This window comes from Streptomyces sp. NRRL B-1347, assembly GCF_000720325.1.
In the GTDB taxonomy this organism is placed as follows: Bacteria; Actinomycetota; Actinomycetes; order Streptomycetales; family Streptomycetaceae; genus Streptomyces.
Genome location: NZ_JOJM01000005.1, coordinates 1 through 54760, shown reverse-complemented (window position 1 = coordinate 54760; position 54760 = coordinate 1). Strand labels below are relative to the sequence as shown.

Sequence of the window (54760 nt, the reverse complement as noted above, 5' to 3'; positions counted from 1 at the left end):
GGGCGGCGTGCCGGCCTCTCCCGCCGCCCCGTCCGCGTCGTCCGTGTCCCCGTCGTCGATCCGCCGGCGGCAAGCCCGCCGGGGTGTTCGTCCCCTCCGTCATCGCGCCAATCTACCCAGGGGTGACGATCAGGCCGAAAGGTGACGCCGGCCCGACCGCCGGTGCCGGGCCTACGCCTTGAACGTGTCGGGCCGCTCCGGGCTCGCCGCCGCCAGGGCCTTCGTGACCTCCGCCGTGCCCGCCCGCAGCCCGTACACCGGGGTGTCGGGCTGCTGGCGCCAGGACTCGTCGATGCCGCCCGCGTCGACGGTGTCGAAGCCGATGGCGTCGATGAGGTCGCGGACGGTCCGCTTCGCCGCCTGGTCGTCCCCGGCCACGGGCAGCGCCATGCGGTCGGGGTCGCCCGCGGGCAGCGGCTTGTCGAGGATGTCCGCGGCGTACGTGCCGTTGAACGCCTTGATGACCGCGTGGCCGACGTGCTGCTCGGTCCAGCGGCTCTCGGTCAGGCCGTTCTCGATGGCCTCGATCTTGCCGTCGCGCTGCGGGTAGTAGTTGCCGGTGTCGATCACGGCGAAGCCGTCGGCCGCCTCGTCGAACAGGCCCGACGGCAGGTCCGGGATGCTCTTGAGCGGGACCGTCACGACGACGACCTCGGCGCCGCGCGCCGCATCGGCCGCGGTGACGGGCGTGGCCCCGGTCTCCTCGGCGAGGGCGGTGAGCGTGTGCGGGCCGCGGGAGTTCGCCACGGACACGTCGTGGCCGAGCGCGGTCAGACGGCGGGTGAGGTTCCCGCCGATCTCGCCCGCGCCGATGATGCCGATCTTCATGAGGTCCTCCAGGGCCAGGACGCGTCGCGACCGGATGCCGTCGACGCATGTGTGCCTCCAACCCCGGGAGCGGATGGTCTATTTCTCTGTGAACGGGCGATGAACAGGGCGATGAACAGGGCGCGGAGCGCGGGGCCGCCCGGCGTTGGCCATTCCCGCCCTGCCATCGGATATCCAATGGCAGCGACTCGTTCTCCTATTGGCCGCCTATGACTGGGACGGCCTACCTTCGGGGCATGTCGAAGATTCTTTTCGTGCTGACCGGCGCCGCGCACTGGACCCTCGCCGACGGCACCCCGCACCCGACGGGCTTCTGGGCCGAGGAGGCCGTGACGCCCTACGCGGCCCTCAAGGCGGCGGGCCACGAGATCGTGGTCGCCACGCCGGGCGGCGTCGTACCGCCCGTGGACCGGGCCAGCCTCGCGCCGGAGGTGACCGGCGGCGAACGGGGCGCCGCGGAGACCGCCGCCGCGCTCGCCGCCTTCACCGAGCTCAACTCCCCGGTCCCGCTCGACGAGGTGGACCTGGACGCCTACGCCGCCGTCTTCTACCCCGGCGGCCACGGCCCCATGGAGGACCTGGCGGTCAACGCCGCCTCCGGCAGGCTGCTGGCCCGCGCGCTGGAGTCGGGCAAGCCGCTCGCCACCGTGTGCCACGCCGCGGCGGCACTCCTCGCCGCCACCGCGGCCGACGGCACCAACGCCTTCGCGGGCCACCGCCTCACCGGCTTCACCAACGCCGAGGAGAGCCAGGCCGGTCTGGCGGACAAGGCCCCGTGGCTGCTCCAGGACCGTCTCGTCGAGGCGGGCGCCGCCTTCGAGGAGGGCGAGCCCTGGGCCCCGTACGTGGTCGTCGACCGCAATCTGATCACCGGTCAGAACCCGGCGTCCTCCGCCGGGGTGGCCGCCGAGCTCCTCAAGCACCTGGCCGACTGAGGGCCGTGGGCGGCGGAACGTCCTGCGCCGCACCGCCCCGCCCTGTCCCGGGCTGTCCCGTCCTGTCCTGTCCGACGTGACGCCTCACCTGCGCGTGGGGAGCGGCTGCCGGGCACCGGCCGACAGTCTGCCGGTGCCCGGCCGAAGCCGCTCTTCGCCTCCCGTTGCGCATAGGTTCGGTGCACACACCTCGTGTCACCCATGCCGTGTCGTTCGTACGTTGTGATCCATGTGTCGCGACCGTACGCTGTGAAAGGACCGCTCCCCATGAGCACCCCGAACACCTCGCGTCCCGCCGCCGCCTCGGGCACGTTCGCCCTGGGCGGTGACCTGCCCGTCCACCGCCTCGGCTACGGAGCCATGCAGCTGACCGGCCCCGGCGCCTGGGGCGAGCCCAAGGACCGGGACGAGGCCGTCCGCGTACTGCGCCGCGCCGTCGAGCTCGGCGTGACCCTCATCGACACCGCGGACGCCTACGGCCCGTTCGTCAACGAGGTCCTCATCAAGGAAGCGCTGCACCCGTACGCCGACGACCTGGTCATCGCGACCAAGGCCGGCTTCAGCCGCCCGGGCCCGGACGAGTGGGAGCCCATCGGCCGCCCCGAGTACCTGCGCCAGCAGGCCGAGTTGAGCCTGCGCCACCTCGGCGTGGAGCGCATCGACCTGCTCCAGCTGCACCGCATCGACGAGCAGGTGCCGCTCGCCGACCAGCTGGGGGCGCTCGTGCAGCTCCAGCAGGAAGGCAAGATCCGTCACATCGGCCTGTCCGAGGTGAGCGTCGAGCAGCTCGCCCAGGCTCGCGCGATCGCGGAGATCGTCTCCGTGCAGAACAAGTACAACCTGGCCGACCGCGCCTCCGAGGACGTCCTGGAGTACGCCGAGCGCGAGAACATCGCGTTCATCCCGTGGTACCCGATGGCCACCGGCGAACTCGCGCGCCCGGGCGGGCCGCTCGACGCCGCCGCGAAGGAGCAGGGCGCCTCCCCCTCACAGCTGGCCCTCGCCTGGCTGCTGCGCCGCTCCCCCGTGGTGCTCCCCATTCCGGGCACGTCCCGGGTGGCGCACCTGGAGCAGAACACCGCGGCCGCCGGGATCACCCTCACCGACGCCCAGTTCGAGGCGCTCCAAGCCGCGGTCTGACCTCCGCCCGTCACGGCTCCCGGCGCTCACCGGCCACGGTGGGCGCCGGGCCGCCCGCCCCTCCCGCGCCGCGCGCGAGCAGCACGGCGGACGCGGCGACCAGACCGCCGCAGACCATCACCGCGGCCACCGACGCCTGATCCACCACGGCACCGCCGACCAGCGCGCCCAGCGAGAAGGTCGCCTGGAAGGAGGCGGTGAACAGGACCGAGGCCGCCTCCGGAGCCCCGGGCGCCGCGACGGCGAACCAGGTCTGCGAGCACACCGGTACGGCTCCGTACGCGACTCCCCAGACGACGAGCAGCGCGACCGCGCCGCCCGCCCACCGCCCGACGACCGGCAACAGCAGCGTGGCCAGGGCGATCAGGCCCGCCGCGGCGGCGAACGCGGCCCGCGGCCGACGCGCCGCCACCGCCCCGCCGACGAAGTTCCCGACGACACCGGCCGCGCCGTACGCAAGCAGGAAGAGGGTCACGAGGCCCGGGCCCGCCTGCGTCACCTCGCCCAGGAAGGGCGCCACGTACGTATAGGTGCCGAAGTGCGCGAGGACGACGAGGAACGTCATGAGCAGCGCGAGCCGGATCCCGGAGCGGCGCAGCAGTCCGCGCAGGACCCTCGGGTGCACGGCTTCGGCGGGCGGCAGCGGAGGCAGCAGCACCAGCATCGCCACCCACACGGCCACGGTCAGGACTCCCATGGCGGCGAAGGCGGTCCGCCACCCGGCGACGTCCCCGACGAAGGTGCCGAGGGGCACGCCCAGCACCGAACCCAGGGGCACGGCGGAGAAGATGACCGTCTTCGCCCGCGCCACCGACTCCCGGGGCACGAGGCGCTCGGCAAGACCGGCCGCTATCGACCAGAAGCCGCCGATGGTGACGCCCACGGCGACGCGGGAGACGAGCACGAGCCAGTAGGAGGGCGCGGCCGCCGCGAGTGCGCTGGCGGCCGCGAGCAGCAGCATGAAGGCGCCGAGCATCGTGCGCCGGTCCACACGTGCGGTTGCCATGGTCACGACAGGGGCGGACAGTGCCGCCAGCAGGCCGGGCATGGTCATCATCAGCCCCGCCGTGCCGTCCGTGACCCGGAAGTCGCGTCCGATGGCGGGCAGCAGGCCGATGGGCAGGATCTCCACCGTCACGATGGCGAAGATCCCCATCGTGACGGAGACGACGGCGAGCCAGCGGACGAGCGGAGGCCGGGCGTGCGCGGCGGGCGCTCCGGAGGCGGGCAGGGCTGCGGCGGCGGTGGCGGAAGGCATGGGTCCGTCCTGGTGAGGGGCTGATCGCGGACCTCAGTCCAGCAGGGGGTGCCACCCGAGGTCTGGCAGGTACGCGACGTCGTAGTCCGCGTCCGGTCCCCGCGCGCCTCGCTCCCCTGAGCCTGCCGGAGGCCTGACGCCGGGCCGCGCCACCGCCCCGCCGGAAATTCCCCGGCACCCTCCCGTCGACGGCTGCTACCATCCCCGCCATGATCACGTCCGAGTACCGCTTCGCGATGATGCCCCGCCAACGGGGCTGCTGATACCGGACGTTCGCGTTTCCGAGGCCCCGAGTCGGGGCCTCGTTCTGTTTCCGGCTCGGAGCCCCGCCTCTCCCACTGGAGGTTCCGATGACCACACCCCGTACGTACGTCACGACGACGATCCCGTACGTCAACGCCCGCCCGCACCTGGGCTTCGCGCTCGAACTCGTCCAGGCGGACGTCCTCGCCCGCCACCGGCGCCAGCGGGGCGACGAGGTCCGCTTCCTGAGCGGGACGGACGACAACTCCCTGAAGAACGTGCTGGCCGCCCAGGCCGAAGGCGTGCCCGTGCAGGACCTGGTCGACCGCAACGCGGAGGCCTTCGCGGCGCTGCGCGCACCGCTCGCCCTCTCCTTCGACGACTTCATCCGCACCAGCCGCGACCCGCGCCACCGCGTGGGCGTGGAGCAGCTGTGGCGCCGGTGCGCGGCCTCCGGGGATCTGTACCGCAAGCACTACGAGGGCCTGTACTGCGTCGGCTGCGAGCAGTTCTACACCCCGGCCGAGCTCGTCGAGGGGCGCTGCGCCGAGCACGGCACCGAGCCACAGCTCGTCGCGGAGGAGAACTGGTTCTTCCGGCTCTCCCGGTACGCGGACCGGCTGCGCGAGCTGATCTCCTCCGGCGAGCTGCGCGTCGAACCCGCCGCGCGCCGCAACGAGGTGCTCGCCCTCATCGACGGCGGCCTGCACGACTTCTCCGTCTCGCGCTCGCACACCCGCGCCCGCGGCTGGGGCATCCCCGTCCCCGACGACCCCGGCCAGGTCGTGTACGTGTGGTGGGACGCCCTCGGCAACTACGTCACCAGCCTCGGCCTCGGCACCGACGACCCCGCATACACCCGCTGGTGGGAGGGGAGCACCCGCCGCGTCCACCTCGCCGGCAAGGGCGTCGTGCGCTTCCACGCCGTCTACTGGCCCGCCATGCTCCTGTCGGCGGGCCTGCCGCTGCCCACGGACGTCCTCGTGCACGACTACCTCACCGTCGACGGCCGCAAGATCAGCAAGTCCGGCGGGACGACCGTCGACCCGGCGGAGCTTGCCGCCGCGTACGGCACGGACGCGGTCCGCTGGTGGCTGCTGCGGGACGTGCCCCGGGTCGGGGACGCGGACTTCACCCGGGAGCGGCTGGTCGTCCGGGCCGACGCCGACTTCGCCGGGGGCCTCGGGAACCTCGTCAACCGGGTCGTGACGATGGCGCACCGCTTCCGCGACGGCCGGCTCCCCCGTACGAGGGGTGTCGTCGCGGGCACCGAGCGGCTCGACGCGGCCTGTCGCCACGTGCGGGACGACATCGACGCGGCCCTGGCGGACTTCGACTTCCGGCGGGCGACGGCCGCGGTGTGGCGGATCGTGGAGGAGGCCAACCGCTGCGTCGACGCGACGCGCCCCTGGGAGCTGGCCAAGGCCGAGCGCGCCGGGGACCGGCAGGCGGGCGCCGACCTGGACGCGGTCCTCGCCGCCCTCCTGCACGCCTGCCGCACGCTCTCCGACCAGCTCGCCCCCTTCGTCCCGGAATCTGCGGCCCGTGTCGCGGCCCAGCTGACGGAGGCCGACGGCCGCATCCCAGCGGCACGGCCCCTGTTCGCACGGGTCGACGGGCCCGGGGACTGAGCACCCAGCGGGCCGCAGGACGGCACGGGCCAGCACGTCGGACTTCGTAGCCGGGCGACAACTGATCGTGACATTCGGCGACTCAGGGGCGCCCACCACCTCACCCGAGCGACCGGTGCACACCTGTGCGCCCGCACTTGAGACCCGCGGCCAAGCCGTGGAACCCTCAACGCCCGTAAGACGTCGAGAGATTCACACCCCTTCGCGTCGGCCTTTTCGAGCACAGGATCGACTCGCCTTCTTACAGCCCGTGACCAGCGAAACCCACCCGTGCCGCTCCGATAGCATGATCCGACTCACGACCGCCCCCTGCCCGCCCCCGACCGGAAAACCGTGCCGCCCAGCACACCGGGCGAACCGTTTAGCTAACGTCTAACAAATCGGCCAAACAATTGATATCCATAGTATCGCGGCTGCTTTCGCGAATTAACTGCAGAATTTCATTCGCCACGTTGCGCCAACCACGGGTGATCCTGTGGGCCACCGCGGGTGTGGTGACCCTCGCATTCCTCGTCGTCCTGGAAATCGCCGCGCGTCGCTACGGGCTTCCGGGGCCGATCACCAACCAGGTGCAAGAGGTCGTCTACCCGCCTGCTTCGGGGCCGCTGCTGTACGCGGGCATGGCCCTGATGATGGTGGTGCTCACCTGGCGGGAAAGGTTCGTCGCGCTCGGCATCGCGGTCGCGATCGACATTCCGTTCTTTCTGGTGCGATGGGCGCTCGGTGAAAAGCTGACGTTCGGCAACGGCGCGCTGTGGGTGGTTCTGGGCTACGCGGTCATCGCCGTCACGCGGCGCACCGGCCGGGAGCGGATGCTGCTCCTGAAGGGCGTCGGCCTCGGTCTGCTGCTCGTGGCCGGCCGCAAGACCGGCGACGCCTGGCTGCTGATCACGTCGAAGACCCGGCCGACGGTGCTCGACCAGTACGTGGCGACCGCCGATCACGCGCTGGGCAACCCGTCGTGGCTCGCGGGCCGGATCGTCCGGGCGGCCGGCCCGTTCGGCGAGCACTTCCTCGACTTCGTCTACGTCCAGCTCGCGGTGGCCGCGGTGGTCGTCGCGGCGTACCAGCTGCGGAACGTGGCGGGCGAGCGCCGCTTCCCGCGCCACCATCTGGTGCGCACGTTCCTGGTGATCGGCCTCCTCGGGCCGAGCATCTACATGATCTTCCCGGTGGTCGGGCCGGTCTTCGCCTACGGCACGGGCGCCTTCGGCACCGGTGGCGAGCACTGGGCGGTGGCCAACATCTGGCCGGACACGCTGCCTGGCATGACGCCTGGCCCCATGACGTACGACGAGATCACCCCGCGCAACTGCATGCCCAGCCTGCACACCGCGTGGGCCACGATCATCTTCGTGCACTCCCGCACGGGCCCGAGGGCGCTGCGCTACGCGGGCACGTTCTGGCTCGTCGCCACGCTCGCCGCGACGCTCGGCTTCGGCTACCACTACGGCGTGGACCTCATCGCGGGCGTGGTGTTCGCGCTCACCATCGAAGTGGCCGTACGCTCCCTCGCGCTCGGCTGGGACCGGTCCGCCATCCAGCTGGTCGCCCACGGCCTGGCCGTTTTCGCCGCGCTCCTGGTGTCCTATCGCTATCTGGCCGTGGAAATGGCCACCTACCCGTGGATATTCGGCCCGCTCCTCATCCTCGCGATGAGCTCCGTGATCTACGGCTACATCCGCACCACCAAACGCTCGGCCCCCAAGCCGACCCGCTCCCTGCACCCGGAACCCCAGCCCGAATTGGTGTGACTCCCCGGCTGCGGGTCGCACGACTTCCCGACAGCCGCACTCCGGCACCAGGACATCCCGAGCCCTCCGCGCGTGGCCGTGCGCGGAGGGCTCGGGCATGTCTCGGGCCGCGGCCTCCGGACGATCGCCGCGTCAGGGATGCGCAGACTGGGGCATCCCGCTCGACCGGGTCGACGACGATGACCCGCCGGTGGGCCTGTTCTCGGATTATCTACCGCAGGGCGTCTGGCAGCCCTTCCTCGGCCGGGTGTCTCTTGCGTGCGTCGAAATGGTTCTGAGCGAGACGCTCATGGCCCGCCGCTACGGCCCGTACGGGCGCGAGTGCTTGGCCACCGCGGAGGCCGTCGCCGCCGTCGAGGCGGCCTGCGCGGCCGTCGCGCTGCCGCCCTGCCCGGCGTGGTACGACCCGCAGGGCGAACCCACGCGCTGGTTCTCCGCCCCCGGGAAGCTGCTGTGCCTGGAACCCAGCCCGACCGAGCCCACCCTCGTCGTCATCGGTCAATCGCCGGGCGACGTGCTGGAGATCGTCGCCACGGTCCCGGGCGAATGGCCCGCCGATGAGCCCGTGCCGTACGAGGAACCGGCCCCCTTCGAGGACGTGCCCTTCTGAGGCTGAGCAGTCCATCCGCCCTGCCCGCATGGCAGCATAGGTGGGCTTTTCGTCATTGCTGCCGTTGCCGTCCCGTTGAAGAATTCCTCGTATGACGCGAGAGAGCATTCAGGTAGGGGCGGGGACGGATTCGGGTGACAGTGCGTGGGGGGAGTTCGGGATTCCCGGGAGTGAGTTGGCGTGGGCGGCGTTGCGGTATGCGCGGGGCATTGAGATGCCGGTGATGTTCCATCACAGCATGCGTACGTACTTGTACGGCCGTTGTGTCGGTGAGCGGCGCGGGGTGGTCGCCGGGCGTGACTACGACGACGAGTTGTTCTTTCTCGGATGCGTGCTGCATGACGTCGGCCTCACCGAGGAGGGGAACGGCGAGCAGCGGTTCGAGGTCGACGGCGCGGACCTCGCCGCCGAGTTCCTCACCCGGCAGGGGGTGTCGGCGGAGCGGGTGGAGGTCGTGTGGGACGCGATCGCGCTGCACACGTCCGAGGGCATCGCCTCGCGCAAGCGGCCCGAGATCGCGCTGGTGTGCGCGGGGGCCAGGATGGACATCGCGGGGAATGCCGACCTGCTGCCGCCCGGGTACGCCGACCGCGTGCACGCCGCGCTCCCCCGTCGGCACACGGCCGCGGTGCTCCACGACGTGATCGTCGCCCAGGCCCTCGCCGAGCCGCGCAAGGCCCCGCTGTTCAGCCTGCCCGGCGAGTTGCTCCAGCTCAGGACGGGAACCCCGCGGCCGACGTGGCAGCAGATCACTCAGTCACCGGGCTGGAACGACTACGCCGGTTACGAGGGGTAGACCGGGCCCGTGCGGCGAGCGGCGCGCGCTCACGCTCCGGCCGCCGCCTCCTTCGCCCGCCGGTGGCTCGCCACGCGCTCCCGGGTGGCGCAGCGGCGCGAGCAGTAGCGCCGGGCCGCGCCGCCGCCGACCGCGATGTACACGTTCGCGCAGCGCGGTGACGCGCACAGGCCGCCCGGAGGGCGCTGGCGGTCCCACACGAGCACGGTCAGGGCCATGCACGACGACGCGAGGAGCCACTCCGCCCACGGCGCCTCGTCGTCGCTGTCCAGGTGCGGGTGCCACGGCGTGCCGCCGCCGTGCGCGGTGAGGCGGACGGGGCCGCAGTGCTCGGCGAGGACGCGGTTCAGGCGGTGCGCGGCGGCGTCCACGTCGGGCGCGGCGAAGACGTCGCGCAGGGCCGCGGCGGCGGTGCGCATCGCCCGCACGTCCTCGGCGGTCAGATCGAGCGGGTCGTCCTCGCCGTACTCGCGCAGCACCGCCCGGACCGCCTCCACCTCCGGCGCCGGGCCGCCCAGGACGTTGACGAGCGCGGCGGTGCGGTGCGCGGTGCGCAGCACGGAGTGCCGGGTCGACCAGTCGTCGTCCGGGTCACTGTCGGCGGTGTCCACGTTCCCGATGTCGTTCATCGACCACCCCATGGCCTCGCTCATCGAAGGTTCTCGTGGGATTGTAACGCTCTTCCATTGCATTTGCGTTACTGCGTAACGTGCCGAGCATGATGATGCGTTACAGGCTTGCGTGCTACTTGGCGGGCGCCACCGCGGCCCGTACCGGTGACGAGATGTCGGGGCCCGCCCTGCTGCTGGTCGGGCTCGCCGTCACCGGGTCCGCGTCCGCCGCGTCCGCGCTGCTCGCCGGGATCACGGTGTCGGCGGCGGTGGGCGGCCCCGTGATCGGCGCCGTGCTCGACCGGGCGGCACGGCCGGGGCGGCTGCTCGCGGCCGCGCTGGCCGCGTACGCGGTGACGCTGCTGCTCATCCTGCTGAGCCTGGGACGGATCCCGTTGCCGGTGGTGGTCGCCGCCGCCGTGCTCGGCGGGCTGCTCGGTCCCGCGCTCGCCGGCGGCTGGACCGCCCAACTGCCGCGCGTGGCCGCCCCGGACGGACTGCCGCGCGCCACCGCGCTCGACGCGCTGACCTACAACCTCGCAGGACTGGCAGGACCGGTCCTGGCCGGGCTCGTGGCCCTGCTGGCCGGTGCCCCGGCGGGCGTCGTCGTGTCCCTCACGCTGATCCTGCTCGCGCTGCCCGCGGCCTGGGCCCTGCCCGGCCGCCCTTCGGCGTCCGACGACGGCTCGGCGACGGCGCCCCGGGCCGCCCCCGCGCCGTCGATCGTCGACGATCTGGTCTCCGGGTTCGTCGCCATCGCCAGCACCCGGCCGCTCGCCCGCGCGACCCTGACGTCCGTCGTCTCGTACGTCGGTGTCGGCATGCTCGTCACCTGCACGCCCCTGCTCGGCGACGCCGCGTTCGGCTCGCCGCACTCCGGTACGTTCCTGCTGACCGTCCTGGCCGCCGCGGCCCTCGCCGCGAACGCCCTGCTGGCCAAGCGGCCGCGGCTGCTGCGGCCCGACGCCACCGTGCTGGCGAGCACGCTCGCCCTCGCCGCCGCGTTCGCCCTCGCCGCGACGGCGTCGCCGGTGCCGCTCGTCGCCGCGCTGGTCATCGCGGGAGCGGCCGAAGGCCCCCAGCTCACCGCGCTGTTCGCGATCCGGCACCGCGAGGCGCCGGAGCGGCTGCGCGGCCAGATCTTCACCACCGGCGCCAGCCTGAAGATCACCGGATACGCGGTCGGAGCGGGCCTCGGCGGGCCGCTCGCCACCTGGTCCCTGCCCGGCGCCCTCCTCGTGGCCGCGGGCTGCGAACTCCTCGCCGCGGTGGGCTACATGGCCTGCACCCCGCCGTCGGGACGCCTCGGCTGGCGGCCCACACGCCCGTGGGCGAGAGCCGGATCGGGCACCTGACCAGGGGGACGTCACCCGGACGCGCAGCCGCCGTACCCTGGCGACCGCCGCGCGTCGCCGTAACGTCCGCATCGCCCTTCACTGCTGCCCCACCCGGAAAGGCCCCCGATGTCTCCCAGAGCGGCGAGCGATGCCGTGGTGCTCCAGGACTACGACCAGCACGGCCGGGTGTGGGCACTGGCCCCGGCCACGGGCCTCCTCACCCCCGCGGCCGGGCGCTGTCACGGCTTCCTCCACCTCGACGGCGGGGCGGGCGGCGCGGGTGAACTGCCCGTCGCCGCCGCCCTGTACGCCGAGGGGCCGGGCGCGGGCGTGCTGTGGCTGCAGTACGGGCCCCGGCGGTGGGACTGCGCCACGGTCTCCGTACGGCAGGCGTGCGAGGCGGACGGGCACCGTCTGTTCACGGTCTTCGGCCCGCGCGGACCGGAACTCGAACTCCGCTACCCGGCACCGGATCCGGGCCCCGCGGACCCCGGCGACGACTGGATCGCCACGGTCGCCGACGACTTCTTCCTCTGGGCCGCCGAGCGCCTCACCGACGACACCGAGGGCGCACGGCGCGCACTGCTGGAGCACTTCGGGACGGGTTTCCTGCCCGCGTGATTCAACATGCCCTAGTAAGCCCCCGAAGCGATGAGTCCGTGAGCGAGCCGGAGTCATTACACGTACTAGAGGGTGCCACGCGAAGCGGCACCGACGTACAGCGACCCGGAGGTGTGCCATGTGTGCCCATCAGCCGCCGTGCCCGTCAGCGCAGGGTTCCGACCGGGACGCCGCGCTGGTCGTCAGCGCCCACCCCGAACAGGGCTGGAGTCTGCTGTGCAACGGCACCATCGTGTTCGACGACACCGGTGAACTCCTGCCCGACGGACGCGTGGTGCCACCACTGAGCTCTCTGGCACCGCAGCCGCCGACCTTGGCGATAGCGGCCTGAGCGGCACGCTTCCCCGGTCACCGACGGGCTTCACGGGCCGCGGTCACGGCAGGATCGCGCCGAGCAGCGCCCGCGCGCACAGGTCCCGTACCTGGTCGCGGCCCAGCTCCCCGTCGTCGAGCGCGTCGAGCCACTCCAGGCACACGGCGACCATGAAGGCCAGCCAGCCGCGGACGGCCAGGCGCACGGCGGGCAGGTCGTCGCCCAGGTGCGCGGTCCCGGGGTCGGCGGCGAGGGCCGCGAGGATTTGCCGCTCCTGGGCGGCAAGGCCCTCGCGGTAGACCTCGCGCACCACCGGATCACCGGCCGCCTCCGCGCTGTGGAAGGCGCGGAAGCCCTGGGCGTTCCTCTCGACGTACGCGAGGAACACATCGAGACCGGTGCTGATCTGCTCCCGGAACGGCAGGCCCGGCTCGGCCGCCGTCAGGTGCAGCATGCGCGCGCTCTCCCGCTGGACGACGGCGGCGAAGAACTCCCGCTTGGTCGGGAAGTAGTGGTAGAGCAGGCCGCGCGAGACGCCCGCGATCTCGGCGACCTGCTCGATCCAGACCTCGTCGTAAGGGTTCCGCGCGAAGAGGCGGGCACCCACGGTGAGCAGCTGTTCCTTGCGCTCCTCCGTGCTGAGTCTGCGGCGGGTGCGCTCCTGGGCGTTCGCGGCCATGCCAGCACCTTACTTGACGTCGGTTCAACGGCGGGCGGAGACTGGCCCCGCCTATTGAATCCACGTATAAGAAGGCCGAACTCGGCCTGTCGGCAAGGGAGATGGTGGTCGTGGCGCAGACGACGCGGCAGCCGGGCGGTGCCACCACCGCGCTGCCCAAGGGGTTTCGTGGCGCGGAGCTCGGCTGGCCGCAGCTGCGCCGGATCCCGCATCCGCCGCGTCGCGTGCCGCTGCTCGGGGACGTGCTCGGCGTCCATCCGCGCACGCCGATCCAGGACTCGATGCGGATCGGGGCCGGCCTCGGGCCGATCTTCCGGCGCAAGGCCTTCGGCAAGGAGATCGTGTTCGTGTGGGGCGGACGGCTCGCGGGCGAACTCGCCGACGAGACCCGGTTCACCAAGCACGTGGGGCTCGGCGTCGCCAATCTGCGGCCGGTGGCGGGCGACGGCCTGTTCACGGCGTACAACCACGAACCGAACTGGCAGCTCGCGCACGACATCCTCGCTCCGGGCTTCAGCCGGGACGCCATGGCGGGCTACCACCCTCTGATGCTCGACGTGGCCGGGCAGCTGATGGCCCGCTGGGACGCCGACGCGGCGGCGGGGCGGGCCGTCGACGTGCCCGGTGACATGACCAAGCTGACCCTGGAGACCATCGCCCGCACCGGCTTCGGGCACGACTTCGGGTCCTTCGAGCGCGCCCGGCCGCACCCGTTCGTGACCGCCATGGTCGGCACGCTGTCGTACGCCCAGCGCCGCAACGTCGTACCGCCCGTGCTCGCGCCCGTACTGCTGCGCGGTGCCGAGCAGCGCAACGCCGCCGACATGGCGTACTTGAACCGGACCGTGGACGAGGTGGTGACGGCCCGCCGCGCGGCGGACGCGTCGGGCGCGCGCGGGGACCTCCTGGACCGGATGCTGGAGGTCGCGCACCCGAGGACCGGCGAGCGCCTTTCGGCCGAGAACATCCGGCGGCAGGTCATCACGTTCCTGGTGGCCGGGCACGAGACGACGTCCGGCGCCCTGTCGTTCGCCCTTCACTATCTGGCGCGCGACCCCGAGGTGCTCGCCCGCGCGCGGGACGAGGTGGACCAGGTGTGGGGTGACGCGGCGTCACCGGCGTACGAGCAGGTGGCGAAGTTGCGGTACGTGCGCCGTGTGCTCGACGAGTCGCTGCGGCTGTGGCCGACGGCGCCCGCCTTCTCGCGGGAGGCCCGCGAGGACACCGTGCTCGGCGGCGTGCACCCGATGCGCCGCGGCGCCTGGGCGGTGGTCCTGGCCGTGATGCTGCACCGGGACCCGGAGGTGTGGGGAGAGCGGCCGGAGGAGTTCGATCCGGACCGGTTCGTGCCCGCCGCCGTGCGCTCGCGGCCCGCGCACGCCTTCAAGCCGTTCGGCACGGGCGCGCGTGCCTGCATCGGCCGTCAGTTCGCGCTGCACGAGGCGACGCTGGTGCTCGCCCTGCTGCTGCGCCGCTACGACCTGCGGCCCGAGCCCGACTACCGGCTGCGGGTCACCGAACGCCTCACACTGATGCCCCGGGGTCTGCGGCTGCGACTCACCCGCAGAGGCGTTCCGGCGTCGTCGTAGGGGTACGCGCGGGGCGCTTGAGGGGCAATTGTCAGACCCGTGCGCAAGAGTGGAGGTTGCATCTTCACCCATCGGACCCGCGGGCTAAGGAGTCAAGCGACATGACCGGCACGACGTACCCCGAACTGGCCGCGGCCCAGGCCTGCTTGCGGCTGCTGCACACCGCGCGCGCCGCGCTCTCCGACCCCGTGACACCGCAGACCGCCGCGCTGCTCGCCGTGCCGATCGCGGACGCCGACGAGGCCCTGCGCCGGGCGGGCCTCGCGGGCAACGAGGCGGCGTTGCTGAACCGCATCTACGACCTCGCACCCCTGCCGGCCCCCGCGCGCGAGGGGAGCCTGCGGTGACCGGCGACGACAGCGGCCGGGCCGGGACGGCGGCCGGGTCCGGCGACGACGGCGGGCGGAGCGGCACGGAAGGCGGCGCGGAGACGGCGAAGAGCAACGCCGCGTACGGCAAGAAGCCCTTCAAGCGCTCCAAGAGCCACTTCGCCGACCGCGTCACGGCGGACGGCCGCGACGGCTGGCCGGTCGAGGCCGGGCGCTACCGCCTGGTGATCAGCCGCGCCTGCCCCTGGGCCGGCCGCGCCGCCATCTCCCGCCGCCTGCTCGGCCTGGAGGACGCGCTGTCCCTCGCGGTCGTCGACCCCCTCCAGGACGACCGGAGCTGGCGCTTCACCCTCGACCCCGACGGCCGTGACCCGGTGCTCGGCATCCGCTATCTGAGCGAGGCGTACGACGCCCGCGAGACCGGCTATCCGGGCGGCGTGAGCGTCCCCGCCCTGGTGGACGAGCCCAGCGGCAAGCTGGTCACGAACGACTACCAGCAGCTGACCCTCGACCTCGCCACCGAGTGGCGGGACCTGCACCGGCAGGGCGCGCCCGACCTGTATCCGCGGCCGCTGCGGGACGAGATCGACGACGTCATGGAAGGCATCTACCGCGACGTCAACAACGGCGTGTACCGCGCGGGGTTCGCCTCGACCCAGAGCGAGTACGAGGCCGCCTGCCGGGACGTGTTCCACCGGCTGGAGGAGACCTCGCGGCGCCTCGCGGACCGCCGCTATCTGGTCGGCGACAGCATCACGGAAGCCGACATCCGCCTGTTCACGACCCTGGTGCGCTTCGACGCCGTGTACCACGGCCACTTCAAGTGCAACCGCCGGAAGCTGTCCGAGGACCCGGTGCTGTGGGCGTACGCCCGCGATCTCTACCAGACGCCCGGCTTCGGCGACACCGTCGACTTCGACCACATCAAGCGGCACTACTACGAGGTGCACACCGGCATCAATCCGACGGGCATCGTGCCGCTCGGACCCGATCTCGACGGGTGGCTGACGCCGCATCACCGCGAGCGGCTCGGCGGGCGTCCGTTCGGCGACGGGACGGCACCGGGGCCGGTCCCTGCGGGCGAGGAGGTGCCGGTGACGGGGCAGCCGTGACGGAGGGCTCCAGGGCCCTCCGGGGCGGCCGGGCGTGGGTTCCTCCTCAGGCACGCCCGACGGGTGAGGCCTGCCCCGGCCGTTCGACGGCTCGGAGGACGTGTCCCGCTCCGTCCTCCGCCGCCATCGCGCGGGCGACAGCCTTCGCCGCGGCCGTGTGCGCGCCCTCGTGGACGGCACGGGTGAGGGCGTCGGCGAGGCGTTCCGCCGTGAGCCTCTTGAACGGGACGGCGGTGGGCGCGGCGCCAAGGGCGACAAGCCGGGCGGCCCAGAAGGGCTGATCGGCGGCGACGGGCACCGGCACGGCGGGGACCCCGGCGCGCAGTCCCGCCGCCGTGGTGCCCGCGCCCGCGTGGTGCACCACGGCGGCCATGCGCGGGAAGAGCAGGGCATGCGGCACCTCACCGACCGTCAGAATTCCCTCGCCCGTCGCCTGCAGACCGGCCCGGCCGGTCTGCAGGACGCCGCGAAGCCCTGCCTTGCGCAGGGCCGCGACGGCCAGTTCGCTCAGCCGCTCGCCCGCACCCGCACCCGCACCCGCACCCATGCTGCCGAAGCCGATGAAGACCGGGGGCGAGCCGTCGCCCAGGAAGTCCTCGACGGCGGACGGCAGCCGGGCCTCCGGCGCGTGGTGCGGCCACCAGTTCCCCACGACGTCGAGCCCCGGACGCCAGTCGGCCGGGCGCCGCACGACGGCCGGGGAGAAGCCGTGCAGCACGGGCCAGCCTGCCGCTTCCTGCCGGGCACGGACGGCGGCGGGCGCGACGGCGGGCAGGTCGAGCCGGGCGCGCAGGTCCCGGATCGCGTCGGCGTAGACGCGGTCGACCATGCGCAGCGAGAAGCGGCCCGCCGCCCGGTTGCCGAGGGCGCCGAGGGAGCGCCCGCCGCTCAGCACGGGCGCGAAGTCCCGGGTCGGATGGGCGGGCTGGAGGTAGGCGCCCAGCGTCGGCACGCCCATGGCCTCCGCGAGCTGCCGGCCGAGCGGCGCGGTGGTGGTGGACAGGAGGAGCAGGTCGGCGCCTTCCTCGGCGACGTCGGCGATTCCGGCGCCGAGCTGCCGTACGAAGGCGCTCGCGGTCCGGATCAGGTCCTTGCGGCCGGCAGCGGGCCCGCTCGCCCCCGGATCGGCGGGCAGGGGGCGGAAGCGCAGGCCGCAGTCGCGCACCAGGCGCTCGAAGGTGCCGTGGGTGGCGAGTGTGACGTCATGGCCCGCCGCGCCCAGGTGGGCGCCGAGTCCCGTGTACGGGGCGATGTCGCCGTACGAGCCGGCGGCGGTGATGAGGATCTTCATCGGTTTCCCCCGCCGGTGGACGACGCTCCGGGCGATCCGCCCTCAACCTCAGGTTTAGGGTGAGGTTGAGGGTCTGCGGGTTCGTGTGCGGCGGCGTTCGCGCGGACGGCCTCCCACAGGTACCGCGCCAGTCCGGTCCGCTGCTGCGCGGGCGGCACGAGCAGGGCGAACGCCCGTGGATCGGCCACGAAGTCGTCCGCGATACGCAGGTGCATGGCGGGCGGGCAGTCCGTGAACCAGCGGCTGACGTGCTGCCGGTGCCGCTCGGCGAGCGCCCTGGCCGTGGATCCGTCGGCGGGCTCGTCGGCGTCGAAGGCCGCGAGGACCTCGGTGCGCCAGGCCGCCGCCTCGCCCATGATGCGGACCCAGTCCTCCTTGGAGTGCTCGGCGGCGCGGGCCATGGCCTGCCGGTGCCCGGCGCTGTCCTGCCACTTCAGCTCGGCCTCGGTGGCGTAGCTGAGATCGAAGCTGATCTCGCCGAACACCTCGAACCGCTCGCGCGGGGTGAGCCGTACGCCGGTCTGCTGCACCTCCATGGCCCGCTCGGCGACGTCCACGAGCCGCTCCAGCTTGCCGATCTGCTCGCGCAGCGCCTGATGGCGGGCCCGCAGCTGGTCGAGCGCGTTGGCCTGCGGGTCCGCCAGGATCTCCGCGATCTCGTCGAGCGCGAAGCCCAGTTCCCGGTAGAACAGGATCTGCTGGAGGCGGCCGAGGTCGGTGTCGCTGTAGAGGCGGTAGCCGCCCGGGCTGCGCTCGCTCGGCGCCAGCAGTCCGGCACGGTCGTAGTGGTGGAGGGTACGGACTGTGACCCCGGCGAACCCGGCGACCTGTCCGACGGTGTAACTCATGGCGCTTGCCCTTTCGTCGGCGTACAGCGTGCGGCCTGACGTGACGTGAGGGTCAACCGGGACGTCGCAGCCCGACGCCAGAGCCCGCCGGTCGTCGCGACAAGAGCGCTGGGCCGCCGACGCGACTGGAGCGCGGGGCAGCCGGTCCGCACCCCTTTGTTAATGGAAGCCATTTTCATGTACGGTCGACGCGTCCGCCCACCCCAAGCCCTGGAGGTTCACGATGGCCGTCCCCAAGCGGAAGATGTCCCGCAGCAACACGCGTCACCGCCGCGCCCAGTGGAAGGCCAGCACGGCCCAGCTCGTCCCGGTCACCGTCGACGGCGTCACGCTGCACGTGCCGCAGCGCCTGGTCAAGGCGTACGAACGCGGGCTGATCCCGGTCGAGCGCTGACCCGGCGGCCCCGCTCCCCCGGCGCTGAGGGATCATGCCGGGATGACTGATCATCTGTCTGAACCGGCGACGGCCGTACGGCTCGCGGAGTACACGCGTGCCGACCAGAACGAGATCCTCGGCGACGGCCCCGACCCCTTCGGCGTCGCGGACACCGGCCTGACCTGGCTGCCCAAGGAGGAGCACTTCGGCGTCCGGCTCGACGGCCGCCTGGTGGCCCACACCGGTGTGCTGCGGGTGCCGATAGCGATCGGTGACACCGAGACCGAGGTGGCGGGCATCGGCGGAGTGGCCGTCGCTCCGGACGTACGGGGGCGCGGCCTCGCCCGCGCCGCCATGGCCGCGGCCCTGGACCACGCCCGGACGACGGGGCCGCGCCACGGGCTCCTCTTCTGCCGTCCGCCGCTCGTCGCCCTGTACGAGCGGCTCGGCTGGCGGACCCTCGACCAGGACGTGCACGTCGAGCAGGCCGAAGGGCCCGTGGTGATGCCGCTGCGGACCATGTGGACGCCACTGCGGGACGGGGCGGACTGGCCCGCGGGAGAGGTCCGGCTCCTGTCGTTCCCCATGTGACACGTGACCGCGGCGGGCCTCGGGCCTCAGGTCAGGAGCCGCAGCATCCGCCGGCACGCCTCGCCCTCGTCCAGGCCTCGTGCCAGCGGGTGCCGCTCCCCTCTTTCGTACGTCCCGACCTCCCACGCCCCCGGCCCGTCCCCGCGCAGGTACACGAAGTCCGGGGGCGTGGGCGCCGGTTCGTGGACGCCCTCGATCCAGTAGTAGCCGTCGGCCACACTTGTGGCGCGCAGCGCGGACCGCAGTGCGTGGACGTCCACGGTGCGTACGCTCCCGCCGTCAGGCCTTGGCGGGCTTCAGGTAGCCGTGGTCGAGGAGCCACTTCACGTTCAGGCGCTGCCCCTCGCCCGGGTTGAGGAAGGCGGGGTCGAGCTTGATCTGCTCACCGCCGCCGGGCTGCTCGAACCAGGGCGCTATGCCGCCCTGCCAGACGTCGAACGGCTTGGCCACCTCGTACACGCGGTAGTCGCAGGCGTACGCGGCTTCGCGGGTGTTGAGGTTCTGCGGCGGCAGGGAGCGCTCCGCGTAGGAGTCGCCCGCGGGGGCGAGGAAGGAGCCGTACTCCGAGCCGAAGCGGTCCAGGCGCTCGCCCGTCTCCAGGGTCTCGCGGCCCTTGTCGACCTGGCCGTTGACCGTCTCGAAGCCGTCGTTCGGCGGGTACTTCCAGCTGCCCGTGCCGGCCGGGCCCTCCCAGTACTTCTTCAGGAACGCGGACGGTGTGAGCTTTCCGGTGCGCTTCCAGCCCTTGAGGAGCGGGCCGACCGGCCGCTGCCCCTTCTTCGGCAGCCACTGAGGGCCGAGGCGCGCGTCGTCCTGGTAGGTGCCGGTGCACGGCTCGTGCGGCGTGCCGGTCGACGCCGGCGGCTTCGGAGCCGGGGCCGCGGTCGCGGCGGGGGCGGCCGCCACGGCCGTCGCAAGTGCGGCCGTCACTCCCATCGCGGCCAGGGTCGTACGGATCCGGATCACACGGCTGTGGTCCACTCAGTGGCTCCTCGTCTGCGCTCATACTGGTCCCGCGCGGCGGCGCGGGAACAAAGGTTCACCCGCACAGACGGCCGATCAGCGGCTCCGGGAGCCGACTGACCGATATGACGTGCCTGGTGACGGCTATTCGGCCAAAACGCATCGGGGCCCGGTCCTGGCGGCGTACGAGCGCGCGCCGATGAGCAGTGCCCAGCCGAGCCCGCCGAAGGCGAGGCCGCCGAACGCCACCATCCACGTGAGCCCGGAACCGGTGGTGAAGACGCCCTCCGGCTCCGGGCCCGGCAGGACGCCGACTGCCATGAGTGCGGCGCCGAGCGTCAGGAGCGTTCCGTAGCAGGCGAGTCCGGCGCCGGTGAGCCAGGCCGGGACCAGCGGCAGCAGCCGCGGCACGCGGCGCCCGGACAGGGGCGGCGCCCATCGCGGGAAGACCTGCCCCCAGCGGTGCAGCAGGCCGAGGAGCAGGAAGACGCCGAGGAGCGCGGCGAGGACCGTGACGTCGATCCCCACGGCGGCGAGGGCCCTGGGGGCGCCGGACGAGTCCGCCTCGACCTCCTTCTGCCAGGCCTCCCCGCGCACGCCGATCGCGTCGCCGCCGCACAGCCAGACGGTCTTCACCCCGGCCCAGGGCAGCAGGCCGCAGAGCAGGACGTACGCCGTCACTCTCGTCCGGCGCGGCGCGGTCGACGGCTCCGGATGCGCCAGCGGCCCGTCGCTCGGCCCGGTGTGCGCCTGCCCGCAGCGGGGGCAACGGCCCTTGAGGCGACGGCGGTACGCCACGGCGGCCACGGCGAGCAGGACCGTGCTCCCCGTCGTCAGGAGGAGCTGCGCCAGGCCGGTGACGCTGTCCACGCCCGAGCCGGAGGCCAGCGTCACGAAGGTCGGCGGCACGCCCGGCACGGTCCAGCCGAGCGCGGGGAGCAGCACGCCGAACGACACCCCGACCGCGATGCGGCCCCGCCGCGTGAGCGCCCGCGCCGAGGCCAGACTCACCGCCGCGGCGAGGATCCCCGCGACGGCCGTGGCGAGGAGCACGGCGGACGGGTAGTACCGCTCCCCCGCCAGCGGTACGCCGGTGCCGGTCGCCGCCCAGGCCATCTGCACGGCGGCGCTCATGACGGCCCACAGGGCGGCGGCGCGCGGCGCCCACGCGGGCCAGCGCCGCCACCACGGCGCCCTGGGCCGGTGGCCGCGCGGGCCCGAACCGGCGGGCGCCGCCGGGGAGTCGGGAAGCGGGGTCGGGAGTGTCACGGCGTCCTCCGGGTCGGCGGGTGCGGTACGCGACCTGGGCTGGGCGTCCGCGCTCCCGAGCCTCTCCGGCGCCGGGCACCCGGCACATCGCTCCGTCGGCGCACCCGTCTCCGCCGCGCGGCGGAGACCGCGTTCACCCGGCGGCGAGGAGCGGACCGCGCCAGGGACCGCGACTGCGAGGACCCCTGCGCCCCAACGCGGCCGCCCGCCGCCCTTCCCTCCCACTCATGGCTCACCCTGCTCTCGCACGAGACGACAGGACATCTTTGAGAGCGCGCAGGATATTCAGCGGATCGTTCGATCTTCCTAGGGTTGAGCACATCAACACGTCGGGCGGGGCCGCGGATCGTCTCCGCGGCCCGAGCCCCCAGCCAGTAGGAGATCCCGTCATGCGCGCAGTGATCCAGCAGTCCTTCGGCGGCCCCGAGGTCCTGGAGACCGTCGAGACCGAACGGCCCACGCCACTCGGCGGTGAGGTCCTCGTCCGTGTGCGCGCCAGCGGCGTGAACCCGGTCGACGTGGCGGTCCGGTCGGGTGCCTACCCGCTGCTCGGCGAGCCGCCGTACGGCGTGGGCTGGGACATCTCCGGCGTCGTCGAGGAAGCGGCCCCCGGCGCCCGGTTCAAGCCCGGCGACGAGGTGTTCGGCATGCCGTTCTTCCCGCGTGCGGCGACCGCGTACGCGGACTACGTCGCCGTGCCGTCGCGCCAGGTGGCCCGCAAGCCCGCCGCGGTCGACCACGTGCACGCGGCCTCGGTGCCGCTCGCCGGGCTCACCGCGTGGCAGGGCCTGGTCGACGCGGCCCGGCTCACCGAGGGCCAGCGCGTCCTGGTCCACCGCGCCGCGGGCGGCGTCGGGCACTTCGCCGTGCAGATCGCGAAGGCGCGCGGCGCCCATGTGACCGCCCTGGCGAGCGCCCCCAAGCACGACTTCGTCCGCGGCCTGGGCGCCGACGAGGTCATCGACTACCGCACCACCGACTACACCGAGGCGGTCAAGGACCTCGACGTGGTCTTCGACTCCTCGTCCGACGGCGCGCGTTCGCTGTCGGTGCTTCGTCCCGGCGGGACCCTGGTGAGCATCATGGAGCACGGCAACCAGGAGCTGGCCGCGGCCGTCGAGGAGGCGGGCCGCCGCTTCGCGGGCGTCTCCGTGGAGCCGGACTACGCGTCCCTGGAAGCGATCGCCCGGCTCGTCGACGCGGGGCGGATACGGCCGCACGTCTCCGCGACGTTCGACCTCACCGAAGCCGCGCGGGCGCACGAGCTGGTCGCGTCCGGTCGCACCCAGGGCAAGGTGGTGTTGACCGTCTCTTGATCAACGGCCCGTATCGTGGGCGGCCCGATCGTGGACGACGACGAAGGGGCGGGGCGTTGGACATCCTGACCGAGGCGCTGAGCTCGATGCGGACCGGGCATCCCACATCCGTGCGCACCGAAGGACGCGCACCCTGGGGCCTGCGGCTGCCCTCCGCCGCCGGTGCCGGGTTCCACGTGGTGCTGCACGGCACCTGCTGGCTGATCCCCGTGGGCGCGCCCCAGTTGCCGCCGCTCGCCCTCAGCCCCGGCGACGTGGTGTTCCTGCGGGACGGCACCGCGCACGTCCTCGCCGACCACCCGTCGACACCGGCCGAGGAGGAGCGGGCCGAGCAGTTCAGCCCGGGTTCGCCCATCGGCACGGTCTCACTGGGCGGCGACGGCCCGCGCACCAGCCTGCTGTGCGGCAACTACCACTTGGACCAGGGGCGTCCGCATCCGCTGGTGGGGCAGCTGCCCGAGGTCGTCCACCTGTCCACGGGGCACGGCCGCCACCCGGAGCTGAGCGCCGCCGTCCAGCTCCTCGGCACCGAACTGGAGCACCCGCGCATCGGTTCGGCCGGGATCGTCCCGGCCCTGATCGACTCGCTCCTGCTCTACATCCTGCGGGCCTGGCTCGAGGACCAGCCGCCCGCGACCGCCAAGGGCTGGGCCGCCGCGCTCAGCGACTCCGCGGTCGCCCCGGCCCTCGCCGCGATCCACACGGACCCGGCCGGCCAGTGGACCGTCGAGTCCCTCGCCGACCGCGCGGGCCTGTCCCGCGCGGCCTTCGCCCGCCGCTTCGCGACGCTGGTCGGCGAGCCGCCGATGGCGTACGTGACGCGCTGGCGGATGACGACCGCCGCCCAGCTCCTGCGGGAGTCCGAGGTCCCCCTGACCACGGTCGCCGCCCGCACGGGCTACGGCTCCGAGTACGCCTTCGCCAAGGCCTTCAAGCGCGAGTACGGCCAGGCCCCCGGCGGCTACCGGCGCCGCTCGCGCGCCGGCGCGTGAGCGTCCCGCCGCGCCCCGTTCACCGGTCGCGCGTCGCGCCTCCGGCCGGGACGGCGAGGCCCTGGACGAAGTGGCGTTGCGCGGCGAGGAATCCGGCGGCGTAGACCGACCGGGGAGCGAACACCGCGGTGAGGGTGATCCTGACCTCGGAGCGTTCGAGGTCGTCCGGCACCAGGGAGTGGGTGGCGCCCGGGTAGTGCTCCACGCGCAGGCTCGTGCGGGGCAGGAGCGCGCGGTAGACGGACTCGGTCTCGGCCACGTCGACGTTGTCGTCGTGGCCCGCCAGGACCAGCAGGACCGGTGTGCCGCGCATCGCGCGCAGGTCCGCGGTGGCGTCGGCGGTGTGGTTGCGCGAGGCGAAGCGCCAGCGGCCGGCGGTCATGCCGCGCGGGTCGTGGACGGCGGAGCGGTACTCGGCGAACGACGCGCCCCTGCGCAGCAGCCGCAGCGTCACCTCGCGCCTGCGCAGCGCCGCGGCCTTCCGCGCCGGGGACGCGCCGTCGCGGCGCAGCTCGGCAAGGAGGTTGTAGCGGCCTTGGCGCTGCCAGTTGACGGCCGGTGAGACGGCGATGACGAACTGGAGGTTCCGGTCGCGGGCGGCGACCTTCGGCAGCACCCAGCCCGCCTGGCTCGCGCCCCACAGGCCGACGCGCCGCCGGTCGACGTCGGGCCGGGCGCGGGCCCAGGCGACCGCGGCCAGGGTCTCCTCCGCCCGGTCGGCCATGCTCTGCTCCAGCCAGTCGCCGCCCGAGCCGCCGACACCGGGCTTGCTGAAGGACAGCGAGGCGTATCCGGCCCTGGCGAATGACTCCCACAGAGGCCGGTAGAACGAGTCGTGGGTCGCGTCGACGGGCCCGTCACCGTGCACGAACACGACCACGCCGAAGGGCCCTTGACCCTTCTCCGGGCGGGCGAGGACGCCGTCGAGCGTGTGCCCGTCGTGCCGCAGCCGCACCCGCTCCTCGCGCAGCGCGTACACGTGCTGCCAGAGCACCACGCCGCCGAGGCCCGCGGCCACGAGCACCACGCCGACCAGGCACCACACCACCACGCGGCGCCTCTTCCGTCCCCGCCCCGACCCGGCCGCGCCGCGCAGGTGCCGTCGCATGCCCCACCCCCATGCCTCTCGTTCGAGAAATCTATCGTTTGAGAAACTCTCGTTCTGAGCATGAACGTAATACACTCGATCGCACAAGGGGCGCTTCCTCAGGGCGCGACTCTTCGCAAGGGGCGGATCCACGGGAGGGAGCGGTACGCATGAGCGCGGCGGAGCAGGAGCACGGGCGCACGGCGTCGGCCGACGGGGAGGTCGGCATACGGCGGGGCGTCCCGGAAGGCGCGGAGGAGCAGGTCGCCGCGCTCTACTGGGAGGCCTTCGGGCGGAAGCTGGGCCCGGGCCTCGGCCCGCCCGACGCCGGGCGGGCCTTCCTCGCCCGGCATCTGCACCACGACCGGGGCGTCGTCGCGGCGCGCGGGGAGCGGATCGTGGGCGTCGCCGGATTCCGCCTTGACGGGCGCGCGCTGACCGGAGGAGGCGTGCGCGACGTCCTGTCCGCGTACGGCCCGCTCCGCGGTCTGCCGCGGCTCGCGGCGCTCGCCCTGTTCGAGCGGACGGCCACCGCCGGGGAGCTGGCCATGGACGGCATCGCCGTGGCCGCGGACCAGCGCGGCCACGGCATCGGCAGCCTGCTGCTGCGGGAGGTCATCGCCGTCGCGGCCGAGGCGGGCCGCCACCGCGTCCGGCTGGACGTCATCGACGTCAACCCGCGGGCCCGCGCCCTGTACGAACGGCACGGCTTCACCGCGGCAGGGACCCGGCGCACGCCGTATCTGCGTTCCCTGATGGGCTTCGGCGCGGTGACGACCATGCGCCGCGCGGTCACGCCCGCGCAGGCTCCAGCAATCCGGGAGACACGATGAGCACCACCGCACACGAGGCCGCGGACCGGCCCGAGATTCCGACGCGCCTCTTGGTCCACGCCCTCGTCCGCGAGGACGGCACCGTCGACGCGGGCGAGCTGTACACGGTCGCGAACGTCCTCGGCATGAGCGACCAACAGGTCCGGCTCTGCGTCAAACGACTCGTCGGCGAGGGCCGGTTCACCCACGAGGGCCGGGGCCGCAAGGCCGTGCTGCGCGCCGTCGCCGACGCCACCGGCTCCCTCGCCCCGGACGCCGCGTACGTGCGGCACGCGTACCGCCAGGATCAGGGGCTCGCGCCGTGGGACGGCACCTGGCACCTGTTCGCCTTCGCCGTGCCCGAGTCGAGGCGCGCCGCCCGCGACACGCTGCGCGACACCCTCCTGCACCTCGGCGCCGCCCCCGTCCAGGGCGGTCTGTACGTGTGCGCCAACGCGGTCGGCGACCTAGTGGAGGCAGCGGCACGCCACCTCGGCGTGCTGCCCTCGGTCACCTTTCTCACCAGCACGGATCTACGCATCGGCGAACTGGAGACGCCCCGGGACCTGGCCGCGGCCCTGTGGCCGCTCCCGGAGATCGCCGAGCGCCACGACCGGCTCGCGGCCCTCGCCGAGTCCTTCCTCGCGGGACCGGGCGGCGCCGGGGAGATGACGGACGTCGAGCGGCTCACCCTGGCCGTCACGCTCGCCGCCGCGTTTTCCGCGGCGATGAGGCCGGACCCGCTGCTGCCACCCGAGCTGCTGCCCGAGCCCTGGGCGGGCCGCAGGGCCAGGGCCCTCGCCGCGCGCTGCTGGGAGCTCCTGGCACAGCCGCGGCCGACCGGGGATCCGGCGCGCCCCGCACCCCGTCTGTTCCGCCTTTACGCGGACGCGTTGGCAGACGCACACGGATGGAACGGCGGGGACCGAGTCGACTCTTGACGGTCTGGCGGCGACGGGACGGCGGAACGGCGGGCGCGGTTCGGGACCGACCTGCACCCCTTTGTCCGGCCCTTGTCCGCGTTGCACATGATGCAACCCATGTTGCGGCTATTGCCTGTTCAACCGCCCAGGGTCCAAGGTGTCTGCCACATCGCCACTACCGTCACTTCTGACACACGAGGTGCAGCATGGACAGACGCCGGTTCATCGCTACGACACTCGCCGCGGCCGCCGCCGGGGCCGCCGTCACCACCACGTCCGCCGGGGCCGCGCCGCTCCCCGGCCGCGGGCGCCCCCTCTTCCTCGGCACCTACACCTCCGAACCGGGCGGCGGCACCGGCATCGGCCTCGCCACGTACGACGAGACGACGGGCCGCATCACCGGTGCCGGGACGCTCGCCGGGGTCCTCGACCCGTCGTACCTGGCGGCGCACCCCTCAGGGCAGACGCTGTACTGCGTCAACGAGCGGTCGCCGGGCACCGTGACCGCCGTCGCGCTCTCCCCCGACGGCGCGCACCGGGTGCTCGGCACCCGCGGCACCGGCGGCGACGGCCCCTGTCATCTGTCCGTGCACCCGAGCGGCCGCTGGCTGCTCAGCGCCAACTACACCTCCGGCAGCGTGGCCGTGCACCCCATCGAGGAGTCCGGCGCGCTCGGCGAACGCACCGACCTCGTCAAGCACTCCGAGCCCGCGCCCGGCCCCGGGCAGCAGGGCCCGCGCGCCCACCAGATCGTGACGTCCCCGGACGGCCGCCACGTCCTGGCGGTCGATCTGGGGACCGACACCGTGTACACGTACCGCCTCGACACGGGGGCGGGCACGCTGCGCCCGGTCACCCGGGTGACGCTGCGGGCGGGCGCCGGACCGCGGCACCTCGCGTTCCACCCGTCCGGCTGCTTCGCGTACGTGGCCAACGAGCTGGACAACACGGTCGTGGCCTGCGCCTACGACGCCACGACCGGGCGCCTGACACCGGGTGAGCCGCAGTCCACGGGCACCCCGCCCGGCCTCACGAACTATCCGGCGCAGCCCCTGGTGACCCGCGACGGCCGCTTCGCGTACGTCGCCAACCGGGGGCACAACTCCCTGGCACGGTACGCCGTCGAGCGCGACGGAGCCCAGCTGCGCCTCCTGGGCACGACGCCCGCGGGCGGGGACTTCCCCCGGCACCTCGCCTTCTCCCCGGCGCAGCGGCTGCTGTTCGTCAGCAACCAGCGGTCCGGTTCCGTGAGCGTCTTCCGCGTCGACGAGGGCACGGGTGAACTCACCCTGACCGGCGAGCCGTTCGCGGCGCCGATGGCGGTGTGCGCGCTGCCCCTGTAGGCCCGTGGGGGCGCCGCGCGGTCCGGAATAGGCTGGCCCGGTCCGGGCCGCGGGCGCCCGGCGCGACGACCGGGAATCAAGGGGAGGTTCTCCATGGCGGGGAATGCAGGGGCGGGGCAGGTCCGCGTCGCGGTGATCGGCAGCGGCGGGGTCGGCGGGTACTTCGGCGGGCGGCTCGCCGCCGCCGGGCACGACGTGCACTTCGTCGCGCGGGGCGCCCATCTGGAGGCCCTGCGGCGCGACGGTCTGCGCGTGGACAGCACGGCCGGGGACTTCGCCGTGGCACCGGTGCGCGCGACCGACGACACCCGGGACATCGGCGAGGTCGACTACGCCCTGCTGTGCGTCAAGACCTGGCAACTGCCGTCCGCCATCGCCGCGTTGAAGCCGCTCGTCGGCTCCGGCACGGCGGTCGTGACGTTCCAGAACGGCGTGGAGGCCCCCGAGCAGGTGGCCCGCGCGGTCGGCCGCGGCACGGTCCTGCCCGGCACCGCGAAGATCATCGCACGCCTTGACGGACCCGGGCGCGTGCTCCATGCCGGCGGCCCTGCGGCCCTGGCGTTCGCGGAGTGGGACAACAACCCGTCCGAGCGCGTGGCGCGCCTCGCGGCCGCCCTGACGGGCGCGTCCGTTGCCGCCTCTGTGCCGGACGACATCTGGGCGGAGCTGTGGGCCAAGTTCCTCTTCGTGGTGCCCTTCGGCGGGCTCGGCACGGTGACGGACGCGCCGTTCGGCACGCTGCGCTCGCGGCCGGGGACACGGCGGCTGCTGGTCGAGGGCATGACCGAGATCCAGCACCTGGCGGCGGCCCACGACGTGCCGCTGCCACCGGACATCGTGCCGAGGACGCTGGACTTCGTCGACCAGCAGCCCGCCGACGGCACCTCGTCGCTCCAGCGCGACATCCTGTCGGGCCGCCCGTCCGAGCTGGACGCGTGGAACGGCTCGGTCGTCCGGCTCGGCGAGCGCACCGGGACGCCGACGCCGGTCAACCGCTATCTGTACGAAGTGGCGAGCGTCCTCGCGACCCGGTCGGCGGAAGCCTGACCACCCGCCTCGTCACCCCGTGTCGTCGCATCGGCCCGCGCGGGCCGATGCGACGACACGGATGCCTTGCGTCCGAGCGCGCGTCAGGACGCGGTGAAGCTCACGTCGTCGGCGCTGGGCACGATCTCGACCTCGTCGCCGAGGGCCCACTCCGCGACGCGCGAGACCGTCGCCGCCGGTACGGCGTCGCTGATGCCCTCGGCCGCCGGGATGTCGTACGTCCCGTGGGCGTCGTGCGGCATGACCACGCGGAAGTCCAGGTCGAGAGCGGTGCGCGCGGTGGCGCTCACGCACATCTCCGACATGACGCCGCAGATGGCCAGCGAGGTGACGCCTTCCTCGCGCAGCAGCTCCTCCAGTTCGGTCTCCTCGAAGCCGTCGTCGTACTCCTTGCGGATCACGACCTCGCCGCGGTCGGAGTCGACGGGCAGGTGCAGCCGCCAGCCGGGCGTGCCCGGCTCGTCGGTGGCGCCTTCCGGGCCGTCGTTCTGGAGCTGGACGACGAGGGCGTCGGCCGCGCGGGCCTTGGCGATGAGCTGTTCGGTGCGCTGGAGCACACGCTCGACGTGAGGAATGGCATCGTCGCCGGAGACGAAGGCGGACTGCATGTCGACGACGATCAGGGCCTGAACCGGTTCCACCGGATCATTGGGCAAAGACTTACTCTGCGCGCTCATGGTGCCATCATGCCTGGATGACCCCGGTGACCGGTAACCGGCCCTGCGATCGATGCCGGTCCCATCTCCCCCACAGGGAACAGCGGTTCGGCCGGAAGGAGCCCTCAGGCCTCCGGGGGCGCCGGGCGCAGCGCGGGGCGGCGCAGCAGCCGCGCCTTGGTGAGCAGGGCGTGCATGCACTCGGTGACCTGGCCCAGGTCCTCGACGGGCGCGTGGAAGGGCAGGCGCACGTCGGCCTGACTGCTGACGCGTTCGAGGCGCAGGGTCAGGCCGTGCCGGTCGATGGCGAACGGTTTGACGTTCACGACACCGCTCAGGCTCTCCGCCGCGATGAGCCGGGTGAGCTGCTCGACGGCGTCGGGGTGGGAGTCGGCGAGGTGGGTGAGCAGCCGGGACTCGGCGTGGGCGAGCGGATCGGGGTCGGCGAGCGCGAACTCTTCGAGGTCGATGCCGATGCGGCCGTGGGTGTCGTGCAGGACGACGGTGGCCGGCTCGAAGACGAGCTCGTCGCGGGTGGCCGTGAGCGAGCCCGACAGCCACAGGCGGCTGCGCACCCGGTCCCGCACCGGCACCGGGGCGACGTCCGCGAACTCCACGAGGGTGGACGGCTCGCCGCGCGGCGCGCAGATGAGGGCGGCCGCGAGGGCGCTGTCCTCCGGCGGGCTGAGGCGCACGGCACCCCGCTCGGTGACGCTGTGGGCGCCGAGGAGTTCGTCCCTGCCGATCTCCGTGGTCACCGCGCAGGACCAGGCGGTGGCGAGCACGGAGCGGGCGCGCGCCGCCGCTGCGGGCATGGTCGTGCTGATGTGTCGGACACCCATCCTCAACCTCCATTAGGTAAGCCTTGCCTAACTTATCGGAGATCGAGGAGTGCTGCCAGCACGCGCGACCTGCGGCGCGCCCCCCGCGCCGGATCGCGTGACCCGCACCGGATCGACAGGGTGACGACCGGCGTCAGATCCGGCGGTGCATCCCGATCGACGCGGGAGCCGTGTCGCGGAAGCCGAACTTCTCGTACAGGAAGCGCGCGTCACCGTCGGCGATGAGGGAGACGTACGCCCCCTCGGGCGCCCGGCGCTCCAGCTCGTCGACGAGCGCGGCCATGATCTGCCCGCCAAGACCCCGCCCCTGATGCGCGGGCAGGACGGCCATGTCGACGATCTGGAAGACGCAGCCGCCGTCGCCGACGACACGGCCCATGCCGACCGGCTCGTCCCCCGCGTACACGGTGACCGCGTGCCAGGTGTGGGGCAGTCCGGCCGCGGCCTGCTCGACCGTCCGGGGGCTCAGGCCAGAGGCGGCGCGAAGGTGGAGGTAGGTCTCGACGGAGGGCGTCTCGGTGCGCACTTCGTAAGGGTCAGTAAGCATGTTCACCTGCTACATGCTAGCAGTGCGAAAAAGCCACCCGCGGGTCATGTCCGCAGGTGGCCTTCCCAAGGGCGCGACGTCGGTCAGTGGCCGCGCGCGATCCACTCCTGCACGTGACCGGACTCCGCGCCGATCGTCGTGCTGTCGCCGTGGCCGGTGCGTACGACCGTCTCCGGCGGCAGCGTCAGGAGCCGCTCGCGGATCGACTCGATGATCGTCGGGAAGTCGCTGAAGGACCGCCCGGTGGCGCCCGGGCCGCCCGCGAACAGCGTGTCCCCGGTGAACACGGTGCCCAGTTCGGGCGCGTGCAGGCTGACGGCGCCCCGGCAGTGGCCCGGCGTGTGCAGGACCGTCAGGGTCGTGCCTGCGACATCCAGTTCCTGGCGGTCGGCCAGCTCGCCGTCCGGCGCCCGGTCCGGGTGGGTGAGCTTCCACAGCTCCAGGTCGTCCGGGTGCAGCAGGACGGGCGCGCCGGTGCGCTCGGCCAGCGCGGGGGCGGCGTCGACGTGGTCGTCGTGGGCGTGGGTGCACACGATGGCGACGACGCGCCGGTCGCCCACGGCCGCGGCGATGGCGTCAGCGTCGTGCGCGGCGTCGACGACCAGGACCTCGCGGTCGTCACCGACGAGCCACACGTTGTTGTCGACGTCCCAGGTGCCGCCGTCGAGGGAGAACGTGCCGGAGGTGACGAGGTGTTCGACGCGGACGGGGCCCGCGGTCGCGGAGGCCATCAGAAGACCACCACCGAGCGCAGCACGTCGCCGTGGTGCATCCGCTCGAAGGCCTTCTCCACCTCGTCGAGCGCGATCGTCTCGGTCACGAACGCGTCGAGGTCGAGCCGCCCCTGCCGGTACAGGTCGATGAGCATGGGGAAGTCCCGCGAGGGCAGGCAGTCGCCGTACCAGCTCGACTTGAGCGCGCCGCCGCGCCCGAAGACGTCGAGCAGCGGCAGGTCGAGGCGCATCTCCGGGGTCGGCACGCCCACCAGGACGACTGTGCCCGCCAGGTCGCGGGCGTAGAAGGCCTGCTCGTACGTCTCCGGGCGGCCGACGGCGTCGATGACGACGTCGGCGCCGAAGCCGCCGGTCAGCTCCCGGACGGCCTCGACCGGATCGGCCGAGCGGGAGTTGACGGTGTCGGTCGCGCCGAGGCCGCGGGCGGTCTCCAGCTTCCGGTCGTCGATGTCGACCGCGATGATCTTCGCGGCTCCGGCGAGCCGGGCCCCGACGACGGCCGCGTTGCCGACGCCGCCGCAGCCGATGACGGCCACCGAGTCGCCGCGGGTCACCCCGCCGGTGTTGATGGCGGCGCCGAGCCCGGCCATCACGCCGCAGCCGAGCAGGCCCGCGGCGGCCGGGGACGCGGCCGGGTCGACCTTGGTGCACTGCCCGGCCGCGACGAGGGTCTTCTCCGCGAACGCGCCGATGCCGAGCGCGGGCGCGAGCTCGGTGCCGTCGGCGAGGGTCATCTTCTGCCGCGCGTTGTGCGTGTTGAAGCAGTACTGGGAGCGGCCCCGCTGACAGGCCCGGCACTGGCCGCACACGGCACGCCAGTTGAGGATCACGAAGTCACCCGGGGCGACCTCGCTGACGCCCTCCCCCACCGACTCCACGACGCCCGCCGCCTCATGGCCGAGCAGGAACGGGAAGTCGTCGTTGATGCCGCCTTCGCGATAGTGCAGGTCGGTGTGGCAGACCCCGCACGCCTGGACCTTCACCACGGCTTCCCCAGGCCCCGGATCCGGCACGGTGATCGTCTCGATCCGCACCGGCTCGCCCTTCGCGCGTGCGATCACGCCCCGCACTTGCTGCGCCATGACTGGTCGCCCTTCTGTCGCTGCGTACGTCCGTACGGCGCAATCGCCTCACCAGAGGACGAACGCGCCGGTAGGAAGGAGCCTACGGCCCCCGCGCCTAGGGTGTGTCCGTGCGTGTACTCGCTGCTCAGACGCTGCTGCCCGTCAATGTGACGCTGGGTGTCGTCCTGCTGGTCCTGCTCCTGGCCGCGGCCGCGGTGGCGGCGGTGTTCCGGCTCTCGCCCGACGGGTCGCGCGGCCGGGCCCGGGAGATCGCCGTGGCCGGTGCGCGGGCGACGGCGCAACTGGCCGCGGTCTCCTTGCTCATCGGCTGGGTGGTCCACCACACGGCGGCCCTGTTCGCGTTTCTGCTGCTCATGTTCGCCGTGGCCACGCGCACGGCGGGGCGCCGCATCACTGCGAACGGCACCTGGTGGTGGGCGGCGGTGCCCATCGCGACGCCCGTCGTGCCGGTCGTCGGCGTCCTCACGCTGACCGGGCTCGTCCCCGTGCGCGGCATCGCGATGATCCCGGTGACCGGCATCCTCATCGGCGGCGCGCTCACGGCCACGGTGCTCGCCGGGCGCCGCGCGTTGGACGAACTTCACACCCGCTTCGGCGAGTTCGAGGCGGGCCTCGCCCTCGGTCTGCTCGCGCACGACGCCCGTCTGGAGGTCAGCCGCCCGGCCGCGTCCGACGCCCTGCTGCCCGGGCTCGACCAGACCCGCACCGTCGGCCTCGTCACGCTGCCCGGCGCGTTCGTCGGCATGCTGCTCGGCGGTGCCTCGCCCGTGCGGGCGGGCGCGGTGCAGCTGTTCGTCCTCATCGCCCTGATGGCGGTGCAGGCGATCGCCACGGCCGTCACCGTCGAGCTGGTCGCCCGCGGGCGGCTGCACCGCGACGAGCCGCCGGAGCCCGCCGGGGCCGACTCCGCTCCCGGCACGGCTGGAGCGTAGGCTCCGCAGCATGTCTGTCTACGACGCAGTAGAGATCGAGAGCCTCCAGGGCGGCCCCGCCGACCTGTCCCAGTACCTGGGCAAGGCCGTCCTGATCGTCAACGTCGCCTCCAAGTGCGGCCTCACCCCGCAGTACGCGGGCCTGGAACGCCTCCAGGAGACGTACGCCGCCCGCGGCTTCACCGTCCTCGGGGTGCCCTGCAACCAGTTCATGGGCCAGGAGCCCGGCACGTCCGAGGAGATCGCCGAGTTCTGCTCGGCGACGTACGGCGTGACGTTCCCCCTGACGGAGAAGGTCGACGTGAACGGCGCGGGACGGCACCCGCTGTACACGCGCCTGGTCACGGAGGCGGACGCCGAGGGCCACACCGGCGACATCCGGTGGAACTTCGAGAAGTTCCTGATCGGCGCCGACGGCACGGTCGCCGCCCGCTTCGCCCCGCAGACCGAGCCCGAGTCGGCCGAGGTCGTGGCGGCCGTCGAGGCGGCGCTGCCCGCCTGACGGCCGCGGCGCGAGGGGGCGGCACCCGGCTGCGGGTGCCGCCCCCTCGCGCGTGACGCCGGTCCCCCGTTACTGACCGACTCGCCCGTCGACGCACTCGCGCAGCAGGTCGGCGTGTCCGCAGTGGCGGGCGTACTCCTCCACGCGGTGCACCAGCAGCTCCCGTATCGAGATGTCGTCCTTGCCCACGCGCTCGCCCAGGTCCTGGTAGGCGGCGAGGGCGGCGTCGGTCTCCGCCTGCTCCCGCTCCAGGTCCGCGTACGCCGCGTCGACCACGGCCTGATCGGCGACGGCCCCGTCGAAGTCCCCGTCCCGCACGCCGTACAGCTTCGGCACCGGATCGCCGAGCCAGCCGCGCCAGTCCCGCTCCACCTCGGCGAGGTGCCGCACCAGGCCGAGCAGCGACATCGTCGACGGCGGCACCGACCGGCGGGCCAGCTGCTCCGCGTCCAGGCCCTCGCACTTCATCCGCAGGGTGAAGCGGTAGTTCGTCAGGAAGTCCTGGAGCGTGGCGAGCTCGCCGTCCGGCGTCCGCCCGTCGCTGTTGCGGGGGTCGTCGCCCGGGTCCACCCACATGTCGGGGTAGACGGTCGCCTGGGTCCAGCGGGAGGTTGGGTCATCCATGGCTCCACGATCGTTCGCGAGGCCCCGGGACCGCCAGTGGTTTTTGGCCGGGACTGGCCTTCCCCGGGATCCGGGCGGACAGGGCGCGGCGCGGGGGCGGCGGAGTGCCCGCGGCCGTCGGCCGCACGGTTATCCACTCGTCGAAGCACCCCAGCGGTCACATGAGCCTGCCGCACCACAAAAGGCATGCATTCCCTCACGCCGAATGGAAGCGCCCGTACCTTTCCATTCTTCGGGAAAGCACGAGGCGCTCTCGTAATCGCTTTCTGGAGTAGCATCTCGGCTACACAATCGGCCGTTGCGTTCAACTCGACGCTGGGGGCGAACGGTTGAACGAATCGGGGTCTCGGGGGCCCTGAATGTTCTTCGGCTGCCTGTCCGGGGGGACTCATGGGCGACATGATCGGCGCAGGAGACATCGTGAGCGCCGTCAGCAATGTGCTGGTGGCGGGGTTGCAGTACCGGCAGGCGGCCGACGATCGAAGGGCCACCGCCGATGAGCGCCGGGAAACACAAGCGCACGAGGCAGAACTCGAACGCCTACGCAAGGAGAATCTCCACGAGGAGGCCCAGCTCAATCAACGATTGGCCCGCGACGAGGCGGCGCGCCAGGAAGCCGCACGCCGCAGCCGGGTCCAGGAGGAAATCGATCGCGAGCACTACCCGTTCCACGGACTCCCCGGAAGTTTCCGGGCGGACCTCGAACTCGAGTATCGGGATCTCTCACAAAAGCCGGTGCTTGCCCTCCTGATGCCGGACACGCGCCAGGAAGGCACTCCCTGGCACGGGCTCCGCGCGCGGGTGATGGGCGACCTGGGGTCGTACGAGCGGCTGAATCTGCTCCGTGTGCGGCTCACCGACCGGCACTTCGCCTGGCCGCACGCCCGGCTCTACGCCAACGACCTCAGGGACCTGCCGGTGCTCGTCGTCGAGACCTCGCACGACCTGTACCGGCTCCACGTGCGCATCGGCGGCTGCCACCTCAACGGCGACCGGGGCGGCAGCCGGATCCAGGCCAGCCAGCAGGTCTACGTGCTGCGCTTCCCCACCCGCTCCGCGTGGACGCCCGAGCGGATGGAGGTCCTCAACAGGACGGCGAGCGCACGCCTGGCGTTCCCGCTGCCGACCCCGACGGACGACCAGCAGCTGATGGAGGTCAACCGCGAACTCGCCAGCCGCATCGTGGCGCTGTGCGTCGTGGCCGCCATGGACGGCTTCCACCTGCTGCAACAGCAGCTCTACGACGAGCAGTTCGACCGGGCCGCCGAGGCCACCGGCCTGTGCGACGACGACTGGCCCGTCGACCTCGGCGTACCCCCGGACATCACCGCCGACCCCGCGTACCACCTGCTGCACATCGCGGAGCGGCACCTCGGCCGGGGCGCGTCGCGGACGGCGCTCGACACCGTCACCGAAGTCATCGAGTCGGCCCGCTCGGCGCCGCTGACCGACAGGCACCGGGACAAGGCACGGGAGCTGCTCGGGCGGCTGCCCGCATCGCCCGACACCCAAGGGCTGCTCACCCGCCTGGACGCCCCGCCGCGGCCCCGCCGCGCCGCTCCGCAGCTGCCCGCCGATACTCCGCGCGCCCTGCGGCCGACGCGCCCCGCTCCCGGTACGTACTCCCGCGACCTGCACGACGAGCACGGGTACGACCCCAGCGGCGACCCCCTCGGCACGGGCGGCGGGACGTCGTCGTGAACATAGTGATGCTGGGGCACAGCCAGGCAGGCAAGACGACGTACATGGCGCTGATGTACAGCACGATGAACAACGGCCCGTACGGCTTCGAAGTGCTCTGCCAGGACCGCGAGCAGCACCACCAGCTGCTGCTCGCGGCGCAGGCCGTACTGCGCGGGGACTACCCGCCGCCGACCGACCACCGGCAGGTCTACGAGCTGAAGCTGCGGCACGGGCCGAGCGACCTGGTGGACTTCCGCTGGCGCGACCACCGCGGCGGCGCGCTCACCGAGCGGTCCACCTCGGGGCAGTCCGCCGAGCTGCGCCGCGACCTGCTCGCGGCGGACGCACTCGTCGTCTTCGTCGACGCGTACGAACTCCTCACCTCGCCCCGGGGAGCCCGCAAGGTCCGGTCCCTCATGGCGCCGATCACGGCGGCACTCGCCGACCGGACGACGTTCGCGCCCTTGGTCATCGCCCTGACCAAATGCGATCTGCTCGCAGGTGACGACGACGTCCGGCGCTTCAACCAGGCTTTCGACCCGCTCATCAACGCCGTCCAGCAGAGCCGCCACGTCTACGGCACGCTCATCGAGCTGGCCTGCGGACCACAGCCGCAGAACGTCGTGGGCCCGGTGCTCTTCTGTCTCTACTGGGCCATCGCGAAGCGCGCCGAGGAACTCAACGGCCGGATCGAGTCCGCCATGCGGCAGGCCGCCGCGTACCAGGCGCAGAACCACCTGGTGGGGCGCTGGCGCGCGGCCTGGCGCGGCGAGCCGCACCCGGGGTGGAGCGCCGCCGACATGCTCAACCGGGCGCAGGCCCAGTACGCGGAGCTGCAACCGCTCATCGAGCCGGGCAAGCGGCTCGAGAACCTCCTGGGCGAACTACCACTGTTCTGAAGTGTTCTGAAAGTCGACATCCACGCGGCAGGACCGGGGGCCCGCTATGACCACCGACGACACCCATCAGATCACCGTCACCATGCTCGGGCCCAGCCTCTCGGGCAAGACGACCTTCCTCCTCGGGATGTACTCCGTCCTGTCGGCGGGCCTCAACAACTACTTCCTGCACGCCTCCGACCCGGATCAGGACCTCGACCTGTCCGAGGCCTGGGACGCGCTCATCGACGACGGACTGCTGCCGCCGCCCAACGAGGCGGACCAGCTCAAGCCGTACTCGTTCGTGTTCCGGGAGCACTTCAACCCGCTGCTGTCCATCGACTGGCTGGACTACCGCGGCGGCGCCCTGGACGACCGGGTGCGCGGCGAGGACAGCGACACCTCCGCCCTCATCGCGCGGCTCGACCTGTCGGACGCGGTCTATCTGGTGCTCGACGGCAGGTATCTGCGGGATCCGGTGACGCCCAACACCGTGCGGCGGGTGCAGCGCGCCTCCAAGGCCCAGCGCATGACCTACCTCCTCCAGGAGTCGATGCGGAACAGGAGGAAGGCCGACCAGCCGCCGCCCGCGATCGTCGTCCTGGTGACCAAGGCGGACCTGGTGGCGGAGGCGCGCTCCCCGGCCGAGCGCACGGTCATCTGGGAGCAACTGGTGGAGGACGTCACGAAGGTGCTGCCGGTCTGCTTCCAGCAGGGCGTCACCACCCTCGTCTGCCCGGTGATGCTGGGGCACTTCGGCGCCGAGGAGACCCAGCAGGTGGACCCGCAGACCGTGCGCCCCATGGGGCTGCACAAGCCGATCCTCTTCTCGCTCCTGCGGTACCTGGAGGAGATCCGCCTCGGCCTGCACCAGACGGAGTCCGACTTCCGCCAGGAGGTGAGCCGGCGCGAGCTGGCCGTCGCGAACCACCGCCCCACCTTCTGGCGCAAGGGCCGCCACCTTGAATACGTCGAGGCGGTGGTGGACGCTCGTAAGCGGGTGGAGGAAGTCGCCCAGATGGCGCAGCTGGCCCTGGAGTTCCACACGCGCGTCGCGCGTGAGCTCAAGGGCCTTCCCGTCTTCAAGGACGGAGTGAAGATCAGCGATGTCTGAGCCAGGCGAGGCGCACCGGCCGACGGAGCCCGGCGAGCCCCCGGACGCGGCCGGGACCTCCCCGCGGGGGGAGGCCCGCCCACCGGAACGGGGGCCGTGGACTCCCGTGGTCTACGGCCGCACCAGGCGGGCCGACCGCTGGTGGCGGGCGGTTCCGGGGGACGTGGACCGGGAGTGGCTGGCCGCCGTGGTCACGGGGGTGACCGCGGGCGGCCGGGACCTGGACCAGGGGCCGCGGTTCCTGCTCGCGCAGAACCGCGGCAGCCGACTGGTCGGCGTCGCCTGCCGCGCCGCCGAGATCAGCACCTCCATGAACACCGACGGCTCGCGCCCCCTGTACTGCTTCGTCGGCTGGTGCGCGCCGCTGGCCGAGGCCGCGGGCGGCGGCCCCGTCCTCGCCGAGCTCCGGGACCGCTACGTGCCCTGGGCGGCCCCGGTGTACGAGAAGTGGATGAGGGCGGACTGGGAGACCCACCCGAGCCGGCTCCACCAGCCGCACGAGCCGCCGCCGGGCCCGCCGCCGTGGGGGGCGGCCCCGGCGGGGACGGTTCCGCCGCGTCCCGAGCCGGAGCACCCGCTGCACTGGCCCGCGCAGGACGCCGACGTCCCGTGGCGCATCGCGAGGGACAGCGGGCTGCCCTGCGCGGTGTCCGTCGGCTGGCGCCGGGCCCGGGACGCCCAGGCGCTTGCGGGGATCCGCTCCGACATCGCCGCCGATGACGTGCGCGAGGTGGTGAAGGCGGGCCTGCCGGCCCCGCCGCCCGCTCCGCCGTCACGGCCGCCGCCCGGTGCGGCACCGGCTGCCAAGAAGTCCGGTCCCCGCCCGGGTGGTGGCTCGCCCTCCGGCCGGACCGACCTGCCGCCCGTGCCGCGCGCCCTGCGACCGCCCGGCACGGACAGCTCCGGGACGCCACCCGCCGCTTTGCAGGATCCGGTGAAGAAGGCGTCAGCGAAGCGGCCTTCGCTGTTCAGCCTCAGGGAGTGGGGGCGCAAGGTGAAACGCCTGGCCCGGCCCCCGGCCGAGCCCGGGAGCCAGGGACGCCCGGAGCGCGACGAGCGGTGACGCGGCCCGGCCCCGGCGCCGGTCCTCAGCGCCCGGCGCGGGCCTCGCCGATCGCCTGGTCGAGGATGGTCAGGCCGAGGGACAGCTCGTCCTCGGTGGCGGTCAGCGGCGGTGCCATCCGCAGGACGCCGCCCATGCCCGGCAGCTGGACGATGTTCATGTGCAGACCCAGTTCGAGGCAGCGCCGGGTCACGTGCGCGCCCAGCTCGCTGGAGCTCCGCTTGCTCTCCCGGTCCACGACGAGTTCGAGCCCGGCCAGCAGACCCCGGCCGCGGATGTCCCCGACGACCTCGTGCCGTTCGGCGATGTCCGTGAGGCCCTGGCGGAGGAAGGCGCCGAGGGACCGTGCCCGCTCGTCGAGCCGGTCGCGGACCAGGACGTCGAGGACGGTGTTGCCGACCGCGGCCACCAGCGGGTCGGCCACGTGCGTGGTGAAGAACAGGTACCCGCGCTCGTACGCCTCCTGCTCGATCTCGGCGCTGGTCACCACGGCCGCGAGGGGGAGCCCGGCGCCGAGCGTCTTGGACAGCGTGAGGATGTCGGGCACGACGCCGTCGCGCTCGAAGGCGTACCAGGTCCCGGTGCGGCACAGGCCGGTTTGCGCCTCGTCGAGGATCAGCAGCATGCCGCGTTCCCGGCACTTGTCCCGCAGGGCCGCGAAGTAGCCGGGCGGCGGCTCGATGATGCCGCCGGAGCTGAGGATCGGCTCGACGAGGCACGCGGCGAGGCTGCCGGTCGACTGGGCGTCGATCAGGTCGAAGGCGAAGTCCAGCTGGCGGCGCCAGTCGAGGGCGCCGTCGGCCGTGGTGAAGTCGGGGCGGTACGCGTTCGGCACGGGAATGGCGAAGTTGCCCGGCGCGCCCGGGCCGTAGCCCTTGCGGCCCGCGCTGTACGTGGCGGACGCGGCGGCCTGCGTCATGCCGTGCCAGGACCGCGCGAACGAGACGATCTCGTGCTTGCCGGTGACGAGCTTGGCCATCCGGACGGCGGCCTCGTTCGACTCGGCGCCCGTGGTCAGCAGGAGCGCCTTCTCCAGCGGCGCGGGCAGGGTCTCGGCGAGGCGCCGGGCGAGGTCGACGACGGGGCGGCTGAGCATCCCGCTGAAGAGGTGGTCGAGCGTCGCGATCCCCTGCTGAACGGTGGCGACGATGTCCGGGTGCGAGTGGCCGAGGATCGCGCTCATCTGGCCGGAGGTGAAGTCGAGGATCTTCCGGCCGTCCGCGGTGTACACGAAGCTGCCTGCGGCGCGGTCGATGATCTCCCGTGTGAACGCGCCGCCGTACCGGACCAGATGCCGCTCGGCGTCGGCCCAGAAGGCCTCCGGCGAGGACGACGGCGCGAGGGCGGGGGCGAGGGCCGGGGCCGCCGGGGCGGTGCGGGGCAGGGGGGCGGATCGCGGCGGGGCAGATTGCGGCGGGGTGGATCGCGGCGGGGTGGTCGAAGCAGCCATGCGGCCGACGGTAGGCCGCGTCCGAGCGACGCGTCCATCTCACAATTCCGGCTTTCCTGTTCGGCTGAGCCGCACAATAATCGGGGGGTGATGAACCCCTGGAGACTGCGTCTGCTCACCCAGCTGGACACGCTGGGCACCGTCCGGGCGGTCGCCCAGGCCGCCAGTCTGAGCCCGTCGAGCGTGTCGCAGCAGCTCGCCGTGCTCGAGTCCGAGACGCGCACGCAGCTGATCGAACGAACGGGGCGCCGGGTGCGTCTGACCTCCGCCGGGCTGATCCTGGCGCGGCGGGCCCGGGCGATCCTCGACCACATGGACAGCGTCGAGGCCGAGCTGCTCGGGTTCGGCGAGGAACCGGCCGGGCTCGTGCGCCTCGGGGCGTTCCAGAGCGCGATCCACACCCTGGCCGTACCGGCGGTGACCCGGCTCGCGCGGGAGCATCCGCACCTGGACGTCGAGGTGCTCCAGCTGGAGCCGCACGAGAGCATGCCCGCGCTGCGGGGCGGCGACGTGGACCTCATCATCACGACCACGGACTTCGACGAGCTGCCGCTGGGGCCCGACCTCGACCTCGTGCCGCTGGCCACGGACTCGATCCTGCTGGTGGTGCCGCCCGGGCATCCGGCGGCCGGGCGGGGCGCCGTGGACCTGGCGGCCCTCGCCGACGAGGCGTGGGCGTTCGACATGCCGCAGTCGTACATGGCGAACCTCGCGCTGCGGCTGTGCCGCCAGGCGCGGTTCGAGCCGCGGGTGGTGTGCCGGTTCAGCAACTACATGATGGCGCTCCAGCACGTCGAGGCGGGCCTTTCGATCGCGCTCCTTCCCGGCCTGGCGGTGGACCGCCGCTATCGCGTCGCCACCAGCGAACTCGCGACCCCCGTGACGCGCACCATCACGGCGGCGGTCCGCCGCGGCGCTCCCCCGCGCGCGGCGGTGCGCGCCGTGCTCGACGCGCTGCGGCAGCCTCCGGACGCGTCCCTGCCCGCGGGCACCCGACCGCACCGGGCACAGGATGTCGGGTCGGGCGGGGTGACCCCTTCCTAACGTGAGTGAACGAAAGGGAAGGAGATCCGGGTGCTGGAGCGGCTGAACCAGGCCATGGAGCACATCGAGGCACACCTCGACGAGCCCATCGAGGTGAGCGAGCTCGCGCGCATCGCCATGACGTCGGAGTACCACTTCCGGCGGCTGTTCTCGGCGCTCGCGGGAGTCCCGCTGTCGGAGTACATCCGGCTGCGGCGGCTGTCCACGGCGGGCGCCGAGGTGCTCGCCGGTGAGCGGACGCTGCTCGACATCGCGGTGCGCTACGGCTACGGCTCGGGCGAGGCCTTCGCGCGGGCGTTCCGCGCCGTCCACGGTGTGGGGCCGAGCGAGGCCCGCCGCACCGGAGCGGCGCTGCGCTCCCAGCCCCGGATGTCCTTCCGACTCATCGTCGAAGGGAGCAGCAGCATGCGCTATCGGATCGTGGACAAGGACGAGTTCCGCGTGGTGGGCAAGAAGGCCCGTGTCCCGCTCGTCCACGAAGGGCCCAACCAGGCGATCGCGGAGTTCATCCGCGGCATCGGCGCCGAGACGCTGCGGCGCGTCACCGAGCTGTCCGACCAGGAGCCGAAGGGGATCGTCGGGGTCAGCGACCAGCTCGACCCCAGCCGTGCCGAGGGGACCGAACTCGACTACTACCACGGGGTGGTGACGGGCGCCGATGCGCCGGAGGACATGGACGTCCTCGCCGTTCCCGCGGGGGCGTGGGCCGTCTTCGAGAACTCCGGCCCGTTCCCGCAGGCGCTCCAGCACCTGTGGCGGGACGTGTTCACGCAGTGGTTCCCGTCGAACCCGTACCGGAGCAGGCCGGGGCCGGAGATTCTCCAAGTGGAGGTGTCCGAGGACCGGACGCGGGCGGACGCGAAGCTCTGGATTCCCGTGGAGCGGTCCGCCTCCGGCTGAGCAGCCACGGCGTGGTGGCGTGGACGGGGCCCCGCCCACGCCACCACGCGTGCTCACAACGGGGGCCCGGCCCGTAGGTGCTGGACGCCGTCGCCGCCCGCCGGACCGCAGGTCACGGCCGGTAGATGCACGCCGTCAGCGGAGCGCGCAGCTTCCAGCCGAGCGTCTCGTACAGGGCGTGGCCGTCGTCGGTCGCGCCCAGGACGCCGAGGCCCGCGCCGCGCGCCAGCGCCTCGTCGGCGAGGACGCCCATCACGCAACTGCCCAGGCCCCGACGGCGATGCGCCTCCTCCGTGACGACGCGGTCCACGACGGTGGCCTCGCCGAGGACGGCCATCTGCCCCCGGGCCGCCGGTGCGCCCGTCTCGTCGTGCACGCGCACGAAGGTGACACCGTCGTGCGTCTCCACCGACACGGCGTAGCCGTCCGGTACGGCCGGGTGCGTGGCCCGGAGGTCCGCGGACATCAGGTAGCCGCACTCCTCCTTGTCGACCACCCAGCCCTCGGGCAGCCAGGGCTCGATCTCCGCCGGCTCGCCGGGCACCTTGAGCCAGGTGTCCGGCACGCTCGCCGAGGCCGCCGCCGCGCGCACGACGGACTCGGTGGCGTACGGCAGTACGTGGCGCCCCACTTGACCCGCGCTGCCCACGTCGAGGTAGATCCCCCAGGGCAGTTCCACCGGCGGCGGCGTGCGCCGCGACACGGCCCAGCCGGCCGCCCAGGTCCTGACAAGTTCCGGAACCACACAGTCCTCCCGAAGTCGTCGCTCCTTGGCCCCACGTGTGCGTCACACGCGAGCTTCGTACGATAAACAGTACGCCAGAACAGAATATCGCTCACAGTGGGAGCCTTGAAGTCCCTTGTGGAGCACGTCGGTTCACCGGGAGGGGCCGCGCAGCCCGTGCGCGGCCTCAGAGGGGAGGCGCTTCAGGGGGCCGAGTGCCCATCACTCCCGGGCCATGGCCTGCGCAGACGAGCCCGTCGGGGTCAACCCCGGCCCTCGCCGCCGTACTTGACCGTACGCGGTCTTGTCCTGGCGGCAGGATCCCTTAAGGATGCGCATGACAAAACCGAAGCATCTTCGGTCACACAGCCATCAGAGGGGACCCCCACATGAACAAGCCTCTCGTCGGTGCCGTCTTCACCGCGCTGCTCCTCGGCGCGACGGCGATGCCCGCGGCCGCCGTCAGCAACGAGGCGCCGACGGCCGACAAGCGCACGACGGCGACGCAGCCCGTTGCCGATGTCAAGGCCGACGTCAAAGCCAAGGCCGTCACCTACGCGGGCACCGTGGCGCTGAGCAACTGCTCCGGCTCCGTCGTGCGCGTGCCCAGTTCCCAGCCCACCGACCGCGCGCTCGTCCTGTCCAACGGCCACTGCCTGGAGACCGGCTTCCCCGGCCCCGGCCAGGTCATCGTCGACCGGCCGTCGACCCGCAGCTTCACGCTCCTGAACGCAAGCGGCGGCAACGCGGGCACCGTGCGCGCCAGCAAGATCGCGTACGGCACGATGACGGACACCGACGTCTCGCTGTACGAACTCACCAGCACCTACCGCGACATAGAGACCCGCTACGGCATCAAGGCCCTCGACCTCGACGCCGCACACCCGCAGGCGGGCCGGGCCATCACCGTCGCGTCCGGCTACTGGAAGCGGATGTACAAGTGCAACATCGACGGCTTCGCGTACCGGCTCAAGGAAGGGCGCTGGACCTGGAAGGACTCGGTCCGCTACACCCAGCCCTGCCAGGTCATCGGCGGCACCTCCGGCTCGCCGGTGATCGACGACCAGACCGGCAAGGTCGTGGCCGTCAACAACACCATCAACGAGAACGGCCAGCGCTGCACCGACAACAACCCCTGTGAAGTCGACGAGAACGGCAACGTCACCGTGCGCAACAGCATCGGGTACGCGCAGCAGACCTACATCGTCGTCCCCTGCGTCGGCACCGGCAACAAGATCGACCTGAACCGGCCGGGCTGCACCCTGCCCAAGCCCGCGGCCACGGCGAAGCACCGCACGCCCGCCGGCCGCAACTAGCGACCAGCCGAGACGGCGGGGTGCGCGGCGGCAGTCGCCTCCGTGGCCCCGCCGCACGGGCGGTACCGAATGCTCAGTACAGGCTGGAGAACAGCACGACGACCATCTGCGCGGGCTCGTCGCCGTCGTTGCGGAAGGTGTGCGGATGCCCGGCCGCCCACTGGATGCGGTCCCCCTCGCGCAGTTCGTGGTCGACGCCGTTGTAGCGGGCCACGAGCGTGCCGCGGGTGACCATCACCAGGTCGGTGCCCTCGTGCTGGAGGTCCTCGACCAGGCCGCTGTGCGGTGCGAAGTCCCCGGTGACGACCTGGTAGCCGAGCTCAGGGGCGCGCAGCACGCGGTAGACGACTCCCGGGGCACGGTTCAGGGTCTCCTGTTCCTCCCTCGGGTACACCGAGGGCGTGGCGCGGCCCCGGGAGAAGCCGAGGAACGAGCCGACGTCGTGGCCGAAGACCTTGGCGAGGCGCCCGAGCCGCTCCAGGGCGATGTCGGTCTCGCCGCGCTCGAGGGAGGCGAGGAACGACACGGACAGGCCGCACTCCGCGGCCACCTGACGCAGCGACATGCCCCGCTGGGTGCGCAGCCGGTGCAGGACCTCGCCCGGGGGCGGAAAGCCCAGCTCCGGGTCCCTGGAGGACGTACGGGTCAAGGGGTCCTGAGCAGCCATGACCGCATCCTAAGACCGCCTCTCCCCCGCCGGGCCCGGGGGTCTCAGCGCCCGGGCCGGGGCGCTCCCGCCCGCAGGCTCAGCCGTCCTCGCCGGGCGGCGTCCCGCAGCTCGGGCCGCTCGCGCCGTCGAACTGCACCGAGCTGAAGAAGTCCTGGTAGGCGGGGAAGAAGTTGCCCTTGCCCGTCGGCCCTGAAGAGGTCACGGCCGTACAGCCGGAGTAGTCCGCTTCCGACCAGAGGTAGATGGTCGACGACGTGCGGTTCCAGTCCGACTTGGCGCGGTTGTCCATACCGAGCCCGGCGAGGTCCGGGGTGTTCCCGCTGAGCTTGATCATTTCGCCGGTCCCGTCGAGGCCCGAGAACATGCAGTAGAAGCCGACCGGGCACCGGTCGTACCCGTCGGCCGCGTGGGCCGTGGAGACCGGGGCCGCCGCGACGGCCGTGGCGGCCACCGCCACGAGCAGTGCGGAGATCCTCTTCCTCATCGCCTTCACCTGGGGCATGCCGATCCTCCGTTCTCGGGGCCCGCGCGTGCGCGGGCTGCGGCCACCGGAACGGTGGCACGCGGGCCGTGGTCCCCCCAGGTTTGTTGATCTGCTCGGTGTGTCGCGATCCCCCACAGGAGGGACGCACGGGAACCTGCGCGGTGCCGGAAGCTCAGACCCGCCGCTGGTGGGTGCCCGGCGTGTAGCCGAACGAGCGCCGGAAGACGTCGATGAACGCGCTCGTCGACGACCAGCCGCAGCGGTGCGCCACCGCTGTGACGGGGAGGTCGTCGCCGAGCATCCGCAGGGCGTGGTAGAGCCGCGACTGGGTGCGCCACTGCGGAAAGGTCATGCCGAGCTCGGACCGGAAGAGGCGGCTGAGGGTGCGCTCGCCGACGCCGGTCGCGCCGCCCAGCTCAGCCAGGGTGCGGGGGTCGGCGGGGTGGTCGTGGACGAGCGCGCAGACCGCCGCGAGGCGCGGGTCCGCGGGCGTCGGCAGCCGCACCGGCTGCTGCGGGGAGGCGCGCAGCTGGTCGCGCAGGACCGCGCGCAGCCGACGGCGCTCCGGGCGCTCGTCCTTGGGGCCGCGGGCGTACTCGATGATCAGCTCGCGCAGCAGCGGGCTGACGGCGAGGACGGTCGGCTCGTCGAGGTGCAGCGGGTTGTCGTCGGCGGGCAGGCCGACGAAGTACATCTCCAGGTGTCCGTACGCCCGGTGGGAGTGGACGGTGCCCGCGGGCACCCAGATGGCGCGGGTGCCGGGCGCGTACCACGTGCCGGCGTCCGTGGTGACCGCGACGACCCCCGAGCCCGCGTACGCGATCTGGTGGTCGTCGTGCCGGTGCGCGTCGATGCGGTCCCCGGGAGCGAGGACCCGGACGTGGGTCGGGGCCACGGGGGTGTAGCGGACGGGCTCCGGTTCCGGCGGGGGCGCGGTGTGCGGCATGGGCTGACGGCCTCCCCGTACGGCGTGCGCCACGGTGGCGGGAAATCGGTAGACCTTGGCACTTTATCGGAAGCCCGACAGGGTGCGGCGGGGCGACGATCGGTCCGTGTCCAAGCCCTCACCTCGCAACAGGCCCCTGACCCTGATGTCCCTCGGCCACACCTGTGTGGACGTCTACCAGGGAGCCGTGGCCGCCCTGGTCCCCTACTTCGTGTCCGAGCGGGCGTACACCTACGCCGCCGCCTCCGGCATCGTCCTCGCCGCTTCGCTGCTCTCGTCGGTGGTGCAGCCGCTGTTCGGGGCGCTCACCGACCGGTGGGCGATGCCGTGGCTGCTGCCGGTGAGCACGGTGGTCGGCGGCGCCGGTGTCGCGCTCAGCGGCGTCTTCGACTCCTACGCCCTGACCTTGGCGGTGGTCGCCTTGTCCGGCGTCGGGGTCGCCGCCTACCACCCGGAGGCCGCGCGGGTGGCGCGCGTCGCCAGCCGCGGCAGCCACACGGCGATGGGCTGGTTCTCCCTCGGCGGCAACATCGGCTTCGCCACGGCCCCGTTGCTCGTCGCGGCCGTCGTCGCCACCGGCGGTCTGCGGGCCTCGCCGCTCCTCGTCGTGCCCGCCCTCGCCGGTGCGGCGCTGTGCGCGGCGGCGCTGCGCGGGGTCAAGGCGCCGCTCGCGGCCACGGCGGCGGCCGCCCGCGCGGCCAAGGGCACCGGCGCCGACGACTGGGCCTCGTTCCTCCGTCTGTCCGGCGCGATCGTGTGCCGCTCCATCGTCTTCGTCGGACTGAGCGCGTTCATCGCCCTGTACGTGCGCGAGCGCGTCGGCGGCGGTGAAGTCGCCGGTACGGCCGGTCTGTTCGTGCTCTACATCGGCGGCGCCGTGGGCACGGTGATCGGCGGACGGCTCGCCACCCGCTACAGCCGGGTCACCGTCGTGCGGTGGTCGTACGCCGTGAGCGTGCTCGCCGTCGCCGGTGTCGTCCTGGTCCCCGGACCGCTGCTCTACGTCTTCGTGGCGCTCACGTCGGCGGGTCTGTACGTGCCCTTCTCCCTCCACGTCACCCTCGGCCAGGACTATCTGCCGAGCCGCGTCGGCACCGCGAGCGGCGTCACCCTCGGCCTGACCGTCAGCGTCGGCGGCGTCGCCAGCCCGCTCATCGGCACCCTCGCCGACGCCACCTCGCTGCGTACCGCCCTGGCGCCGCTGATCGTGCTTCCCGCCATCGGCTGGCTCCTGCTGCGGCCGCTGCGCGAACCCGCCCAGCCGGAACCCCTTGCCCCGGAACCGGCCGACGAACCCCCTCGCCACGATCACCCGGCGGGCACGTCGCCTGGGGCCTCCCCACGCGCGGCGCGACGCGCGGTGTAATTGGCGATATTCCGTCAGATCCGGGTTTTCCTCCGGGTGTCACCATGGCCACTATGGGAATCCCCGGGGACAGGGCAGGGTCGGCAGCGGCCGTCACGGTGGGGGTCGAGGAGGAGTACCTGCTGGTCGATCCGGTCACCCGGCAGCTGAGCCCCAGCGCCGACAAGGTCGTGGCGGAGGCCGCAGGTGAACTCAAGGACCGGGTCTCCACGGAAATCACGCGCTACCAGGTCGAAGGACGCACCGACCCGCACACTGAACTGGCCGAACTGGCCGTCCAGATCCGGTCCACGCGCAGCGGCATCGCCCGGGCCGCGGCCCGGCAGGGGCTGCGCGTCATCTCCAGCGGCACGCCGGTACTCGGGCACCCCGTGCCACCGGCCTTCACCAGCACACCGCGCTATGTGAAGAGCCTCGCCCAGTTCCGCGCGCTCGACTACGAGCAGAGCACCTGCGCCTGCCACATCCACGTCGGGATCCCCGATCTGCCGACCGCGCTGCGGGTGAGCAACCACCTGCGCCCGTGGCTGCCCGCGCTCGTGTCCCTGGCGGCCAACTCCCCGTACTGGTACGGCGAGGACACCGGGTACGCCAGCTGGCGCACGCTGGTCTGGGGGCGCTGGCCGGTCTCGGGGCCGCCGCCGTACTTCGAGTCCCAGAGCCACTTCGAGGACCTCGTGGAGGACCTGATCGCCACCGACACCCTCCTGGACCGGGGCGGGTTGTACTGGGACATCCGGCCCTCGCACCACGTGCCCACGGTGGAGGTCCGGGTCGCGGACGCGCTGCCCACCGTGAGCGACGTGGTCCTGCTGGCCGGTGTCGTCAGGGCGCTGGCCTGCGCCGCGCTCCAGGCCATCGAGGCCGGGGTGCCCCCGCTCCGGCCGCCGCCCGAGATGCTGCGGGCCGCCTGCTGGCGGGCCGCGCGCGACGGGCTCGGCGGGGTGGGCATCGACCTGTCCACCAGGCGCCTCGCGCCCGCGGCCGACCAGGCCGCGCACCTCCTGAGCCGGGCCCGGCCCGCGCTGGAACGCCACGGCGACCTCCCTCTCGTGCGCGCCGCCTGGTCCCGCCTCCAGGCCGACGGTGGCGGCGCCGAACGCCAGCGGGCCGCGTACCGGCGGCGCGGAAGCCCGGTGGACGTCATCGACCACCTCATCTCCAGCGTCGAAACCTGACCTCTTCCCCGGGCGCCGGGGCCTCCCCGGCGCGACGTCGGCCGTCCCACCGTCGACTTCCGGCCGCGGCGCCGGAGGAGGGGCCGTTCGGGCAGGAGGGCTGGGACGTCGCCCCTGCCGGGTCGGCGCGGGCCGTGCGCACCGCCCGACTGGCGGAGTTCGAGCCCCCGATGACCCCGGCCGGGCCAAGCCGATCTGCGCGGTCCTGGGGCCGCTCCTACGGTGGCTGAATGATCATCAGTTTTCTGTCGCCCGCGCTGCGCCGCTCCCTTTTCCGCACCTCGGTCCTCACCACCGGGGCGCTGGTCTGCCTCACCGGCACCGCCGCGTGCGCCGAGCCCACCCCGCCCGTGCGGCAGCCCGCGTACACCTCGTCGCTGCTCGACCGGCCCGGCACCCAGGTGCGGCCCGGCTCGGCCGCCCCCGCGCTGCCCGCCGGCGTCTCGGCCCTGTCCTGGGTGGTGGCCGACGCGCGCACCGGGGAGGTGCTCGCCGCCCGTGACGCGCACCGCAGGCTGCCGCCCGCCTCCACGCTCAAGTCGCTGTTCGCCCTGGCGGCGCTGCCCCGGCTGCACCCGGACACGCGGCACACGGTCACCGATGCCGAACTCGCCCGCGTCGGCGGCGGCAGCAGCCTGGTGGGGGTCTCGGCGGGCCGCAGCTACCGCGTGTCCGACCTGTGGCGCGGCGTGTTCCTCAGCTCCGGCAACGACGCCGTGCACGTGCTCGCCGCGATGAACGGCGGCATGGACCGCACCGTCCGGCAGATGCGCGCCAAGGCCCGCGCGCTCGGCGCCCGCGACACGCACGTCGTCTCGCCGGACGGCTACGACGCCGCGGGCCAGGTCTCCTCGGCGTACGACCTGGCGGTGTTCGGCAGGGCGGGCCTCGCGGACCCGCAGTTCGCGCGCTACTGCTCGACGACGGTCGCCTCCTTCCCCGCGGGCGGCTGGTCGTACCCGATCCAGAACACCAACCGGCTGCTCACCGGCGCGGGCGGCGTCGCCCGCTACCCCGGTCTGATCGGCGTCAAGAACGGTTACACCAGCCGGGCCGGGAACACCCTCATCGCCGCCGCCCACCGGGGCGCGCGCACGCTCGTGGTGACGGTGATGAACCCTCAGAACGGCGGCTACGCCGTGTACGAGGAGGCCAGGCGGCTGCTCGACTGGGGCTTCGCGGCGGCGGGCCGGGTGCGGCCGGTCGGCTCGCTGCTGCCCGCGAAGCCCCGTACGGCGCCGGACCGGGCCCGGCACGCGGCCGCGGCCGCCCCCGCGTTCGCGCCGTCGGAGGAGGCCGACGACGACTCCGCCTGGCCCGCCCTCGTCCTGGTCGGGGCGGGCGCGGTGGTGCTGCTCGCCGGGTGCGTGGTGATCGTGCGGCGGCGTGCGGCTACGGTGGCCCGACGGTCGGGCGCGGGAGGGGAGTTCGTGGAGTGAGCGAGCCGCTGGGGGTGGCCGTCCTGGGGGCGGGCCACATGGGTGCCGACCATGTACGCCGTCTCGCACGGACGGCCGGCGCGCGCGTGGTGGCCGTCGCGGACCCGGACACGGGACGGGCCGAGCAGGCCGTGGCCGGGCTCGACGGCGTGCGCGTGCACGCCGAGGCCCTCGCCGCCCTGCATCAGCCCGACGTGCGGGCCGTGTTGGTGGCGTCCCCGGACGCCACGCACGAGGAGGCACTGCTCGCCGCCGTCGCGCGGGGCCTGCCCGTGCTGTGCGAGAAGCCCCTCGCGCCGGACCCCCGGGCGGCGCTGCGGGTCGTCGAGGCGGAGGCGCGGGCCGGGCGCGCCCTGATCCAGGTGGGGTTCATGCGCCGCTACGACTCCGCGTACCGGCGGCTCAAGACGCTGTTGGACACCGATGAGCTGGGCAGGCCGCTGATGCTGCACTGCCGGCACCGCAACGTGGCCTCTCCCCCGCACTTCACCTCGTCGATGCTCATCAGCAGTTCGGTGTCCCACGAGATCGACGCGGCGCGCTGGCTGCTCGGCCACGAGGTCACGGCGGTGACCGTGGCCCGGCCCCGGCCGTCGTCCGGTGCGCCCGCCGGACTGCTCGACCCCCAGTTGGTGCTCCTCGAAACGGACGGCGGCGCGCTGGTCGACATCGAGGTCTTCGTCAACTGCGGCTTCGGCTACGAGGTGACGTGCGAGGCGGTGTGCGAGCGGGGCACCGCGGGCGTCGGCGACGAGCAGGCGATGGTCGTGCGGTCACGGGGCGGGACGCGCCGGGAGATCGCCCAGGACTACCTGGTGCGTTTCGCCGACGCCTACGACCGTGAGGTCCGGGCCTGGGTGCGAGCGGCGCGCGCGGGGCGGACGGCGGGGCCCGGCGCCTGGGACGGTTACGCGGCGGCAGCCGTCGCCGAGGCCGGGGTGCGCGCGCTCGACTCCGGGCAGCGGGTCACCGTGGAGCTGGCCGAGCGCCCCTGAGCGGCACGCCGTGCCGCCCCGCGCACCGCGGCACCGCGCGCCGTCGCCGTCAGCCGCGCCCCGGCCGCCAGTAGCCGAGCGCGTGGACCCGGTCCTTGGGCAGGCCCAGTTCCTTGCGTACGTACGCCGTCAGGGCGCGGGTGGTCGTCGTGTCGCAGGTGATCCACGCATAGGCGTCGGGCGCGGACTCAAGGGCCGCGGCGAGGCCCGCCTTGGCCTGCTTCACCAGTTCGGCGCCGGAGGCCTGCCGGTCGATCCAGTGCACCTCGTGGAGCGCCGGGTCGACGCCCAGCGGCAGTTCGCGGTCCGAGTCGTGCTGCGTCTCGAACCAGATCGTCGCGGGGATGCCCGGCATCGCTTCCAGGAGGGAGTTCACCGCGGGCAGCGACGCCGGGTCGCCCATGACGAGCAGCCGCGACGGCTCCGGCTGCGGCAGGTCGAAGCCGGTGCCCTGCACGGTCGCCTCGATGGTGTCACCCGGTCCTGCCTTGCGTGCCCACTCGCTCGCACAGCCGTCGTGCAGCGCGAACTCCAGGCTGAACGTGCCCTCTTCGGGATCGGGGTCGACGAGGGTGTAGGCGCGCTGATGCGGTTTGCCCGCGTTGTCGAACCACAGCCGCACCCACATCGTGGGGTGCACACCGGTCTGCGCGAGCATGCCGCCGTCACTGACGTGCAGGCGACGGTAGTGCTCCGTCACGTCCTCGGCACCGGTCACCGTGAACCGGAAGTCCTTGCCGCGGAACAGCTTGAGGACGACGCCTTCCCAGCCGTGGCCCACCCCGGTCTCCTCCCCTGAGATCCTGAAACGCCCGTTTCACGTGGAACATGCAGGCGCACGTGATCGAGTTAGGCTAGCCTAACCTATTTTCAAGGGGGCGGGCGCCACCGATTCAGCCTCCGCCGAGGAGTTCAGACCCCACCGAGGAGTTCCGTCAGACCGCGGTCCAGATCGAGCCCCGCCTCCTCGCCGTCGGCGGCCACGACGGCATAGGTGCGCATCAGGAAGCGCCGCAGCGCACCCCGGTCGAACTGCACGAGCGCGAGGCCGTGCGGCGCGTGGAACTCCAGGACGGTGCGCGCGCGGCCGCACGGCCACACGTGCACGTCCCCCGTGCCCGCCGGGGCACTCAGCCCCTCCTCCAGCAGGCGCCGGGCGAAGATCCAGGTGACCTCGGCGCCATCCAGGGACACCTCGGCCGGAAAGGCGACCTGCACCGCGAGCGGATCGCTCGCCGCGTAGCGCAGCGCCACCGCGATCGGACGCTCACGACCCTCGGGGGTGATCAGGCGGGCACGGGCGGACTGCTCGAGCGTGACGGCCATGGTCGGGCTCCACTTCTGCCGGTTCCTTACCCCTACGACCCGGTGACGGGTGCCCGCATTACGGGAGTGCATGAAGAGCCCACTGTGACCTGCGTCACCTATCCCTGATATGTCCGACATTTCTCACCTAGTCTTTCGAACTCACCCACCACCCCGCCGTGGGACAGGAGTGTCCTGTCATGTCCGACGTCCCTGCCGACGTCCCCCCTGACGCCCCCGTCGGCGTTCCGGCCGAGCCCGCCGCCGACGCGACCGGGGCCGTGACCGCCTCGTACGCGCGCGTCTACGAGGCCGAGCACCCGCGCCTCGTGGCGTACGCCCGCTCGCTGACCGGCAACGCCTGGGTCGCCGACGACCTGGTCGCCGAGGCGCACTTCCGCGTCTGGCGGCGCCTGGCCGCGGGGCACGAGATCGACAACGTGGCGGCGTACCTCATGACGACCGTGCGGCACCTCGCCGTGTCCGTGGGGCAGGCCGCGGCGAAGGAGACCCCGCACGATCCGCAGGCAGTGCGGGCGCCCGAGGTCGTCGACGTCACCACCGTGGCCGACGGCGAGGGCGACCCGGCAGCGCGGGTGTCGTCCGTCGACCTCCTGACGCGCGTCCTCGGCCAGCTGCCCGAGCGCTGGGTGAAGGCGCTGTGGCTCGCCGAGGCGGAGGGCCAGCCGCTCGACGCGATCGGCCGGAGCATCGGCGCGGGCCGCGGGGCCACGGCGGTGCTGCTGCACCGGGCCCGCGAGGGCATGCGCCAGGCCTTCCTGCGCACGCACCCCGGTACGCCCGCGAACCCGGCCTGCGGGACCCATTGGGACCGCATGCCCGCGCACATCCGCGGCGAGGCCTCGCCCCGGCAGTCCGAGACGCTCGTCGCCCACCTCGGCGGCTGCTCCGACTGCCGGGCCCGCCTCGCCCTGCTGACCAGCGCCAACCACCGGCTGCCCGCCCTCGTCGGGCCCGCCCTGCTCGTGTTCGTCCTCGGCGGCGCGGGCAAGTTCCTGGTGCCGCTCGCGGCCGGAGCGGGCGCCGGGGCCGCGGCCGCCGCGTCCACCGGCGGCGGCACGCCGGGCTCCGGCGGACTGCTGCACGGCATACGTCACGCCCTGACGGCGGGCGGGAAGTTCCCCGCGGCTGTGGTCGGGGCCGTCGGCACGACGGTGGCCGGAGCGGCCGTCGCGGCGGGCCTCGTCCTGAGCGGTACGGGCCACTCCGCGGCCCCCGCACGTGCCACGACGGCGGAGAGCGGCGTGGCGTCCCAGCCGGTGGAGGCTCCGGGCAAGGCGCCGGAGCCGGCGCGGGACGTCACCGCTCCGGAGCCCCGGCCGGGCACGGCGGCGGAGCCGGGGGCGCCTGAGGGCGCGGCGCAGGGGGAACCCGAGCCGCCACGGCCCGAGGCTCCGGTGCCTCCGCAGGCTCAGGCCGAGCAGCCCGTCGAACAGCCCGCAGGGCAACCCGTCGAACAACCGGCTGACCAGCCTGTCGAGCAGCCCGTCGAGCAGCCGCAGGACCCGGCCCCGGCCCCCGCACCGCCCGAGCAGGCGCAGCCCGCCCCGCCCGTCCTGCCCACCCCGCCCGTGACGCGACCGGAACCTCCGCGCCCGCCGGAGCCGACGCCTACCCC

The 54760-nt window shown here is 73.2% G+C and carries 57 protein-coding genes; 34 read left to right on the top strand and 23 right to left on the bottom strand.

All coding sequences use genetic code 11. The annotated features are described in order from the left end of the window. Positions 1–171: 171 nt before the first annotated feature. Positions 172–828, bottom strand: coding sequence for an NADPH-dependent F420 reductase (locus IG74_RS0107630; RefSeq protein WP_030671703.1), 657 nt, complete (start codon positions 826–828; stop codon positions 172–174). 236 nt (positions 829–1064) lie between these two features. Here IG74_RS0107630 and IG74_RS0107625 point away from each other — a divergent pair, with 236 nt between their 5' ends. Further along, positions 1065–1763 carry a type 1 glutamine amidotransferase domain-containing protein gene (locus IG74_RS0107625; RefSeq protein WP_030671698.1) on the top strand — a complete coding sequence of 233 codons (699 nt, stop codon included), beginning with the start codon at positions 1065–1067 and terminating at the stop codon, positions 1761–1763. Between the two features lie 267 nt (positions 1764–2030). Next, positions 2031–2903 (top strand): aldo/keto reductase, encoded by an 873-nt coding sequence (locus IG74_RS0107620; RefSeq protein ID WP_030671696.1) that lies wholly within the window; start codon positions 2031–2033, stop codon positions 2901–2903. Positions 2904–2913: 10 nt separating this feature from the next. Here the strand turns inward: IG74_RS0107620 and IG74_RS0107615 are convergent, their stop codons facing one another. Continuing rightward, positions 2914–4161: an MFS transporter gene (locus IG74_RS0107615; RefSeq protein WP_051854682.1), complete on the bottom strand. Its 1248-nt coding sequence runs from the start codon at positions 4159–4161 to the stop codon at positions 2914–2916. Positions 4162–4511: 350 nt separating this feature from the next. On the opposite strand from IG74_RS0107615, the gene IG74_RS0107610 reads away from it, so the two are divergent. From IG74_RS0107610 to IG74_RS0107595, 4 genes are all read left to right on the top strand, one after another. Beyond that, positions 4512–6035, top strand: a complete 1524-nt coding sequence (locus IG74_RS0107610; protein WP_030671692.1) for a methionine--tRNA ligase — start codon at positions 4512–4514, stop codon at positions 6033–6035. 437 nt (positions 6036–6472) lie between these two features. Beyond that, entirely contained in the window at positions 6473–7789 is a 1317-nt protein-coding gene (locus IG74_RS0107605; protein WP_234334272.1) for a phosphatase PAP2 family protein, read from the top strand. Between the two features lie 268 nt (positions 7790–8057). Then, on the top strand, positions 8058–8399 hold the full coding sequence (locus IG74_RS0107600) for a hypothetical protein (protein ID WP_051854681.1): 342 nt from the start codon (positions 8058–8060) through the stop codon (positions 8397–8399). 238 nt (positions 8400–8637) lie between these two features. Further along, positions 8638–9195, top strand: a complete 558-nt coding sequence (locus IG74_RS0107595) for an HD domain-containing protein (RefSeq protein WP_234334265.1) — start codon at positions 8638–8640, stop codon at positions 9193–9195. Positions 9196–9224: 29 nt separating this feature from the next. Here the strand turns inward: IG74_RS0107595 and IG74_RS0107590 are convergent, their stop codons facing one another. Further along, complete coding sequence (locus IG74_RS0107590) at positions 9225–9824, bottom strand: CGNR zinc finger domain-containing protein (protein WP_030671684.1); 600 nt, start codon at positions 9822–9824, stop codon at positions 9225–9227. 89 nt (positions 9825–9913) lie between these two features. On the opposite strand from IG74_RS0107590, the gene IG74_RS0107585 reads away from it, so the two are divergent. The 3 genes from IG74_RS0107585 (at position 9914) to IG74_RS0107575 (ending at position 12095) form a co-directional block, all read left to right on the top strand. Then, a complete protein-coding gene (locus tag IG74_RS0107585; protein ID WP_030671682.1) occupies positions 9914–11161 on the top strand; it encodes an MFS transporter in 1248 nt (415 codons plus the stop codon). A gap of 108 nt (positions 11162–11269) precedes the next feature. Beyond that, positions 11270–11764, top strand: coding sequence for a hypothetical protein (locus IG74_RS0107580; protein ID WP_158857518.1), 495 nt, complete (start codon positions 11270–11272; stop codon positions 11762–11764). A gap of 118 nt (positions 11765–11882) precedes the next feature. Beyond that, positions 11883–12095, top strand: a complete 213-nt coding sequence (locus IG74_RS0107575) for a DUF5999 family protein (RefSeq protein ID WP_030671678.1) — start codon at positions 11883–11885, stop codon at positions 12093–12095. Positions 12096–12138: 43 nt separating this feature from the next. Here IG74_RS0107575 and IG74_RS0107570 read toward each other — a convergent pair whose 3' ends face one another. Then, on the bottom strand, positions 12139–12756 hold the full coding sequence (locus tag IG74_RS0107570) for a TetR/AcrR family transcriptional regulator (RefSeq protein WP_030671677.1): 618 nt from the start codon (positions 12754–12756) through the stop codon (positions 12139–12141). Positions 12757–12857: 101 nt separating this feature from the next. Here IG74_RS0107570 and IG74_RS0107565 point away from each other — a divergent pair, with 101 nt between their 5' ends. The 3 genes from IG74_RS0107565 (at position 12858) to IG74_RS0107555 (ending at position 15786) form a co-directional block, all read left to right on the top strand. Continuing rightward, entirely contained in the window at positions 12858–14345 is a 1488-nt protein-coding gene (locus IG74_RS0107565) for a cytochrome P450 (protein ID WP_324607493.1), read from the top strand. Positions 14346–14446: 101 nt separating this feature from the next. Further along, complete coding sequence (locus IG74_RS0107560) at positions 14447–14692, top strand: hypothetical protein (RefSeq protein WP_051854680.1); 246 nt, start codon at positions 14447–14449, stop codon at positions 14690–14692. Next, the gene (locus IG74_RS0107555) at positions 14689–15786 is read left to right on the top strand and encodes a glutathione S-transferase family protein (RefSeq protein ID WP_051854679.1); all 1098 of its coding nucleotides are present in this window, start codon (positions 14689–14691) and stop codon (positions 15784–15786) included. The genes IG74_RS0107560 and IG74_RS0107555 overlap by 4 nt, the downstream gene beginning before the upstream one ends. Positions 15787–15832: 46 nt before the next feature. Here the strand turns inward: IG74_RS0107555 and IG74_RS0107550 are convergent, their stop codons facing one another. Both IG74_RS0107550 and IG74_RS0107545 read right to left on the bottom strand, forming a co-directional pair. Beyond that, entirely contained in the window at positions 15833–17077 is a 1245-nt protein-coding gene (locus tag IG74_RS0107550; protein WP_030671663.1) for a glycosyltransferase, read from the bottom strand. Next, complete coding sequence (locus IG74_RS0107545; RefSeq protein WP_078868652.1) at positions 17074–17925, bottom strand: MerR family transcriptional regulator; 852 nt, start codon at positions 17923–17925, stop codon at positions 17074–17076. The genes IG74_RS0107550 and IG74_RS0107545 overlap by 4 nt, the downstream gene beginning before the upstream one ends. A gap of 223 nt (positions 17926–18148) precedes the next feature. Between IG74_RS0107545 and rpmF the strand changes: the two genes are divergently transcribed. Next, on the top strand, positions 18149–18319 hold the full coding sequence (gene rpmF / locus IG74_RS0107540; protein WP_030671657.1) for a 50S ribosomal protein L32: 171 nt from the start codon (positions 18149–18151) through the stop codon (positions 18317–18319). A gap of 42 nt (positions 18320–18361) precedes the next feature. After that, positions 18362–18892: a GNAT family N-acetyltransferase gene (locus IG74_RS0107535; RefSeq protein WP_030671654.1), complete on the top strand. Its 531-nt coding sequence runs from the start codon at positions 18362–18364 to the stop codon at positions 18890–18892. 26 nt (positions 18893–18918) lie between these two features. Here IG74_RS0107535 and IG74_RS0107530 read toward each other — a convergent pair whose 3' ends face one another. The 3 genes from IG74_RS0107530 to IG74_RS0107520 all read right to left on the bottom strand — a co-directional run bounded on the left by IG74_RS0107530 (position 18919) and on the right by IG74_RS0107520 (position 21124). Continuing rightward, positions 18919–19152 (bottom strand): hypothetical protein, encoded by a 234-nt coding sequence (locus tag IG74_RS0107530; protein WP_030671651.1) that lies wholly within the window; start codon positions 19150–19152, stop codon positions 18919–18921. A gap of 19 nt (positions 19153–19171) precedes the next feature. Beyond that, positions 19172–19858: a TNT domain-containing protein gene (locus IG74_RS0107525; protein ID WP_030671648.1), complete on the bottom strand. Its 687-nt coding sequence runs from the start codon at positions 19856–19858 to the stop codon at positions 19172–19174. Positions 19859–19999: 141 nt separating this feature from the next. Then, complete coding sequence (locus tag IG74_RS0107520; protein ID WP_234334264.1) at positions 20000–21124, bottom strand: hypothetical protein; 1125 nt, start codon at positions 21122–21124, stop codon at positions 20000–20002. Positions 21125–21513: 389 nt separating this feature from the next. Here IG74_RS0107520 and IG74_RS0107515 point away from each other — a divergent pair, with 389 nt between their 5' ends. Continuing rightward, complete coding sequence (locus IG74_RS0107515) at positions 21514–22440, top strand: NADP-dependent oxidoreductase (RefSeq protein ID WP_030671642.1); 927 nt, start codon at positions 21514–21516, stop codon at positions 22438–22440. A 56-nt stretch (positions 22441–22496) separates the two neighbouring features. Next, a complete protein-coding gene (locus IG74_RS0107510; RefSeq protein WP_030671639.1) occupies positions 22497–23432 on the top strand; it encodes an AraC family transcriptional regulator in 936 nt (311 codons plus the stop codon). 19 nt (positions 23433–23451) lie between these two features. Here IG74_RS0107510 and IG74_RS0107505 read toward each other — a convergent pair whose 3' ends face one another. Then, entirely contained in the window at positions 23452–24540 is a 1089-nt protein-coding gene (locus IG74_RS0107505; RefSeq protein WP_078868651.1) for an alpha/beta hydrolase family protein, read from the bottom strand. 149 nt (positions 24541–24689) lie between these two features. On the opposite strand from IG74_RS0107505, the gene IG74_RS0107500 reads away from it, so the two are divergent. From IG74_RS0107500 to IG74_RS0107485, 4 genes are all read left to right on the top strand, one after another. Beyond that, on the top strand, positions 24690–25352 hold the full coding sequence (locus tag IG74_RS0107500) for a GNAT family N-acetyltransferase (RefSeq protein WP_051854678.1): 663 nt from the start codon (positions 24690–24692) through the stop codon (positions 25350–25352). Continuing rightward, a complete protein-coding gene (locus IG74_RS0107495; protein ID WP_030671628.1) occupies positions 25349–26272 on the top strand; it encodes a DNA-binding transcriptional regulator in 924 nt (307 codons plus the stop codon). The genes IG74_RS0107500 and IG74_RS0107495 overlap by 4 nt, the downstream gene beginning before the upstream one ends. A gap of 188 nt (positions 26273–26460) precedes the next feature. Further along, complete coding sequence (locus IG74_RS0107490; protein WP_030671625.1) at positions 26461–27597, top strand: lactonase family protein; 1137 nt, start codon at positions 26461–26463, stop codon at positions 27595–27597. Between the two features lie 93 nt (positions 27598–27690). Then, complete coding sequence (locus IG74_RS0107485) at positions 27691–28644, top strand: 2-dehydropantoate 2-reductase (protein WP_030671621.1); 954 nt, start codon at positions 27691–27693, stop codon at positions 28642–28644. A gap of 83 nt (positions 28645–28727) precedes the next feature. On the opposite strand, the gene IG74_RS0107480 is transcribed toward IG74_RS0107485, so the two are convergent. The 5 genes from IG74_RS0107480 to IG74_RS0107460 form a co-directional block, all read right to left on the bottom strand. Then, complete coding sequence (locus IG74_RS0107480; RefSeq protein WP_051854677.1) at positions 28728–29321, bottom strand: isochorismatase family protein; 594 nt, start codon at positions 29319–29321, stop codon at positions 28728–28730. 104 nt (positions 29322–29425) lie between these two features. Then, on the bottom strand, positions 29426–30142 hold the full coding sequence (locus IG74_RS0107475) for a DUF2470 domain-containing protein (RefSeq protein ID WP_030671614.1): 717 nt from the start codon (positions 30140–30142) through the stop codon (positions 29426–29428). A 133-nt stretch (positions 30143–30275) separates the two neighbouring features. Continuing rightward, positions 30276–30689 carry a GNAT family N-acetyltransferase gene (locus tag IG74_RS0107470; RefSeq protein ID WP_030671610.1) on the bottom strand — a complete coding sequence of 138 codons (414 nt, stop codon included), beginning with the start codon at positions 30687–30689 and terminating at the stop codon, positions 30276–30278. Positions 30690–30772: 83 nt separating this feature from the next. After that, positions 30773–31420, bottom strand: a complete 648-nt coding sequence (locus tag IG74_RS0107465) for an MBL fold metallo-hydrolase (RefSeq protein ID WP_030671608.1) — start codon at positions 31418–31420, stop codon at positions 30773–30775. Then, positions 31420–32505 (bottom strand): S-(hydroxymethyl)mycothiol dehydrogenase, encoded by a 1086-nt coding sequence (locus IG74_RS0107460; RefSeq protein ID WP_030671605.1) that lies wholly within the window; start codon positions 32503–32505, stop codon positions 31420–31422. The genes IG74_RS0107465 and IG74_RS0107460 overlap by 1 nt, the downstream gene beginning before the upstream one ends. Before the next feature lie 110 nt (positions 32506–32615). Between IG74_RS0107460 and IG74_RS0107455 the strand changes: the two genes are divergently transcribed. Beyond that, positions 32616–33440 (top strand): ABC transporter permease, encoded by an 825-nt coding sequence (locus IG74_RS0107455; RefSeq protein WP_030671602.1) that lies wholly within the window; start codon positions 32616–32618, stop codon positions 33438–33440. A 10-nt stretch (positions 33441–33450) separates the two neighbouring features. Beyond that, positions 33451–33942 carry a glutathione peroxidase gene (locus IG74_RS0107450; RefSeq protein ID WP_030671599.1) on the top strand — a complete coding sequence of 164 codons (492 nt, stop codon included), beginning with the start codon at positions 33451–33453 and terminating at the stop codon, positions 33940–33942. Between the two features lie 69 nt (positions 33943–34011). Here the strand turns inward: IG74_RS0107450 and IG74_RS0107445 are convergent, their stop codons facing one another. Continuing rightward, positions 34012–34566 (bottom strand): DinB family protein, encoded by a 555-nt coding sequence (locus IG74_RS0107445; protein ID WP_030671596.1) that lies wholly within the window; start codon positions 34564–34566, stop codon positions 34012–34014. Between the two features lie 420 nt (positions 34567–34986). Here IG74_RS0107445 and IG74_RS0107435 point away from each other — a divergent pair, with 420 nt between their 5' ends. The 4 genes from IG74_RS0107435 to IG74_RS0107420 are packed head-to-tail and all read left to right on the top strand — an operon-like array spanning position 34987 to position 39304. After that, positions 34987–36267: a hypothetical protein gene (locus IG74_RS0107435; protein WP_158857516.1), complete on the top strand. Its 1281-nt coding sequence runs from the start codon at positions 34987–34989 to the stop codon at positions 36265–36267. Beyond that, the gene (locus IG74_RS0107430) at positions 36264–37148 is read left to right on the top strand and encodes a TRAFAC clade GTPase domain-containing protein (protein WP_158857514.1); all 885 of its coding nucleotides are present in this window, start codon (positions 36264–36266) and stop codon (positions 37146–37148) included. Before IG74_RS0107435 ends, IG74_RS0107430 begins: the two co-directional genes overlap by 4 nt. Before the next feature lie 46 nt (positions 37149–37194). Further along, positions 37195–38241, top strand: a complete 1047-nt coding sequence (locus IG74_RS0107425; protein WP_030671585.1) for a hypothetical protein — start codon at positions 37195–37197, stop codon at positions 38239–38241. Beyond that, positions 38234–39304 (top strand): hypothetical protein, encoded by a 1071-nt coding sequence (locus IG74_RS0107420; protein ID WP_158857512.1) that lies wholly within the window; start codon positions 38234–38236, stop codon positions 39302–39304. Before IG74_RS0107425 ends, IG74_RS0107420 begins: the two co-directional genes overlap by 8 nt. A gap of 25 nt (positions 39305–39329) precedes the next feature. Here IG74_RS0107420 and IG74_RS0107415 read toward each other — a convergent pair whose 3' ends face one another. Then, a complete protein-coding gene (locus IG74_RS0107415; protein ID WP_234334263.1) occupies positions 39330–40754 on the bottom strand; it encodes an aspartate aminotransferase family protein in 1425 nt (474 codons plus the stop codon). A gap of 90 nt (positions 40755–40844) precedes the next feature. Between IG74_RS0107415 and IG74_RS0107410 the strand changes: the two genes are divergently transcribed. Beyond that, positions 40845–41798, top strand: a complete 954-nt coding sequence (locus IG74_RS0107410) for a LysR family transcriptional regulator (RefSeq protein ID WP_199818796.1) — start codon at positions 40845–40847, stop codon at positions 41796–41798. A 30-nt stretch (positions 41799–41828) separates the two neighbouring features. Next, on the top strand, positions 41829–42698 hold the full coding sequence (locus IG74_RS0107405; protein WP_030671562.1) for an AraC family transcriptional regulator: 870 nt from the start codon (positions 41829–41831) through the stop codon (positions 42696–42698). A gap of 112 nt (positions 42699–42810) precedes the next feature. Here the strand turns inward: IG74_RS0107405 and IG74_RS0107400 are convergent, their stop codons facing one another. Continuing rightward, entirely contained in the window at positions 42811–43443 is a 633-nt protein-coding gene (locus IG74_RS0107400; RefSeq protein ID WP_030671560.1) for a GNAT family N-acetyltransferase, read from the bottom strand. 368 nt (positions 43444–43811) lie between these two features. Between IG74_RS0107400 and IG74_RS0107395 the strand changes: the two genes are divergently transcribed. Beyond that, positions 43812–44738, top strand: coding sequence for a S1 family peptidase (locus IG74_RS0107395; protein ID WP_051854675.1), 927 nt, complete (start codon positions 43812–43814; stop codon positions 44736–44738). Positions 44739–44811: 73 nt separating this feature from the next. On the opposite strand, the gene IG74_RS0107390 is transcribed toward IG74_RS0107395, so the two are convergent. The 3 genes from IG74_RS0107390 to IG74_RS0107380 form a co-directional block, all read right to left on the bottom strand. After that, entirely contained in the window at positions 44812–45405 is a 594-nt protein-coding gene (locus tag IG74_RS0107390) for a helix-turn-helix domain-containing protein (protein ID WP_030671554.1), read from the bottom strand. Between the two features lie 79 nt (positions 45406–45484). After that, a complete protein-coding gene (locus tag IG74_RS0107385; protein WP_234334262.1) occupies positions 45485–45910 on the bottom strand; it encodes a peptidase inhibitor family I36 protein in 426 nt (141 codons plus the stop codon). A gap of 154 nt (positions 45911–46064) precedes the next feature. Further along, positions 46065–46838, bottom strand: a complete 774-nt coding sequence (locus tag IG74_RS0107380) for an AraC family transcriptional regulator (protein WP_051854674.1) — start codon at positions 46836–46838, stop codon at positions 46065–46067. 145 nt (positions 46839–46983) lie between these two features. On the opposite strand from IG74_RS0107380, the gene IG74_RS0107375 reads away from it, so the two are divergent. The 4 genes from IG74_RS0107375 to IG74_RS0107360 all read left to right on the top strand — a co-directional run bounded on the left by IG74_RS0107375 (position 46984) and on the right by IG74_RS0107360 (position 51816). Continuing rightward, positions 46984–48204: an MFS transporter gene (locus IG74_RS0107375; RefSeq protein WP_051854673.1), complete on the top strand. Its 1221-nt coding sequence runs from the start codon at positions 46984–46986 to the stop codon at positions 48202–48204. A gap of 53 nt (positions 48205–48257) precedes the next feature. Next, positions 48258–49382: a carboxylate-amine ligase gene (locus tag IG74_RS0107370; RefSeq protein ID WP_030671544.1), complete on the top strand. Its 1125-nt coding sequence runs from the start codon at positions 48258–48260 to the stop codon at positions 49380–49382. A gap of 230 nt (positions 49383–49612) precedes the next feature. Then, the gene (locus IG74_RS0107365; RefSeq protein ID WP_078868650.1) at positions 49613–50821 is read left to right on the top strand and encodes a D-alanyl-D-alanine carboxypeptidase family protein; all 1209 of its coding nucleotides are present in this window, start codon (positions 49613–49615) and stop codon (positions 50819–50821) included. Then, positions 50818–51816: a Gfo/Idh/MocA family protein gene (locus IG74_RS0107360; protein WP_030671539.1), complete on the top strand. Its 999-nt coding sequence runs from the start codon at positions 50818–50820 to the stop codon at positions 51814–51816. The genes IG74_RS0107365 and IG74_RS0107360 overlap by 4 nt, the downstream gene beginning before the upstream one ends. Positions 51817–51865: 49 nt before the next feature. Here the strand turns inward: IG74_RS0107360 and IG74_RS0107355 are convergent, their stop codons facing one another. Together IG74_RS0107355 and IG74_RS0107350 are read right to left on the bottom strand one after the other, a co-directional pair. Further along, positions 51866–52597 carry a siderophore-interacting protein gene (locus IG74_RS0107355; RefSeq protein ID WP_030671536.1) on the bottom strand — a complete coding sequence of 244 codons (732 nt, stop codon included), beginning with the start codon at positions 52595–52597 and terminating at the stop codon, positions 51866–51868. Between the two features lie 131 nt (positions 52598–52728). Further along, positions 52729–53142: an SsgA family sporulation/cell division regulator gene (locus tag IG74_RS0107350; RefSeq protein ID WP_030671533.1), complete on the bottom strand. Its 414-nt coding sequence runs from the start codon at positions 53140–53142 to the stop codon at positions 52729–52731. Between the two features lie 179 nt (positions 53143–53321). Between IG74_RS0107350 and IG74_RS54165 the strand changes: the two genes are divergently transcribed. Further along, positions 53322–54760, top strand: a 1439-nt coding sequence (locus IG74_RS54165; RefSeq protein ID WP_051854672.1) for a sigma factor, incomplete at its 3' end; no start/stop codon positions are given.

Coding starts and splice junctions, on each gene's coding strand:
- IG74_RS0107630 (WP_030671703.1), bottom strand. CDS start 828: ATGAAGATCGGCATCATCGGCGCGGGCGAGATCGGCGGGAACCTCACC.
- IG74_RS0107625 (WP_030671698.1), top strand. CDS start 1,065: ATGTCGAAGATTCTTTTCGTGCTGACCGGCGCCGCGCACTGGACCCTC.
- IG74_RS0107620 (WP_030671696.1), top strand. CDS start 2,031: ATGAGCACCCCGAACACCTCGCGTCCCGCCGCCGCCTCGGGCACGTTC.
- IG74_RS0107615 (WP_051854682.1), bottom strand. CDS start 4,161: ATGCCTTCCGCCACCGCCGCCGCAGCCCTGCCCGCCTCCGGAGCGCCC.
- IG74_RS0107610 (WP_030671692.1), top strand. CDS start 4,512: ATGACCACACCCCGTACGTACGTCACGACGACGATCCCGTACGTCAAC.
- IG74_RS0107600 (WP_051854681.1), top strand. CDS start 8,058: ATGGTTCTGAGCGAGACGCTCATGGCCCGCCGCTACGGCCCGTACGGG.
- IG74_RS0107595 (WP_234334265.1), top strand. CDS start 8,638: ATGCGTACGTACTTGTACGGCCGTTGTGTCGGTGAGCGGCGCGGGGTG.
- IG74_RS0107590 (WP_030671684.1), bottom strand. CDS start 9,824: ATGAACGACATCGGGAACGTGGACACCGCCGACAGTGACCCGGACGAC.
- IG74_RS0107585 (WP_030671682.1), top strand. CDS start 9,914: ATGATGATGCGTTACAGGCTTGCGTGCTACTTGGCGGGCGCCACCGCG.
- IG74_RS0107580 (WP_158857518.1), top strand. CDS start 11,270: ATGTCTCCCAGAGCGGCGAGCGATGCCGTGGTGCTCCAGGACTACGAC.
- IG74_RS0107575 (WP_030671678.1), top strand. CDS start 11,883: ATGTGTGCCCATCAGCCGCCGTGCCCGTCAGCGCAGGGTTCCGACCGG.
- IG74_RS0107570 (WP_030671677.1), bottom strand. CDS start 12,756: ATGGCCGCGAACGCCCAGGAGCGCACCCGCCGCAGACTCAGCACGGAG.
- IG74_RS0107565 (WP_324607493.1), top strand. CDS start 12,858: ATGGTGGTCGTGGCGCAGACGACGCGGCAGCCGGGCGGTGCCACCACC.
- IG74_RS0107560 (WP_051854680.1), top strand. CDS start 14,447: ATGACCGGCACGACGTACCCCGAACTGGCCGCGGCCCAGGCCTGCTTG.
- IG74_RS0107550 (WP_030671663.1), bottom strand. CDS start 17,077: ATGAAGATCCTCATCACCGCCGCCGGCTCGTACGGCGACATCGCCCCG.
- IG74_RS0107545 (WP_078868652.1), bottom strand. CDS start 17,925: ATGAGTTACACCGTCGGACAGGTCGCCGGGTTCGCCGGGGTCACAGTC.
- rpmF (WP_030671657.1), top strand. CDS start 18,149: ATGGCCGTCCCCAAGCGGAAGATGTCCCGCAGCAACACGCGTCACCGC.
- IG74_RS0107535 (WP_030671654.1), top strand. CDS start 18,362: ATGACTGATCATCTGTCTGAACCGGCGACGGCCGTACGGCTCGCGGAG.
- IG74_RS0107515 (WP_030671642.1), top strand. CDS start 21,514: ATGCGCGCAGTGATCCAGCAGTCCTTCGGCGGCCCCGAGGTCCTGGAG.
- IG74_RS0107505 (WP_078868651.1), bottom strand. CDS start 24,540: ATGCGACGGCACCTGCGCGGCGCGGCCGGGTCGGGGCGGGGACGGAAG.
- IG74_RS0107500 (WP_051854678.1), top strand. CDS start 24,690: ATGAGCGCGGCGGAGCAGGAGCACGGGCGCACGGCGTCGGCCGACGGG.
- IG74_RS0107495 (WP_030671628.1), top strand. CDS start 25,349: ATGAGCACCACCGCACACGAGGCCGCGGACCGGCCCGAGATTCCGACG.
- IG74_RS0107490 (WP_030671625.1), top strand. CDS start 26,461: ATGGACAGACGCCGGTTCATCGCTACGACACTCGCCGCGGCCGCCGCC.
- IG74_RS0107485 (WP_030671621.1), top strand. CDS start 27,691: ATGGCGGGGAATGCAGGGGCGGGGCAGGTCCGCGTCGCGGTGATCGGC.
- IG74_RS0107480 (WP_051854677.1), bottom strand. CDS start 29,321: ATGAGCGCGCAGAGTAAGTCTTTGCCCAATGATCCGGTGGAACCGGTT.
- IG74_RS0107475 (WP_030671614.1), bottom strand. CDS start 30,142: ATGGGTGTCCGACACATCAGCACGACCATGCCCGCAGCGGCGGCGCGC.
- IG74_RS0107470 (WP_030671610.1), bottom strand. CDS start 30,689: ATGCTTACTGACCCTTACGAAGTGCGCACCGAGACGCCCTCCGTCGAG.
- IG74_RS0107465 (WP_030671608.1), bottom strand. CDS start 31,420: ATGGCCTCCGCGACCGCGGGCCCCGTCCGCGTCGAACACCTCGTCACC.
- IG74_RS0107460 (WP_030671605.1), bottom strand. CDS start 32,505: ATGGCGCAGCAAGTGCGGGGCGTGATCGCACGCGCGAAGGGCGAGCCG.
- IG74_RS0107450 (WP_030671599.1), top strand. CDS start 33,451: ATGTCTGTCTACGACGCAGTAGAGATCGAGAGCCTCCAGGGCGGCCCC.
- IG74_RS0107445 (WP_030671596.1), bottom strand. CDS start 34,566: ATGGATGACCCAACCTCCCGCTGGACCCAGGCGACCGTCTACCCCGAC.
- IG74_RS0107425 (WP_030671585.1), top strand. CDS start 37,195: ATGACCACCGACGACACCCATCAGATCACCGTCACCATGCTCGGGCCC.
- IG74_RS0107420 (WP_158857512.1), top strand. CDS start 38,234: ATGTCTGAGCCAGGCGAGGCGCACCGGCCGACGGAGCCCGGCGAGCCC.
- IG74_RS0107415 (WP_234334263.1), bottom strand. CDS start 40,754: ATGGCTGCTTCGACCACCCCGCCGCGATCCACCCCGCCGCAATCTGCC.
- IG74_RS0107410 (WP_199818796.1), top strand. CDS start 40,845: ATGAACCCCTGGAGACTGCGTCTGCTCACCCAGCTGGACACGCTGGGC.
- IG74_RS0107395 (WP_051854675.1), top strand. CDS start 43,812: ATGAACAAGCCTCTCGTCGGTGCCGTCTTCACCGCGCTGCTCCTCGGC.
- IG74_RS0107390 (WP_030671554.1), bottom strand. CDS start 45,405: ATGGCTGCTCAGGACCCCTTGACCCGTACGTCCTCCAGGGACCCGGAG.
- IG74_RS0107385 (WP_234334262.1), bottom strand. CDS start 45,910: ATGCCCCAGGTGAAGGCGATGAGGAAGAGGATCTCCGCACTGCTCGTG.
- IG74_RS0107380 (WP_051854674.1), bottom strand. CDS start 46,838: ATGCCGCACACCGCGCCCCCGCCGGAACCGGAGCCCGTCCGCTACACC.
- IG74_RS0107375 (WP_051854673.1), top strand. CDS start 46,984: ATGTCCCTCGGCCACACCTGTGTGGACGTCTACCAGGGAGCCGTGGCC.
- IG74_RS0107370 (WP_030671544.1), top strand. CDS start 48,258: ATGGGAATCCCCGGGGACAGGGCAGGGTCGGCAGCGGCCGTCACGGTG.
- IG74_RS0107365 (WP_078868650.1), top strand. CDS start 49,613: ATGATCATCAGTTTTCTGTCGCCCGCGCTGCGCCGCTCCCTTTTCCGC.
- IG74_RS0107350 (WP_030671533.1), bottom strand. CDS start 53,142: ATGGCCGTCACGCTCGAGCAGTCCGCCCGTGCCCGCCTGATCACCCCC.